The organism is Stenotrophomonas genospecies 5 (assembly GCF_054473825.1).
In genome coordinates this window covers 1304025-1360080 of sequence record NZ_JBTMUW010000001.1, presented here as the reverse complement: position 1 = coordinate 1360080, position 56056 = coordinate 1304025, and the positions used below count along the sequence as shown (strand labels likewise).

At 68.5% G+C, this 56056-nt stretch carries 51 protein-coding genes (2 of these 51 only partly in view); 35 read left to right on the top strand and 16 right to left on the bottom strand.

Annotated elements, in window-relative coordinates:
• From ACX9OW_RS06275 to fabR, 3 genes are all read right to left on the bottom strand, one after another.
• Positions 1–1625, bottom strand: the 5' portion of a protein-coding gene (locus ACX9OW_RS06275; RefSeq protein WP_164152557.1) for a TonB-dependent receptor plug domain-containing protein. It extends 532 nt beyond the left edge of the window; the window shows 1625 of its 2157 coding nt (coding positions 1–1625); it begins with the start codon at positions 1623–1625; its stop codon lies beyond the left edge, outside the window.
• Between the two features lie 238 nt (positions 1626–1863).
• Positions 1864–4239, bottom strand: a complete 2376-nt coding sequence (locus ACX9OW_RS06270; RefSeq protein ID WP_459062079.1) for an autotransporter family protein — start codon at positions 4237–4239, stop codon at positions 1864–1866.
• A gap of 329 nt (positions 4240–4568) precedes the next feature.
• Positions 4569–5225, bottom strand: a complete 657-nt coding sequence (gene fabR, locus ACX9OW_RS06265) for an HTH-type transcriptional repressor FabR (protein ID WP_053517811.1) — start codon at positions 5223–5225, stop codon at positions 4569–4571.
• A 93-nt stretch (positions 5226–5318) separates the two neighbouring features.
• Here fabR and ACX9OW_RS06260 point away from each other — a divergent pair, with 93 nt between their 5' ends.
• Together ACX9OW_RS06260 and ACX9OW_RS06255 are read left to right on the top strand one after the other, a co-directional pair.
• A complete protein-coding gene (locus ACX9OW_RS06260) occupies positions 5319–6389 on the top strand; it encodes a ferredoxin reductase (RefSeq protein ID WP_459062078.1) in 1071 nt (356 codons plus the stop codon).
• A gap of 12 nt (positions 6390–6401) precedes the next feature.
• Entirely contained in the window at positions 6402–7550 is a 1149-nt protein-coding gene (locus ACX9OW_RS06255) for a fatty acid desaturase family protein (protein ID WP_053517809.1), read from the top strand.
• A gap of 27 nt (positions 7551–7577) precedes the next feature.
• Here ACX9OW_RS06255 and ACX9OW_RS06250 read toward each other — a convergent pair whose 3' ends face one another.
• The 4 genes from ACX9OW_RS06250 to ACX9OW_RS06235 all read right to left on the bottom strand — a co-directional run bounded on the left by ACX9OW_RS06250 (position 7578) and on the right by ACX9OW_RS06235 (position 10738).
• Positions 7578–7916 (bottom strand): tetratricopeptide repeat protein, encoded by a 339-nt coding sequence (locus tag ACX9OW_RS06250; protein WP_459062077.1) that lies wholly within the window; start codon positions 7914–7916, stop codon positions 7578–7580.
• A complete protein-coding gene (locus tag ACX9OW_RS06245; RefSeq protein ID WP_459062076.1) occupies positions 7913–8491 on the bottom strand; it encodes a flavin reductase family protein in 579 nt (192 codons plus the stop codon). Before ACX9OW_RS06245 ends, ACX9OW_RS06250 begins: the two co-directional genes overlap by 4 nt.
• Complete coding sequence (locus tag ACX9OW_RS06240; protein ID WP_459062075.1) at positions 8488–9117, bottom strand: superoxide dismutase; 630 nt, start codon at positions 9115–9117, stop codon at positions 8488–8490. Before ACX9OW_RS06240 ends, ACX9OW_RS06245 begins: the two co-directional genes overlap by 4 nt.
• Positions 9118–9217: 100 nt before the next feature.
• Positions 9218–10738, bottom strand: coding sequence for a thioredoxin family protein (locus ACX9OW_RS06235; RefSeq protein WP_459062466.1), 1521 nt, complete (start codon positions 10736–10738; stop codon positions 9218–9220).
• 183 nt (positions 10739–10921) lie between these two features.
• Here ACX9OW_RS06235 and ACX9OW_RS06230 point away from each other — a divergent pair, with 183 nt between their 5' ends.
• The 9 genes from ACX9OW_RS06230 (at position 10922) to ACX9OW_RS06190 (ending at position 22030) form a co-directional block, all read left to right on the top strand.
• Entirely contained in the window at positions 10922–11857 is a 936-nt protein-coding gene (locus tag ACX9OW_RS06230) for a TIGR03571 family LLM class oxidoreductase (RefSeq protein WP_164152566.1), read from the top strand.
• Positions 11858–12011: 154 nt separating this feature from the next.
• Positions 12012–12323, top strand: coding sequence for a DUF3817 domain-containing protein (locus ACX9OW_RS06225; RefSeq protein ID WP_164152567.1), 312 nt, complete (start codon positions 12012–12014; stop codon positions 12321–12323).
• A gap of 152 nt (positions 12324–12475) precedes the next feature.
• The gene (locus ACX9OW_RS06220; RefSeq protein ID WP_164152569.1) at positions 12476–13672 is read left to right on the top strand and encodes an MFS transporter; all 1197 of its coding nucleotides are present in this window, start codon (positions 12476–12478) and stop codon (positions 13670–13672) included.
• Entirely contained in the window at positions 13669–14862 is a 1194-nt protein-coding gene (locus ACX9OW_RS06215; protein WP_459062074.1) for an isochorismate synthase, read from the top strand. The genes ACX9OW_RS06220 and ACX9OW_RS06215 overlap by 4 nt, the downstream gene beginning before the upstream one ends.
• On the top strand, positions 14859–16505 hold the full coding sequence (locus ACX9OW_RS06210) for a (2,3-dihydroxybenzoyl)adenylate synthase (RefSeq protein WP_459062073.1): 1647 nt from the start codon (positions 14859–14861) through the stop codon (positions 16503–16505). Before ACX9OW_RS06215 ends, ACX9OW_RS06210 begins: the two co-directional genes overlap by 4 nt.
• On the top strand, positions 16505–17137 hold the full coding sequence (locus ACX9OW_RS06205) for an isochorismatase family protein (RefSeq protein WP_180875289.1): 633 nt from the start codon (positions 16505–16507) through the stop codon (positions 17135–17137). Before ACX9OW_RS06210 ends, ACX9OW_RS06205 begins: the two co-directional genes overlap by 1 nt.
• Complete coding sequence (locus tag ACX9OW_RS06200; protein WP_053517795.1) at positions 17137–17394, top strand: phosphopantetheine-binding protein; 258 nt, start codon at positions 17137–17139, stop codon at positions 17392–17394. The genes ACX9OW_RS06205 and ACX9OW_RS06200 overlap by 1 nt, the downstream gene beginning before the upstream one ends.
• Positions 17391–21281, top strand: a complete 3891-nt coding sequence (locus ACX9OW_RS06195; RefSeq protein WP_459062072.1) for an amino acid adenylation domain-containing protein — start codon at positions 17391–17393, stop codon at positions 21279–21281. Before ACX9OW_RS06200 ends, ACX9OW_RS06195 begins: the two co-directional genes overlap by 4 nt.
• Positions 21272–22030: a 2,3-dihydro-2,3-dihydroxybenzoate dehydrogenase gene (locus tag ACX9OW_RS06190; RefSeq protein WP_459062071.1), complete on the top strand. Its 759-nt coding sequence runs from the start codon at positions 21272–21274 to the stop codon at positions 22028–22030. The genes ACX9OW_RS06195 and ACX9OW_RS06190 overlap by 10 nt, the downstream gene beginning before the upstream one ends.
• 22 nt (positions 22031–22052) lie before the next feature.
• On the opposite strand, the gene ACX9OW_RS06185 is transcribed toward ACX9OW_RS06190, so the two are convergent.
• From ACX9OW_RS06185 to ACX9OW_RS06170, 4 genes are read right to left on the bottom strand one after another with little or no spacing between them, the layout of a single operon-like run.
• Positions 22053–22430: a DUF2894 domain-containing protein gene (locus ACX9OW_RS06185; RefSeq protein WP_065182919.1), complete on the bottom strand. Its 378-nt coding sequence runs from the start codon at positions 22428–22430 to the stop codon at positions 22053–22055.
• Positions 22420–23058 carry an OmpA family protein gene (locus tag ACX9OW_RS06180; protein ID WP_053517790.1) on the bottom strand — a complete coding sequence of 213 codons (639 nt, stop codon included), beginning with the start codon at positions 23056–23058 and terminating at the stop codon, positions 22420–22422. Before ACX9OW_RS06180 ends, ACX9OW_RS06185 begins: the two co-directional genes overlap by 11 nt.
• On the bottom strand, positions 23055–25232 hold the full coding sequence (locus tag ACX9OW_RS06175; RefSeq protein WP_053517789.1) for a DUF802 domain-containing protein: 2178 nt from the start codon (positions 25230–25232) through the stop codon (positions 23055–23057). The genes ACX9OW_RS06180 and ACX9OW_RS06175 overlap by 4 nt, the downstream gene beginning before the upstream one ends.
• A gap of 11 nt (positions 25233–25243) precedes the next feature.
• Positions 25244–25897, bottom strand: a complete 654-nt coding sequence (locus ACX9OW_RS06170; protein ID WP_445394392.1) for a DUF3348 family protein — start codon at positions 25895–25897, stop codon at positions 25244–25246.
• A gap of 144 nt (positions 25898–26041) precedes the next feature.
• Here ACX9OW_RS06170 and ACX9OW_RS06165 point away from each other — a divergent pair, with 144 nt between their 5' ends.
• Positions 26042–26959: a M14 family metallopeptidase gene (locus ACX9OW_RS06165; RefSeq protein WP_065176143.1), complete on the top strand. Its 918-nt coding sequence runs from the start codon at positions 26042–26044 to the stop codon at positions 26957–26959.
• A gap of 47 nt (positions 26960–27006) precedes the next feature.
• On the opposite strand, the gene ACX9OW_RS06160 is transcribed toward ACX9OW_RS06165, so the two are convergent.
• Positions 27007–28059 carry a sensor domain-containing diguanylate cyclase gene (locus ACX9OW_RS06160; RefSeq protein WP_459062070.1) on the bottom strand — a complete coding sequence of 351 codons (1053 nt, stop codon included), beginning with the start codon at positions 28057–28059 and terminating at the stop codon, positions 27007–27009.
• Between the two features lie 258 nt (positions 28060–28317).
• On the opposite strand from ACX9OW_RS06160, the gene ACX9OW_RS06155 reads away from it, so the two are divergent.
• On the top strand, positions 28318–29214 hold the full coding sequence (locus tag ACX9OW_RS06155) for a retropepsin-like aspartic protease (RefSeq protein ID WP_277380743.1): 897 nt from the start codon (positions 28318–28320) through the stop codon (positions 29212–29214).
• Between the two features lie 97 nt (positions 29215–29311).
• Here the strand turns inward: ACX9OW_RS06155 and ACX9OW_RS06150 are convergent, their stop codons facing one another.
• Both ACX9OW_RS06150 and ACX9OW_RS06145 read right to left on the bottom strand, forming a co-directional pair.
• Complete coding sequence (locus ACX9OW_RS06150; protein ID WP_053519774.1) at positions 29312–29653, bottom strand: RcnB family protein; 342 nt, start codon at positions 29651–29653, stop codon at positions 29312–29314.
• A 72-nt stretch (positions 29654–29725) separates the two neighbouring features.
• Positions 29726–30613 carry a LysR family transcriptional regulator gene (locus ACX9OW_RS06145; RefSeq protein WP_277380742.1) on the bottom strand — a complete coding sequence of 296 codons (888 nt, stop codon included), beginning with the start codon at positions 30611–30613 and terminating at the stop codon, positions 29726–29728.
• A 124-nt stretch (positions 30614–30737) separates the two neighbouring features.
• Between ACX9OW_RS06145 and ACX9OW_RS06140 the strand changes: the two genes are divergently transcribed.
• The 15 genes from ACX9OW_RS06140 (at position 30738) to ACX9OW_RS06070 (ending at position 42148) form a co-directional block, all read left to right on the top strand.
• Positions 30738–31484: a glucose 1-dehydrogenase gene (locus tag ACX9OW_RS06140; protein WP_262100559.1), complete on the top strand. Its 747-nt coding sequence runs from the start codon at positions 30738–30740 to the stop codon at positions 31482–31484.
• 66 nt (positions 31485–31550) lie between these two features.
• Positions 31551–32897: an MFS transporter gene (locus ACX9OW_RS06135; protein WP_277380741.1), complete on the top strand. Its 1347-nt coding sequence runs from the start codon at positions 31551–31553 to the stop codon at positions 32895–32897.
• A 111-nt stretch (positions 32898–33008) separates the two neighbouring features.
• A complete protein-coding gene (locus ACX9OW_RS06130) occupies positions 33009–33278 on the top strand; it encodes a hypothetical protein (protein WP_053519770.1) in 270 nt (89 codons plus the stop codon).
• Between the two features lie 142 nt (positions 33279–33420).
• The gene (locus ACX9OW_RS06125) at positions 33421–34101 is read left to right on the top strand and encodes a L,D-transpeptidase (protein WP_065183014.1); all 681 of its coding nucleotides are present in this window, start codon (positions 33421–33423) and stop codon (positions 34099–34101) included.
• A 220-nt stretch (positions 34102–34321) separates the two neighbouring features.
• Complete coding sequence (gene moaA / locus ACX9OW_RS06120; protein WP_277380740.1) at positions 34322–35302, top strand: GTP 3',8-cyclase MoaA; 981 nt, start codon at positions 34322–34324, stop codon at positions 35300–35302.
• Between the two features lie 8 nt (positions 35303–35310).
• Positions 35311–36309, top strand: coding sequence for a bifunctional molybdenum cofactor biosynthesis protein MoaC/MoaB (moaCB, locus tag ACX9OW_RS06115; RefSeq protein ID WP_277380739.1), 999 nt, complete (start codon positions 35311–35313; stop codon positions 36307–36309).
• Complete coding sequence (locus ACX9OW_RS06110; protein ID WP_128988281.1) at positions 36306–37562, top strand: molybdopterin molybdotransferase MoeA; 1257 nt, start codon at positions 36306–36308, stop codon at positions 37560–37562. The genes moaCB and ACX9OW_RS06110 overlap by 4 nt, the downstream gene beginning before the upstream one ends.
• Positions 37559–37819: a MoaD/ThiS family protein gene (locus ACX9OW_RS06105; protein ID WP_164152877.1), complete on the top strand. Its 261-nt coding sequence runs from the start codon at positions 37559–37561 to the stop codon at positions 37817–37819. Before ACX9OW_RS06110 ends, ACX9OW_RS06105 begins: the two co-directional genes overlap by 4 nt.
• Positions 37820–37822: 3 nt before the next feature.
• The gene (locus tag ACX9OW_RS06100) at positions 37823–38317 is read left to right on the top strand and encodes a molybdenum cofactor biosynthesis protein MoaE (protein ID WP_445394394.1); all 495 of its coding nucleotides are present in this window, start codon (positions 37823–37825) and stop codon (positions 38315–38317) included.
• Entirely contained in the window at positions 38289–38846 is a 558-nt protein-coding gene (mobA, locus tag ACX9OW_RS06095) for a molybdenum cofactor guanylyltransferase (protein WP_429000928.1), read from the top strand. Before ACX9OW_RS06100 ends, mobA begins: the two co-directional genes overlap by 29 nt.
• Positions 38843–39208: a hypothetical protein gene (locus ACX9OW_RS06090; RefSeq protein ID WP_197571124.1), complete on the top strand. Its 366-nt coding sequence runs from the start codon at positions 38843–38845 to the stop codon at positions 39206–39208. Before mobA ends, ACX9OW_RS06090 begins: the two co-directional genes overlap by 4 nt.
• A gap of 55 nt (positions 39209–39263) precedes the next feature.
• A complete protein-coding gene (locus ACX9OW_RS06085) occupies positions 39264–40040 on the top strand; it encodes a helix-turn-helix domain-containing protein (protein WP_197571123.1) in 777 nt (258 codons plus the stop codon).
• A 19-nt stretch (positions 40041–40059) separates the two neighbouring features.
• Positions 40060–40803 carry a molybdate ABC transporter substrate-binding protein gene (gene modA, locus ACX9OW_RS06080; protein ID WP_459062069.1) on the top strand — a complete coding sequence of 248 codons (744 nt, stop codon included), beginning with the start codon at positions 40060–40062 and terminating at the stop codon, positions 40801–40803.
• Between the two features lie 3 nt (positions 40804–40806).
• Positions 40807–41490: a molybdate ABC transporter permease subunit gene (modB, locus tag ACX9OW_RS06075; RefSeq protein ID WP_065176130.1), complete on the top strand. Its 684-nt coding sequence runs from the start codon at positions 40807–40809 to the stop codon at positions 41488–41490.
• The gene (locus ACX9OW_RS06070) at positions 41480–42148 is read left to right on the top strand and encodes a sulfate/molybdate ABC transporter ATP-binding protein (protein ID WP_277380735.1); all 669 of its coding nucleotides are present in this window, start codon (positions 41480–41482) and stop codon (positions 42146–42148) included. Before modB ends, ACX9OW_RS06070 begins: the two co-directional genes overlap by 11 nt.
• A gap of 45 nt (positions 42149–42193) precedes the next feature.
• Here the strand turns inward: ACX9OW_RS06070 and ACX9OW_RS06065 are convergent, their stop codons facing one another.
• Positions 42194–43726 carry a flavodoxin domain-containing protein gene (locus ACX9OW_RS06065; RefSeq protein ID WP_459062068.1) on the bottom strand — a complete coding sequence of 511 codons (1533 nt, stop codon included), beginning with the start codon at positions 43724–43726 and terminating at the stop codon, positions 42194–42196.
• The gene (locus tag ACX9OW_RS06060; protein ID WP_111186849.1) at positions 43723–44151 is read right to left on the bottom strand and encodes a PAS domain-containing protein; all 429 of its coding nucleotides are present in this window, start codon (positions 44149–44151) and stop codon (positions 43723–43725) included. The genes ACX9OW_RS06065 and ACX9OW_RS06060 overlap by 4 nt, the downstream gene beginning before the upstream one ends.
• Before the next feature lie 431 nt (positions 44152–44582).
• Between ACX9OW_RS06060 and glgA the strand changes: the two genes are divergently transcribed.
• The 7 genes in view from glgA to glgX are tightly spaced (each overlapping or abutting the next) and all read left to right on the top strand, a layout consistent with a single transcriptional unit that may run on beyond the window.
• Positions 44583–46109: a glycogen synthase GlgA gene (glgA, locus tag ACX9OW_RS06055; RefSeq protein ID WP_164152872.1), complete on the top strand. Its 1527-nt coding sequence runs from the start codon at positions 44583–44585 to the stop codon at positions 46107–46109.
• Positions 46106–48340: a 1,4-alpha-glucan branching enzyme gene (locus ACX9OW_RS06050; protein WP_277380733.1), complete on the top strand. Its 2235-nt coding sequence runs from the start codon at positions 46106–46108 to the stop codon at positions 48338–48340. Before glgA ends, ACX9OW_RS06050 begins: the two co-directional genes overlap by 4 nt.
• Positions 48337–50055, top strand: a complete 1719-nt coding sequence (treZ, locus tag ACX9OW_RS06045; protein WP_065176125.1) for a malto-oligosyltrehalose trehalohydrolase — start codon at positions 48337–48339, stop codon at positions 50053–50055. Before ACX9OW_RS06050 ends, treZ begins: the two co-directional genes overlap by 4 nt.
• Entirely contained in the window at positions 50052–51896 is a 1845-nt protein-coding gene (locus ACX9OW_RS06040; RefSeq protein ID WP_459062067.1) for a 4-alpha-glucanotransferase, read from the top strand. The genes treZ and ACX9OW_RS06040 overlap by 4 nt, the downstream gene beginning before the upstream one ends.
• Positions 51893–54466, top strand: a complete 2574-nt coding sequence (gene treY, locus ACX9OW_RS06035) for a malto-oligosyltrehalose synthase (protein ID WP_277380731.1) — start codon at positions 51893–51895, stop codon at positions 54464–54466. The genes ACX9OW_RS06040 and treY overlap by 4 nt, the downstream gene beginning before the upstream one ends.
• On the top strand, positions 54435–54605 hold the full coding sequence (locus ACX9OW_RS06030) for a DUF2934 domain-containing protein (RefSeq protein WP_080375226.1): 171 nt from the start codon (positions 54435–54437) through the stop codon (positions 54603–54605). Before treY ends, ACX9OW_RS06030 begins: the two co-directional genes overlap by 32 nt.
• A protein-coding gene (gene glgX, locus ACX9OW_RS06025; RefSeq protein ID WP_197571115.1) for a glycogen debranching protein GlgX crosses the window boundary here: on the top strand, positions 54592–56056 show its 5' portion. Its footprint extends 653 nt past the window's final position; 1465 of the gene's 2118 nt are visible here — the first part of the coding sequence; its start codon is at positions 54592–54594; the stop codon falls past the right edge of the window. Before ACX9OW_RS06030 ends, glgX begins: the two co-directional genes overlap by 14 nt.

Genomic DNA, 56056 nt, shown 5'->3' with positions numbered 1-56056 from the left:
CCGAGCTGGCCGTCGGCGCCGCGCAGGATCTCGCCCAGCGCAAAGGTGTCACGGATGCGCGCGTAGGAGGCGGTGGCGTCCCACGTCCACACCGGCTCGGCCGGATCCGAACGCCAGTCGAAGCCGAGCAGGGTGGTCAGCGCACGTTCCTCCCTCAGGCCCTCGGCATTGCGCACGCGCACCTGCTCGCCACCGAGCGTGTCCACATGCACATCCTCGACGAAGATTTCCGGTGCGCGGAATCCGCTGGCAATGCCCGCCCGCCACTTCACGTTCTCCGTGGCCTGCCAGGCCAAGGCGACACGCGGTGAGAGCACCGCGTTGTCCAGTTCGGAACTCTTGTCCACGCGCGCGCCGATCACCAGGTCGATGTCCTCGCGCAGGCTCCATTCGTCCTGCACGAAGGCGCCCAGGTTGTGGAAGCTGGCGTCCTCCAGCACGGCCAGGCGCTGGCCGTCACCGGTCCGGTTGTCGTCGCGCAGGCGCTCGTGCTTGTACTGCACGCCGAACGCCAGGGCATGCGCGCCCAGCCGCCAGTTCAACTGGCTGTCGAGGTAATGCAGCGGATTGTGCGTGCGTCCGTATTGCCGCCAGGAGCGCGAGGCGGCGCTGCCGGCCACGGTGGGGTCCAGCTCGGAGGGATCGTATCCGGCTGCCGACGGGTCGGTGACCACATCGCCGAGACCGCCATAGAAGCTGTCGCGATCGATGTCGGCGAAGGCATAGGCGAGGCGGAAGTCGATGTCCGGGCTTACTTCCTGGTCCCAGGACACGCTGCCACGCCGGTACGTGGTGTCGAGCGATTCTGCGATGTTGGCCAGATACTCCGGCTGGTCAAGGCGGTTGCCGCCGCGCCGGCTTTCATCGGTGACCTGCACGTCCACGCGCAGCCGTGTTCCCGGTGTGGGCGCATACCACGCCTGCAGTCCACCGACCTTGAGATCCTTGCGCGTGATCTCGGTGTAGTCATCACCGTTGTAGTCGATGCCCCTGTTCCAGTTGCGCTGGGCGATCACCGACAGCCCGGCATCGACCTGCGCGGCAACCAGATCCAGCCGGACATCTGCATTCTTCTGCGGCGTGCCACGCAGCACATCCACGCCGGCCTGCACATGGCCACCACTGCGCGAGGGCAGCGGCGGAACCAGGTTGATCACGCCGGCCACCGCGCCGGGTCCATACAGCGCCGAGCCACCGCCCTTGACCACTTCGATGCGATCGACGAAGCCGGCGGGAATCTGCTCCAGGCCGTAGACGCTGCCCAGCGTGGACAGCAGCGGGATGCCGTCGAACAGCAGCTGGTTGTAGGCACCCGGCAGGCCCAGCAGCTGCACTTCGCTGGTGTTGCAGTTCTGGCAGTTGCTTTCCACGCGCAGGCCATTGATCAGTTCGACCGCACGGGAGAAATCGGTGGCCGCACGCAGCGCGATGTCCTCCCTGCGCAGCACTTCGGTACGGATCGGCACATCGGCAAGCAGGCGCTCGCTGCGCGTGGCGGTACTGACCTTGACCTGCACCCGGTCCAGCTGCGTGGGCGAGGGCGTGCCGGCTAGTACCGGGGTCGACAGGGCAAAGAAGATGGCGGTGGCCAGCGGAAGGTGGCACGGCGGCACGGCGTGGGGCATGGAGGCGTCGTCCTTGGGGAAGAGAGCGGCGAGGGCGACCTGGCTGGTGTACATGAAAGCAAATGCTCATAGATATAGCAATTGCTATATCAAGCGCGACGCTGCTTTCGTGGGCACGGCGCAGGGCGCCTCATCAGGAACGACGGTGTTATAACATTACAATAGACGACGTCACCCCTGCCGGATGTCATATCCGGCAGGGGTGTTCAGGCGCGGGTTCCGGGCGGGACGCCGGGTGTTACCAGGCGGCGCGCAGGCCGACCTGTGCACCGTGGTTGCGATAGCCGCTGTCGCCGCGCTGCACGCGCAGGTCGCCCCAGGCACTCCAGCGTTGCCCCAGCTGCAGCTGCGCGCCCGCCTGCATTTCGTAGCGGCTGTCGGGCGTCTTCGCGCTCAACAGCTCTTCGTTGAAGCGCATCGAGGGATCTCGCTGGCCGCGCAGCCAGTTGACCGCCAGGAAGGGTTGTACGCGATTGCCGCGCAGGGTGCTCTGTCCAAACAGACGCACACCCAGCCGACTGTTCAGCCCGATGCTGCGGCCATCCTCGACCCGTGTTCCGTTGTCTTCAACCAGGCTGTCACTGTCGTAGTCGGTCCAGGTCAGCTGTGCCTGCGGCTGCAGGTACAGAGTGCTGGCCTCGCGGGTGCGGATCGCCCAGGCGTAGCCGAGCTCCAGCGACGCGCTGCGGACGTCCGCATCGTAGGTTTCCGCCGCAATGCCCTCGCCCTGCACATCATTGTCGAAGCGGGCAGCCTGCACCCAGCCGTCCACGTACAGACCGCCGCTGCTCTGTGCATCCTGTACCCAGCCCAGATACACGCCTGCCGATTTGCCCTTGATCCTGCCGCGGGTGCCATAGCCGGACAGCATGGAGACTGCGCGGGTGGTGGCGTCGCCGGTGCCGAGCATCACGCCCACCTGGCCGCGCCCGTCGCTCCAGCGCCACAGATCGCTGCCCAGCTGCAGGACGTTGAGATGCGTGCGAGCATCGACCTGGCCGGCAATGCTGGCCTGGATCTGATCGCGGCCACCACGCACCCAGGTTCCCGGGCGCGCGCGGTCGAAGCCGGGCTCGCCGCGATCGTGACGACGTACCTGGAACATCTGCTCGGCTGCGATCTGGTTGGCCAGATAGGCGCCGGGCTCCGGGCGCAGCACGGGTTCGGGATCGGGGTCAGGATCGGGAGGAGGAATCACCGGATCCTCCGGATCGCACTCCGGCAGGGAAGGATTGATATCGCATGGATTGCCCGTGTAGGCCGAGGTCAGGTACCAGTTGCCGTTGGCCGTCGTGGCCGAGCCTTTGTGCAGGAAGTACTCGTACATGCCGCCGATGGCGCGGCCCTGCAGCGCGAAGCTGCCGTTGCTGGCGCCATCGACCTGGACCAGCAGGATGCCGTCGACCGTCTGCGCGCCAGCGCCCGCGATGTTGTTGACAATGACGTTGGTGGCGCCGCTGGTGGCGCCGGTCACATGCAGGCGCGAACTGGCGGCGGCGTCGCCGGCCAGCACGGTGTTGAAATGGAGGGTGCCGCCGTTGCCGGTGTAATCGCCATTGACGGTCAACTGCGGATACGCCGCCTGACCCTCCGCGCCGAGCAGGATGTGGCTGCCCGCGCCGAGGGTGAGGTTGCCGGTGCTGCTGTCGCCGGACAGCGTCCAGCGTCCGCCCTGGTCGACGATCACCTCAGCCGGGCCGGTGATCTGTCCGGTCAGCACCAGCCCATCGAGGAAGCGCAGGGTCGTGCTGGCGGTATCGGCGATGACGAAGTTGCCGTTGAGGGTGGACGTGCGGGCGGTGAAATCGAGTGCCAGATCGGGGTCGACTTCCACCAGATTGCCGTTGCCACCGATGAGCGTTGCGCCGTTCTGGACGGTGAGGCGCGCCAGATCGGGAGCACGGCCATTCTCGATTCTCACCTTGACGGCGGGACCGGTGGTGCCCTCCACGCGTGATCCATCCACCAGTACACGCCAGTCCGCAGGGTCCGCATAGGGGGGTTGGCTCAGTCTGGAATTTCCCAGTAGCAGGCCGATGTCGCTGCCGATGGCGGCGGAGCCATCACGCAGCTCGATCGAGCCGGCCAGGCTGCGCATGCCGATGGCTCCGGAGAAGGTCGAGCGCTCGGCAACGATGGTGCCGCCCCCACTGGCCTGAGCACCAATGCGGACACCCGACACCTTGCTGTCGATGAACTGGGCGAGGCTGAGAGGCTGCGGGGTGGCGGTAATCAGCGCGCCGGTTGAAAAGCCGAAGCCGCTGGCATTCGTGTTGACGATCTCCGACCTGAGGAAGCGGCCCTGCGAGTTGGTCATCGATGCTCCCGCTCCCGACGCATTGCTGGTAATGGTCGTGTCCGTCGCATTGACGACGCCCCCCTCGCTGGCACCCACGCGACCCACTCTGACGCCATTGAGGTTCAATGTTCCCTCGACGGAAAAATCTCGGCCCTCATAAGGGCTTCCCGGGTCCACCGTCAGCGTGGTGCCGGCCGGGACAAAAACTGACTGGGCATGACCTGTCTGCGGCACGCCGACGCAGGCCGCCAGGGCCAGCGCAAGCGGAGCGGCCTGCGCGGGCAGGGCGCGTGAAGCGGATCTCATCGTGTACATGGTTTCTCTCCAGAACGTTGGATGGGCCCGTCCCCACAGGCCGGAGGCGGCACTCTGCGGGGCGACGGCCCGAAGAGCCATGCAATTCGTCTGAAACACTGCAACGTTTTCCATCCAGCTGCAGCCCGCATTGGCCTATTCAGCTGCGGAATTCGTGGGTGCTGGATAGTCCTCGCGAAGTGAAAACGGCATGAAGCGCCCGTCAGGCTCATGCGAGAACACTTTCACCGATCTAAATCGTGATGTGAGTCACGCAATCGCCCCGGCGGCACCGGCAGACATGCTGCGGCGCAACATCGCAGCGCGGTGGCGCATGGCCACCTGTGCGATCAGCCGCGGCGGAAGGCGGCCGGGGTGCGGGCGCCGACGATGATCATGCGGATCATCGTGGAGATCTGTTCGACCAGTTCCGGATCTTTCTCCGGCGGCAGGTCCATCGCGGTGGCGCCCATCGCGAACACCAGGCGGGTGATCGCCTTGGCCACCAGTTCCGGTGCATGCAGCACCGCGCCGTCGAGGGCCGCCAGGCGCACCAGGTCGTGCTGCAGCTCTTCCTCGAAGTAATGCAGCTCGCGCTCGACAGCGTGCTTGAAGTCATCCGAGCCGACCGCACCTTCGCGCAGCAGGACGTGCAGCAGCTTGTCGTCTGCGCGCAGCTGCTCCATGAAGGTCTCCACTGATACCCGCACCACGCTGGTGGCGGAGGAGGTCGCGCGCTGCCGCGCCTCGCCGATGATGGTGCGCAGCGAGCGGCCGGCCACATCGATGAGGGCCACGGCAAGTTCGTCCATGTCGCGGAACTGCCGGTAGAAGCTGTTCGGCGCGATGCCTGCCTCACGCGCGACCTCGCGCAGACTGAGGGTGGACAGGCTGCGGTGCGGGCCGATCAGCTTCAGGGCCGCGGCCAGCAGATCCTCGCGGCTCACCGTACGGCGGGCCGGGCTCTGCGCATCTTCGGGTATCGACAGGACGGTGGCAGCGGCCATGAGGGCTCCGGTGGGGCAAGGCTGAATCATACCCAATCCGGTTCAATATACACGTGTATACACAGGTGTATGTGCGCCCGTATAGTGGCTGCCATGAGCGCTGTCGTCCGTCCGTCCCCGTTTTCCCTGCACCGCTGGCTGTCGCCCACGCTGTTCGATTTCTGGGCCGGCCAGATCAATCCGTTGTGGACGCTGCGCGAGCCCTTGGCACGCCTGGTCCGACGCGAACCAGCGGGCGAGGGCGCGGCCACCCTGATCCTGCGCTGCAACCGGCACTGGGCCGGCATGCGCGCCGGCCAGCACGTCACCCTCGGCGTCGAGCTTGAGGGGCGGGTATGGCAGCGCAGCTACAGCCCGACCCGGCTGAGTGGCCGCGAACTGGCCATTACCGTCAAAGCCGTGGACGGGGGGCGGGTCAGCCAGCACCTGGTGAACCAGGCGCGGCCCGGTGACCTGTTCCGCATCGATGCCGCCTTCGGTGACTTCCATATGCCGGCCGCCGCGCCGGTGTTGCTGCTGGCGGCGGGCAGCGGCATCACGCCGATGCGCAGCCTGCTGCGCGAGGCCTGCCAGCGACCGCTGGGCGCGCCGGTGGACCTGTTCTACTGGGAACGCACAGCGGCCGCCATCCAGTTCCGTGACGAACTGCATACGCTGGCGGCAGCGACGCCGGGCCTGCGCGTGCACCTGCTGACCACCCGCGAGGGCGAGGTGCCGGCCGCGCGCATCGATACCCACGCCCTGCAGATTCCCGGCGATGACACGCCGCTGGCACAGCGCCATGTACTGGCCTGTGGCCCGGACGGCTTCGTTGCCGCCGCGCGCCGCCGCCTTGCGCATCAGGTGGCCGGTTTCCAGGCGGAAGCCTTCACGCCGCCCGCGCCGCTGCTGGATGCCGACGGCGAAGGCGAGGTGTCGCTGACCCTGGCACGCAGTGGGCGCCAGCTGCGCGTGCCGCGCGGCCGCTCCCTGCTGGAGAGCCTGGAAGCGCAGGGCATCAAGCCCCGGCACGGCTGCCGCATGGGCATCTGCAACAGCTGCAGCTGTGAACGCGTCAGTGGCGCTACCCGCCATCTGCGCACCGGCGATACGCATTCCGAAGCGGCGCAGCCCGTACGGATCTGCGTGAGTGCGCCGACCACCGACCTGACCCTGGATCTCTGAGGAACCGTTGCCATGACCCGCGCTACCGACCGTGCCCTGAGTCCTGCCGAAATGAACGCCTTCGGCCAGGAACTCGACGCGATCCGCGATCGTGTGATCGGCAGTCTCGGCGCGTCCGATACGCGCTATATCCGGCGCGTGGCCGCTGCCGTGCGCTGGTTCGGCGTCGGCGGCCGCAGCCTGCTGTTCCTGGCGGCGTTCTCGCCGCTGCTGTGGGCACCGCTGCTGTGGCCGGCCGCCATCGCTGGCACGCTCATGCTGGCGCTGTCGAAGATCCTGGAGAACATGGAGCTGGGCCACAACGTGATGCACGGCCAGTTCGACTGGACCGGCGACCCGAAGTTGAACGGCAACACCTACGAGTGGGACATCGTTGCCACCGCCGACAACTGGCGCAAGACCCACAACTTCCGCCACCACACCTATACCAACGTGCGCGGCATGGACGATGACATCGGCTACGGCCTGCTGCGCATCTTCCCGGAACAGCGCTGGAAGCCGTTCTATCTGCTGCAGCCGATCATCGCACCGATCTTCGCGCTGCTGTTCCAGTGGGGCGTGGCCGCCCAGGACCTGCGCCTGGGGCGCTGGCTGAAGGGCCGCATCAGCAGCCGCGCGATGTGGCTGCAGACCCGTCCGGTGGCGCGCAAGATGCTGCGCCAGGTGCTGAAGGATTACGTGCTGTTCCCGCTGCTGGCTGGCCCGTTCTTCCTGACCGTGATGCTGGGCAACCTGGTCGCCAACGGCCTGCGCAACATCTGGACCTACGTGATCATCTTCTGCGGCCACTTCACCGCTGAATCGGAGACGTTCCCCAAGGAGTGCCTGCGCAACGAATCACGTGGCCACTGGTACCTGCGCCAGCTGCGTGGCTCGTCGAACATCAGCGGTGGTTTCCTGATCAACGTGCTGTCGGGCAACCTCAGCCACCAGATCGAGCACCACTTCTATCCGGATCTGCCGGCCAACCGCTATGCGGCCATCGCCAAGGAAGTGAAGGAGATCTGCCTTCGCTACGGTCAGCACTACAACAACGGTTCGCTGCCACGGCAGTTCGGCCAGGTGGTGTGGCGCATCCTGCGGCATGCCTTCCCGAGCAAGCCGCGCCGCCTGCCGATGCCGGACATCATGACGGCGCCGGCACCGGCCAACGCGGGCTGATCGATGCGGCCGGCCTGTGCGGCCGGCTCAGCCCGCGCTCTCCTGCGGCGCCGGCTGTTCGCGCTTTAGCCGGCGCAGAAACACCTGCATTTCCTTCCGAGCCTGCTCATCGCCCTGGTGGCTGGCCACGCTCAGGCCCCGTTGCCATGCCTCGCGAGCCGCCTGCGGCTGGCCACCCGCCAGCCGGGCCTTGCCCAGCAGTTTCCACGCCGCCGAGTAATGCGGATCAAGTGCCACGCAGCGGCCCAGATGGGTCGCCGCGCGCGCCGGATCGCCGGCGTCGAGCCAACCCTTGCCCAGCCCGAAGCGCAGCAGCGCGCTGTCGTGGCCGTTGGCGAGCAGGTCCTCCAGTGCCTCGATGGTCATGTCTGTACCTCCCGCAGGGTGTCCAGCGGCCCCGGCAGGAAGCGGCCACGGTGGAACATCAGCGGCGCACCGCCGGTCTCATTGATCTCGATGATGCGGCCGGCCAGCAGCAGGTGATCACCCACCGGCCATTGCGCATGACGGGTGCAGGTCAGGTGCGCGACCGCGCCGGCGATGCGCGGCGGCGCGTCGTCTTCGTCTGGAAGCAGGGGTACGCCGTCGAAACGATTGCGCACCTGGGGATCGGCGAACGTGCGCGCCAGTGCTTCCTGGTCCGCGCCCAGCACGCTGATCGCGAAGCGCGTGGCGCGCTGGAAGGCCTGCAGGCTCTGTGCGTGCAGGGCCAGGTTCCACAGTACCAGCGGCGGCTGCAGCGACACCGGCACGAAGGAATTGATGGTCAGGCCCAGCGGTGTGCCCCGTGCGTCGCGGGTGCAGACGATGGCCACGCCGGTAAGGAAGTGGCCGAGCAGCCGCCGCAATGCACGCGGCGGCAGACTGACCGAGGGTACCGGAGCCGGGGCGGGGAAGACCCCTGCCCACGGCCCGGCGTAATGGGGAGTGCCGGCGCTCATGCGCCGCCCACCTGGCGGTAGCGGCGACCGACTTCGGCCCAGTCGATGATGTTGAAGAACGCCCCGATGTAGTCCGGACGGCGGTTCTGGTAATGCAGGTAATACGCGTGCTCCCACACATCCAGGCCGAGGATCGGCGTGTTGCCGGACAGGCCGGCCGCCGCGCCCATCAGCGGGCTGTCCTGGTTGGCGCTGCTTTCAACCCGCAGGCGGCCATCGCGATCACTGGTCAGCCAGGCCCAGCCGCTGCCGAAGCGGGTCAGCGCCGCCTTGCTGAAGGCATCCTTGAAGGCATCGAAGCCGCCGAGGTCACGGTCGATGGCCGCCGCCAGCACCTCATCGGGCGTGCCGCCGCGTGCGCTGAGCACGGTCCAGAACAGGCTGTGGTTGGCGTGGCCGCCACCGTTGTTCCGGACCGCGCCGCGCTGGGCCTCCGGCACGGCATCGAGGCGGGCGATCAGCGCCTCGACCGGCTGTTCGGCGAGGCCGGCCTGCTCGACCGCGGCATTGAGGTTGTTGACGTAGGTCTGGTGGTGCCTGCTGTGGTGGATCTCCATCGTCCGCGCATCGAAATGCGGTTCGAGGGCATCGTAGGCATAGGGGAGCGGGGGAAGCGAGTACGACATTGAAGCAGTCTCCGTAGCGAAGGCCAGCGGGCTGGCCGTGGGGAGACTGTTATCGCACCTCAACAATGGTTGAGGTCAACCCGCCTGCGCCTTCATCCACTCAACCCAGCCAACCCCTGCACGCCCCATCCACCTGATTGCCGCACGCCTGCTGCATCCGCTGCTGCAGCCGCGCCAGCGTCTGCGCGCCCTGGTGCTTGCCACTCCATGCCTTCAGCTGCCCGGCCAGGCGTTCGAAGCGCTGGCGGGTGCGCTGGTGGTAGCCCGACGGCTGTGCCTCCAGTTCGGCGATCAACGAGGCGGTCGCCTGCTCGATGCGCGGTGCATCGTCCGGCGCCAGCTTCAGCAGGCCTTCCACATACAGCACACCCCACTGCACGCGGGTCGCCGGGCCTTGCGCACCATCGTAGGCCCGTTTCAGCCACTCCAGCGCACCGGCAGTGTCGCCGCGCTGCTCGGCCAGTTCGGCCAGCTCAGGCATGTAGTAGTACGGCTGCTCGCTGCGCTTCAGCTCGGCCAGCAGCAGCGACTCCGCGCCGGCGTCGTCGCCGACCTGGCGCAGTGCGTAGACCGCGCTGCTGATCGTGGCCTGGCGTGCATGCGCATCGGTGGCGGCGGCATCGGCGGCGGCCACGCGCTGCTTGACCCGATCAACCAGAGTAGCGGGCAGTGCGCCCTTGGGCTGTTGCTGGCGGGCCAGCGACACTTCGGTCAGCGCACGCGACAACGCGTCGTCGGCGCGGTCGCCACGCTCGGCGTCTGCGCGCTCCAGTGCGACCAGCAGCTGCTGCCCCAGGGTGTTGCTGGTGGCCGGCCCGGTACTGGCCTGCTTGACCAGCTGTACGCCCGCATAGCCCAGCAGCTCGCGGTTGCGTCGCACCTCCGCGGGGTGCGCCAGAACAGCCTGCAGCAGCTCGCGCACTTCGGTGGGCGAGGCATCGGGCTTTTCGGCTGTTGCCAAGGCAAGCAGAGCGAAACGGCGCTGCAGCGCGGCCTCCGGTGCGGCCTTGGACAGCTGGCGCAGCACGTCCTGGCTGTTGCGTTCGCCGGCCAGGCGGTTGGCGTCGACTTCCCAACCGTAGTCGCCCAACACCTGCCAGTCTTCGGCGGCCAGTTGCTCCGGCGTCGTCAATGCGGTGGCCAGGGTGGCGGCAACGGCACTGCGGCGGCCTGCGGCCACGGTCAGTGCCCGGGTCAGTTCGGCGGCATCGTTGCCGCCGGCCACGCGGGTGATTTCGTTGCGTTGTGGGTCCATCACGATCAGGGTCGGATAGCCGCGCACGCCGAAGCGCTCGCCCCAGGCCTGCGCACCTTCCTCGTCGCCATCCAGGTAGACGGGAACGAATTTGCTGGTCAGCGCGATGAAGGCCGGGTCCTTGAACAGACCCGCCTTGAGCTGGTTGCACGGTGGGCACCAGACCGCACCCCAGTACAGCAGCACCGGCTTGCCGCTGTCGGCGGCTTCGGCGAAGGCGTCGTCGACGTCGCCCTGGCGCCAGGCGATGGCGGACGCCGGTGCGGGGGCCTCGGCGGAGTTGGCGGTGGAAACCGGGGCCGGGGCGCAGGCGCTCAGCGCCGAAGCCAGCAGCAACACGGAAAGCGCAACGCGCATCGGCAGCATCTCGAAGGGCAGGGTGACAGGCCATTGTAGGAATGACGGCAGAGGCTGCTGATTCAGTTTGCTCATGAAGGGTGCGCTGCAGGGCATGACGTCCGCCGCCCGCACCCTCTGCCGATACAGCACCCCATTGAACCCACCGGCTTGGCACGCACCTGCGGCAGGGCTCCACGCTAAGCTGACAGCATGAGCGATTTCAATTCTGCCTACGCTGCGCTGTTTGCAGAACAGGGCCTGAGCCTGGGACTGATGACGCCGGTGGCGGCGCACGGGTTGGCCGATCCGCATGAGGCGCGGCGTATCGCCCGGTTGGCCGATGACCTCGGCTTTGCCGCGCTGTGGACGCGCGACGTGCCCTTGATGGTGCCGCAGGGACCGGAGGCGACCGCGAGCGCGCTGGATGATCCCTTCCTGTGGCTGGGCATGCTGGCCGCCGCGACAGAGCGCATCGTGGTTGGCAGTGCGGCCATCGTGCTGCCATTGCGCCAGCCGCTGCAGGTGGCGAAGTCGGCCTTGAGCCTGGACCGCATCAGCGGCGGGCGTTTCGTGCTGGGCCTGGGTTCGGGTGATCGCCCGGAGGAATTCGCCGCGTTCGGCGAGGATCTGGAGGGCAGGGCCGCGACGTTCCGTGAGCGCTGGTCGTTGCTGCGGGCGGCGCTGTCGCCGCAGGCACACGAGCGGGCCGCCGTGCTGCAGGTGACCGGAGGCTTCGACGTGCTGCCTGCGCCGGCCGCGCGCATTCCGATGCTGGTGGTGGGGACCGCCAGGCAGAGCCTGCAGTGGATCGCCCGTGAGTCTGAAGGATGGGCCACCTATCACCGCGAGGAGGCTGCCCAGGAGGGACGCATCGGTCTGTGGCAGCAGGCGTTGGCGCAACAGGGCGCGGCGGGCAGACCGTTCGTGCAGTCGATGCTGCTGGACCTGCAGGCGGACCCGCAGGCACCCGCCGAGCCGTTGCCGCTTGGCCTGAAGGTCGGCCGCGATGGCCTGCGTGACTATCTGCTGCGCGTGCATGCGCAGGGCGTGGCGCATGTGATGTTCAATCTGGTCGACAACGGCCGGCCGGTGGAGGCCGTGCTGCGCGAGATCGGGGAGCGGGTGCTGCCGCATATCCCCCGGTAGCTGTGCTGCGCCCGCCGGGCATGGCCCGGCGCTACCGATGTGTGGGCATCTGCGATGCGGCGAGTGTGACCCGACGGTGTCCTGAACGTTCGCATCTGCGTATCATTCGCATCTTCTGTCCCTGCAGGAGCCCGATGTGACCCCAGGCAATCCAATGCACCCCGTCGGACGGCTGTTCGCCGTGGTTGCCTTCATCGAGGCCATCACCTGGGCCGGCCTGCTGGTGGGCATGTGGCTGAAGTACGGCCCGCAGGCCAACGTCGCCCTGGTCAAGGTGTTCGGGCCGCTGCATGGCGTGGCGTTCCTGGTGTACGTGGCCGTGACCCTGTTCTCCGCAGTGCGCCTGCGCTGGCCATGGTGGGCCAGCGCGCTGGCCCTGCTTGCTGCTGTCCCGCCGCTGGTCACGCTGCCGCTGGAGTGGTGGTTCCGCCGTCGCGGCCTGCTGTCGCCGCGTGTGACGCGCTGACACGGCTGTTGCGGGTCCATTCAATTGAATGGGTATCAAATGCAAATACGAGCCGTTATCATTTAAGGGTGATGCCGCTGCGTGACGTGGCGGCATCGGGCGGAGCGTCGTGCTGGCGTTCTGCCGTCCTTCCCTGTCACGGCTGGTGTTCCATGCACGCACGTCCCGTCGTTCCCGGTTTGCCGGCCCTGGTGTTGGCGGCCCTGATCGGCACCATGGCCATGATGTCTTTCGTCGCCGTGATCGGCCCGGTGGTCCGGCTGCTGGGCCTGTCCGAATGGCACGCGGGCCTGTCGGTGACGGCCGCCGGCGTGCTGTGGATGCTGGCGGCTCGCCGCTGGGGCCAACTCAGCGACCGCATCGGTCGCAAGCGCGTGCTGCTGCTGGCGATGGGCGCGTACACCGGCGTCTACCTCGCGCTCGCCATGTTCATCGATGTGGCCCTGCAGGTCACGCCGCCGGTGGTTGTGTCGGTGCTGGTGCTGGTGGGCGCGCGCGGGCTGATCGGGCTGTTCTATGCCGCGGTGCCACCGACGGCCGCAGCCTTGATCGCCGACCAGGCGCCGGCCGGCCAGCGCACGCAGTTTCTCGCCCGTCTGGGCAGTGCCAATGCACTGGGGATGGTGCTGGGCCCAGCGGCAGCAGGCTGGCTGGCCTACACGCATCTTTCGCTGGCGCTGTATGTGGCCGCGCTGTTGCCGCTGCTGGCGCTGGCACTGCTGGCGTGGCGTCTGCCTTCGACAGCGCCGGCAGCGGCGGCATCGTCAGCACGACGGACGCCCCTGCGCCGTCTGGACCGGCGCCTTCGGCTGCCCCAGCTGGCCGCGTTCCTAGCAATGGTGTCGGTGACCATCGCGCAGGTGACGGTCGGCTTCTTCGCGATCGATCGCCTCGGCCTGGCAGCGGCTGAAGGCGCGCGCATGGCCGGCATCGCACTGACCGCTGTGGGCGTCGGGCTGATCCTGGCGCAGGCACTGGTGATGAAGCTGGAGGTGCCACCGCGGCGCTGGATCGTGCTGGGTGCATTGATCGCCGGTATCGGCTTCGCCTCGGTAGCCGCCGTGCAGCAGTCCTGGCAGCTGCCGGCGGCCTATGCGCTGGCGGCATTCGGCATGGGCTTCGTGTTCCCGTCGTTCCAGGCGCTGGCCGCCGATGCGGTGCAGGCACACGAACAGGGTGCCGCCGCCGGAACGGTCGCTGCGGCACAGGGGCTGGGCATGGTGGTAGGGCCGATGCTCGGCACGCTGTTGTATCGGGGCGGGCCGAGCCTGCCGTATCTGCTGGTGGGTGTGCTGCTGCTGTTGCTGTGCGTGCTGGCGGCAACGCACCGGATGAAGGAGGCGACATGAACGATTCGCTCAGGGACGATGCATGGCAGGAGACGGCGCCGTTGCCGTTGCCGGCTGCGGATGACCCCACGCTGTTCCTGCTGCAGCATGCAGGGCAGCATGTGCATGCGCGTGGCTGTCGTGCGGCGCTTGCGTCCGGTCCGCTGGTGACGCTGGCCGGGCGCGTGGCTGCGTTCTTCGCGCAGCAGCGGGGCGGGCCGGGCCTGCTGGTCGGAGCGATTCCGTTCGAACCACGTGCCGACGATGCGCTGTACCAGCCCGAACGCGTGCTGCCTGCGTTGCCGGTGCAGCCGCAGGCTGCGCCTGCGCTGGAGGGGGTCGTGCAGGCCGAACCTTCGGCGGACGACTACGCCGCAGCGGTGGATAGGGCAGTGCAGGCCCTGCGTGATCCCCGACAGGACCTGCACAAGGTGGTACTGGCGCGCAGCCTGTTGGCACACACACGCCACGCCCTGACGCCCGATGTGCTGCTGGCGAGACTGGGAGCCGATCCGTCGGTGGCGACCTACGCGGTGCCACTGCCGGTGGAGGTGGGCCAGGCCCCGGCATGGCTGGTCGGAGCGACACCGGAGCTGCTGCTGCGCAAGCGCGGCGCGCAGGTGCTGTCGCACCCGCTGGCCGGCTCAGCCCGGCGCAGTGCGGATCCGGTGCAGGACGAGCGTGCCGCGCAGACCCTGCTGGCGTCGGCCAAGGATCACGACGAGCACCGTCATGTGGTCGAGGCCATCGTTGATGGCCTCTCTCCCTATTGCAGCCATATCGACGCGCAGGCGCGGCCGGTGCTGCATGCCACGGCCACCATGTGGCACCTGGGCACCCGCATCCATGCCACGTTGAAGGATCCACGGGTGCCGGCCGCCGCCCTGCTGGCGCAGCTGCATCCCACGCCCGCCGTATGCGGCACGCCGCAGCAGGCGGCGCTGCAGCGCATCCGCGAACTGGAGCCGGTTCCACGCGGTTTCTACGCCGGCGCCGTGGGGTGGCTGGACGCGCAGGGCGACGGCGACTGGTACGTCGCCATCCGCTGCGCACGACTGCAGGGCACGCAGCTGCGACTGTATGCGGGCGCCGGCATCGTCGCCGGGTCGGAGCCGCAGGCCGAAGTGGCCGAAACCGCAGCGAAGTTTGCTGCCCTGTTGAACGCGTTGGGCGTCAGTGAGCCCGCGCCCCCGACCGAGCCCCTCGCATGAGCCGATTTCCTTCCCGCCTGCCATTGCGGCAGGTATGGCCCGAAGACCGGGTCGCCCACTATCGCCGGATGGGGCATTGGCGCGGGGAGACCTTCCCGGCCTTCCTGCGCGAGCGCGCCGAACGCTACGCCGATGACATCGCGGTGGTGGCAGGTGATGTCCGACTGAGCTATGCGCAGCTGTGGCACGAGGCCGGGCGCATCGGCAGCGGCCTGCTGGCGCTGGGCCTGCAGCCCGGTGAACGGGTGCTGGTGCAGCTGGGCAACAGCGCCGGCTTCATCGCCACCGTCTGCGGCCTGTTCCGCGCCGGCCTGGTACCGGTGTACGCGTTGCCCGCGCACCGCATCACCGAGCTGGTGCACTTCGCCACGAAGGCCGAGGCCAGTGCCTTTGTCACCGCCGATGTGCACGAGGGTTTCGATCATCGCGGGCTGGCACGGGCACTGCAGGCGGAGGTGCCGGCCCTGCGCCACGTGGTGATCGACGGCGATGCGGAGGAGTTCGTCGGGCTGGCGAACCTGCAGGGCGACCGCAGCCAGCTGCCGGCCGACCCGGATCCGCAGTCGGTGGCGTTCCTGCAGCTGTCAGGTGGCAGCACCGGCCTGTCCAAGCTGATTCCGCGCACGCACGACGACTACATCTATTCGTTCCGTGCCAGCAACGCGATCTGCGGGATCGACCGCGACAGCGTGTATCTGGTCGCATTGCCGGCCGCGCATAATTTTCCGATGAGCTCGCCGGGCTTCTTCGGTGCGCTGTATGCCGGTGCCCGCGTGGTGCTCAGTCCGGGGCCGGGCCCGGATGTCGCGTTCCCGCTAATTGCACGCGAGAAGGTGACCTGCTGTGGGCTGGTGCCGCCGCTGGCCCTGCTGTGGGCGCAGGCAGCGGCATCGACGAAGCACGATCTGTCCAGCCTGCGGGTGCTGCAGGTGGGCGGCGCAAAACTGGTGCCGGAGGCCGCGCGGCGCGTCATCGATGGCCTGGGCTGCACGCTGCAGCAGGTGTTCGGCATGGCCGAAGGCCTGGTGAACTACACCCGCCTCGACGATCCCGAGGAACTGGTGGTGGCCTGCCAGGGACGTCCGATCAGCCCTGACGACGAAGTCCGTGTTGTCGACGACCACGATCAGCCGGTTGCCGAGGGCGAGATCGGACATCTGTTGACCCGCGGCCCGTACACCATCCGTGGGTACCACAACGATGCCGCGGCCAACGCGCGCTCGTTCACCGACGACGGCTTCTACCGCACCGGCGACCGCGTGCAGCAGCTGCCCGGGGGATATCTGGTGGTGCAGGGGCGTGCCGGGGACCACATCAACCGTGCCGGCGAGAAGATCTCCGCCGAGGAGATCGAAGACCATCTGCTGGCCCATCCGGGTGTGTTCGATGCGGCGGTGGTGTCCATTCCCGATGAGTACCTGGGCGAGCGCAGCTGCGCCTTCGTCATCCGCCAGGGCGAGCCGATCACGGCGCCGGCACTGAAGGCCTGGATGCGCGGGCGCGGGCTGGCGGCGTTCAAGGTGCCGGACCAGGTGGTGTTCGTGGACAGCTTCGATACAACGGCGGTCGGCAAGATCAGCCGCCGCGAACTGCGTGCGCAGCTGCGTGCGCGTCATCTGCAGCAGACAGGAGGAACGCGCTGATGGCGCTGCCCCGCATTGCTTCATATTCCCTGCCGACCGCCAGCGAGTTGCCACAGCCGCGCGGCCCCTGGCACCCGCAGCGCGAGCGGATCGCGTTGCTGGTGCACGACATGCAACGCTACTTCCTGGCAGCGTTCGACGCGGACAGCGAGCCGCTGCGCCCCGCCGTGGACAACGTCGCGCGCCTGCTGGCGCATTGCCGGGCGCAGGGAATTCCCGTGTTCTATACCGCCCAGCATGGCGATCAGGACCGGCGCGACCGCGGCCTGCAGGCCGACCTGTGGGGGCCCGGCATGCGCCGGAGTGACGAACATGAGCCGATCATCACCGCGCTGGCCCCGCAGCCGGGCGAGCACGTACTGGTCAAGCATCGCTACAGCGCGTTCCAGCGCAGCAACCTGGAGACGCTGATGCGCGCGCGCGGGCGCGACCAGCTGCTGGTGACCGGTGTGTATGCGCATATCGGCTGCACCGCGACCGTGGTCGAAGCCTTCCAGCGTGATATCGAGGCATTCATCGCCGCGGATGCGGTCGCCGACTTCTCGCGCGCCGATCATGAGCAGGCGCTGCACTGGATCGCACGGACCTGTGGCGTACCGATGACCACCGGCCAGCTGCTGGAGACACTGTGATGGATAGGACGGGCGATGTGCTTGACCTGGAACGGATGCGCGCGGACGTGGCGCGCGTGCTCGAATGCGAGCCGGCCGACATCGGCGATGACGACAACCTGATCGATCTCGACCTGGATTCGATGCGCATGCTCGGCCTCGTTCTTGCGTGGAGCAACACTGGCCTTCCGCTGGAGTTCTCGCAGCTGGCCGAGCACACCACGCTGCGCCAGTGGTGGCAGGTGGTGCAACGGCTGCAGGCCGCACAAGGCGCATGAACGGTGCAGCGCCAGCCTCACCGGTGGCATTGACCGAGGCCCAGGCGGGGCTGTGGTATGCCCAGCGCCTGGCTCCCGACAACCCTGCATTCAACACGGCCCATGCCGTATGGATCGACGGCGCGCTGGACGTGGCGGCGTTCACGGCCGCCGCCAACCAGGCGGCGGCAGAGGCGCAGGCGCTCGCACTGCGCTTCACGGAAGGCAGCGATGGCCAGCCGCTGCAATGGCATGAGCCGGCGCATGTACCGCTGCTGGCAGTCCATGATCTTTCCAGCGCTGCCGATCCGGTGGCCGACGCCAACGCCGCGATGCGGGCCGACCGGCTGAGCCCGGTCGATCCCACCCGCGACCGGATCAGCCAGCAGGTGCTCTACGCACTGGGAGGCCAGCGCTGGGTCTGGTACCTGCGCGTTCACCATCTCGCCGCTGATGGCTATGGCATGGCACTGTTCAGCGATCGTGTCTGCGCGCTGTACGCCGGGCGCGGCGGCGATGCGCTGCCGCCCCTGGCCGGTGTACTGGCCGACGATGCGGCATACCGCATCGATCCGCGTCGCGAGATGGCCGGCGCCTGGTGGCGCGACCACCTGCGGGACGCGCCGGCCGCCGCTGGTCTGGCCGGCATCGCCGCCGCCAGTGATGACGCGCTGCGCTGGGTGCAGCCGCTGGATGCCGCCTTCCGTGAAGAGCTGCTGCAGGCATCGGTGCGCTGGCTGCAGCCGTGGCCGGATGTGCTGGCCGCACTTGCGGCAGAGTACCTGCGGCGGATGAGTGCGGCCGAGGAAGTGGTGCTGGGGGTGCCCTGCATGGGGCGCCTGGGAAACGCGTCGGCGCGCGTGCCCGCGATGGTGATGAACGTGCTGCCGCTGCGCGTGGCCGCTGCCGAGGGCAGTGTCGAAAGCTACACCCGTGGCATCGGCCGGCAGTTGAGCCAGAGCCGCAGGCATGGCCGGTATCGCGGCGAACAGCTGCGGCGCGATCTGGGACTGGTCGGTGCGCAGCAGCGCCTGCATGGCCCGCTGGTGAACATACAGCCGTTCTACAGGCCGCTGGCGCTGCCCGGCGTGCAGGCCACGCTGCAGGTGCTGTGCACCGGGCCGGTGGAGGATCTGGTGCTGGGCTTCCGCGGTGATGGCCAGGCGCTGCTGGATCTGGAGATCGAGGCGAACCCCGCCCTGTACAGCGACGCCGACGTGCAGGCGCATGCGCAACGGCTGCTGCATTTCGTGTCGGCGGCGCTGGATGCCGACGACATTGCCAGCGTGCCACTGGCCACCGCGGCAGAGGTCACGCAGGTGGTTCACCGCTTCAACGCGACCACCCATCCATTGCCTGAAACCACACTGGTGGAACTGTTGCAGCAGGGCATGGATCGCGACCCTCAGGCAACGGCGCTGGTCTGCGGCGACGCCACGCTTGAGCATGCCGCGCTGGAGGCACGCAGCTTCGCACTGGCCGCACAGCTGCGCGCGTTGGGGGTGGGGCCGGGCAGTGTGGTGGCGGTCGCGCTGCCGCGCTCGATGGAGCTGGTCATCGCGCTGGTGGCCGTGCTGCGTGCCGGCGCCGCCTATCTTCCGCTGGATCCTGCACATCCCGACGAGCGCCTGGCGCGCATCCTGCGCTCGGCGCGTCCGGCCTGCGTGCTGGCCGACAGCACGATGGCGCACCGGACCGCAGGCGTGCCGGTGCTGCCGCCCGATCAATGGATGGCACAGGGGTCTGCCGCGCCCTGGCCGGACCCGGCGCCGGATGATGCAGCCTATGTGATCTACACCTCAGGCTCGACCGGCGAACCCAAGGGCGTGGTCATCGAGCATCGCGCCATCGTCAACCGCCTGCTGTGGATGCGCGAGCACTACGGCTTCGGCGCAGACGACCGCGTGCTGCAGAAGACGCCCGCCACGTTCGACGTGTCGGTCTGGGAGTTCTTCCTGCCGCTGCTGTGCGGCGCCACGCTGGTTCTCGCGGGTCCGGATGCGCATCGTGATCCCACCGAGCTGGGCCGGTTGATCCGCGCGCAGGGCATCACCACCGCCCACTTCGTCCCGTCGATGCTGGACGCCTTCCTCGCGGCGCCGGCCTCGCAGGGCCTGCAGCTGCGCCGGGTGTTCACCAGCGGCGAAGCGCTCGACGCCTCGCTCCGCGACCGCTTCCATGCCCGCATCGACGCGCAGCTGCACAACCTGTACGGGCCTACCGAAGCCGCGGTGGATGTCAGTTACTGGCCAGCCCCGGCAGGCGATCGCTCACGCCCGGTGCCGATCGGCTTCCCGGTCTGGAACACCCGCCTGTATGTGCTCGATGCACGCATGCAGCCTTTGCCGGTGGGCGTGGCGGGCGAGCTCTACCTCGGCGGCGTGCAGCTGGCACGAGGCTACCTGGGCCGCGACGATCTCACCGCCGGACGTTTCCTGGGCGATCCCTTCCTCGCGGGCGAGCGCATCTACCGCACCGGGGACGTTGCACGTTGGCGCAGCGACGGAGCGGTCGAGTATCTGGGCCGCAGCGACCATCAGGTGAAGCTGCGCGGTCTGCGCATCGAGCTGGGGGAGATCGAGGCGGCGCTGCGGGAACTGCCCGGCATGGAGCGCGTGGACGTGCTGCTGCGCCACGACCTTCCCGGTGAGCCGCGGCTGGTCGCCTACGTGCCAGCGGCAATGGCCGACGCCGCTGCCCTGCGCGCGCACCTGGCGGCGCGCGTGCCGGACTACATGGTGCCGTCGGCGTTTGTCGGGGTCGATCACTGGCCGGTGACCACCAACGGAAAGCTGGATCGCAGCGCGCTTCCGAAACCTCCGCAGGTCGGGATGACCGGTGTCGCACCGCGCACGCCACTGGAACATGCGCTGGCCGCCTTGTTCGCACAGGCACTGGGCCGTGAGCAGGCCGTTGCGGTCGATGCGGACTTCTTCAGCCTTGGGGGCGACTCGCTTTCGGCCGTGCACCTGCTGCTGGCCATCGAACAGCGCTGGCGCTGCGAGCTGGGCCTCGGCGTTCTGTTCGCGGAGCCGACGGTGGCGGCGCTGGCCCGGCGTATCGCCGAACCCCCGATGCTGGCCGATCATGCCTTGGGCCCGGTCATCGCGTTGGCCACGACCGATGGGACTGAACCCCCGCCGCTATTCGTGCTGCACCCGGCAGGCGGCATTGCCTGGAATTACCGCGCGCTGGCGCGTGCGCTGCAACCGGCGCGGGCCGTGTACGGGCTGCAGTCGCCGGCGCTGGACGCCGCGCAGCCGCTGCCGGCCAGCATCGAGGCGATGGCCAACGAGTACGTGCAGCGTGTAGTGACCCTGCAGCCGCGCGGGCCGGTGCACCTGCTCGGCTGGTCGGTGGGGGGGATCATCGCCCAGGCGATGGCCGTGCGCCTGCACGAGATCGGTCGCAAGGTCGGCGAGCTGGTCCTGCTCGACGCCTATCCCAGTGAGTGCTGGCGGGCCGAGCCGGAGCCGGATCCGATCGCCGCACTGCGGGCGTTGCTGGCCATCGCCGGCCACGATCCCGACGCACACCCGGAGCTGGACAGCCGCGAGCGCATTCTGGCCTTCCTGCGTCGAGGTGGCAGTGCGCTGGGCGGCCTGCCCGACGTGGTGCTGGACGGCGTGGTGCGCGCGGTCACCGGAACCAACCGCCTGATCCGCGAGCACCACCACCGGCCATTCGACGGCACCCTGGTGCATGTGCGCGCAGGGCGGGACCACCAGGCACGACCACAGCTGCAGTCGGCGCTGTGGAAGGCGCATGCGCGCACGGTGCAGGCGCTCGAACTGCCGTTCCTGCATGCCGAACTGACCGGTCGTGATGCGGTGGCGCGGCTCGCGCCATGGCTGTCCGCGCGACTGCGGCATTGGGATGAACAACAGGAGATCGCAACATGCAGTTGACCGGTTTTGAGGGTCGCGTGGCGCTGGTGACCGGCGCAGCCGGGGGAATCGGCACCGCGCTGGTGAAACTGCTGGTCGCCGCCGGCTGCCAGGTGGTGGCCACCGACCGCGAGTCGCCCGCGATCGTGGGCGAGCGCGTCCATGCCTGTGCGCTGGATGTCAGCGAAAGCGCAGCGGTCGATGCGCTCATCGACCAGGTAGAGGCGAAGATCGGACCGATCGCCCTGGCGGCCAGTGTGGCCGGCGTGCTGCAGGTCGGCGCGGTGACGGATACCTGTGATGCCGATTGGCGCCGTGTTTTCTCGGTCAACGCTGACGGTGTGTTCCATCTCGGCCGCGCACTGGCGCGGGTGATGTCACCGCGCAGACAGGGCGCCATCGTCACCGTCAGCTCGAACGCCGCAGGCGTGCCGCGTCACGGCATGGCGGCCTACGCTGCCTCGAAGGCGGCAGCGACCATGTTCACCCGTTGCCTGGGCCTGGAGCTGGCGCCACTGGGCATCCGCTGCAACATCGTCGCACCCGGTTCGACGCTGACCGCCATGCAGACCGGCATGTGGGAAGACGCGTACGGTGCCGAGCGGGTGATTGCCGGCAACCTCGACACCTACAAGGCGGGCATTCCCCTGCGCAAGCTGGCTACGCCGGAGGACGTTGCCCAGTCGGTGATGTTCCTGCTGTCCGAGCAGGCCGGGCATGTGGCGATGAGTGACCTGTACGTCGACGGCGGCGCCACGCTGCGCGGCTGACCCCCTGATGCAGGGCCGGGCCTCAACCGGGGTTGCGGGGCTTGCGCGCGCGCTTCGGTTTCGCCGCATCACCGCCGCTGGCCGCACCGTCCTGCAGCGCCTGCAACCACGACAGGGTATCGACGTAATCGATGAAGTGGCGCAGATAGCCGGGGCTGGCGGCCTGCATCGAATCGAGCATGCGCTGCACCAGCACGGCAGAGTTCAGCGGGCCGCCGTCGGCGGGGGCCTCGGTGCGCAGCGAACGGCGCACCTGCAGTTCACTGCGCAGCTCCGACCACTCGTGCTGCACCTGTTGCAGCATCGGCACCTGCGGGTAGTCCGCCAATGAGCGCGACCCCGCATCGAGATCGCGCACCAGTGCACGCAGCCCCTCCAGCGCTGGCAGCTTATCTGCCATCCGGTGCCCTGGGCCTGGGAATCGGCGCGATCTCCACGCGGCGGTTGCGCGCGCGGCCATCTTCGCTGGCATTGGAGCTGACCGGCTGCTCGCTGCCGAAGGCGGCGGCGAACACCGCATCGGCCGGTACGCCATCGGCGATCAGGGTACGGGTCACCGTCAGCGAACGCTGCGCGGACAGTTCCCAGTTGTCGGCGAAACGACGGTTGCCTTCGCGCACCGGCGCATCATCGGTGAAGCCGCTGACCATCAGGATCTCTTCGCGGCTGCCCAGGTAGGCAGCCAGCGGTGCGGCCAGGCTGCGCAGCAGCTCCTGGCCCTCCGGCTGCAGCTGGTCTGAATTGAGGGCGAACAGCACACTGCCGCTGATGCCGATGCGGCCATCGACCAGCGTCACCCGGCCCGCCGCCAGCGGGCCGGCCAGTGCCTGCTCCAGCGTCTGCAGGCGCTTGGCTTCGGCCTGGCGCTGCCTGACTTCATCCTCCAGCCGCTGCGAGAGTTCCAGCTGGACCGCTACCACGCCGACCAGGATCAGCACGAACGCGCCGAGCAGTACCGACATCAGGTCGCCGAATGCCGCCCAGATCGGCGCGTGCGAACCGCCGTCGACCTCCAGCTCGTCGCTCATGCGGTGCCGGCCTTGCCGCGGCGCGCGGCCAACTGTTGCAGCTCCTCCATCACCTGTTTCTGCGACAGCAGGCTCAGGTCGACCACCTCGCGCGCCTGCGCCACGTAATAGGCCAGCTGCTCGTCGCTGCGGGCCAGCGAGGCATCCAGCGCGCCACCGATCTGTTCCAGCCGGCCCGACAGCTCGGCCGATGCGGCGCCGAACTGGGCCACGGCGTCGCCGAAGGCGCCGGCAAGGTGGCCGACTTCAGTGGCGCTGCCATCGAGCAGTGCAGCGATGCCGTCGAGCTTGCCGGTTTCGGCCGCGATGTGGTCGGTGAAGCGGTTGCCGACGCGCTCCAGCAGTTCCGCCGAGCCGCCCACCAGTGCATCGACCGCGCTGCGTTGTTCATGCGAGGCATGGTTGATCGCATCCAGCAGGGTCTGCACCGTCGCCAGCAGGCGGCCGCGCTCCTCCAGCATCGCGTTGTCGCGCACCAGACTCTCGGAGAGCGTGCTGCGCAGCTCGTTGATGACGTCGGCAGCGGCCTTCGGTGCGGCGGCAGCCGTCTGCAGCAGGGTCGAGACTTCCGCGAGCGTGGCGCTGGCCTGGGCACGGCCGTTCTCGCCGATCTGCTGCGCGGTCTCCGCCAGCGTGTCGCAGATCTGCTGCTGCTGCGCAGCCAGGCGTTCTCCATTGGCGTGCAGGCGTTCGGCCAGATCGTTCGACAGGGTGTGCAGCGCGTCGCTCCAGCGTTGCAGGCGCTGTTCGTCACCGGCCTGCAGTTGTGCCTGCAGCGCGGCGTGGGCCTGTTGCAGATGGGTGCTGGCGGCCTCCCAGCGCGCCTGGCGCTGCTGCTCGTGGTCCTGCAGCAGCGACTGGCTGGCTGCATGACGTTCTTCAAGCGCGTGAAGCAGCGACTGGGCCCGTTCGTCCAGATGCTGGCTGACCGCCTCCAGTGCCTGCTGCTGGCGCTCGACCAGCGTGGTGTTGAGCGCATGCTGCTGGTCGGCCGCAGTGCGCCACGCGTCGGTCTGGCGGTCGGCATCCGCCTGCAGCCGTTCGCCGATGCGTGCCACCACTGCTTCGCCGTGTGCACCCTGGGCATCGCTGAAGGCCTGCAGATGCTGGCGAAGGTCGGTCACCAGCGCCTGCTGTGCCTGGGCCTGTTCGGCCATCACCCGCGTCCAGCTGGCTTCAGTCGATACGCGGCTGCGCTCGAAGCCGTCCGCCAGCCCGGCCAGCTGCTGCTGCACCGCCTGTTCAACGCGCGCATGCAGGGCCTGGCCGTGGCTGGCCAGGCCAGCCAGCGTGGTTTCCGCCATCGGCTGCAGGGCACCGCCGATGGCCGCTGCGCTGGCTTCGGCGCCTTCGCGCAGCGATTGCTGGAGGGAGGCCGCCAGGCGCTCCTGCAGCGCCTGGCTCTGGCTGAGGAACTCGGCCTGGCCGGCCAGCAGCCGTTCGTTGGCCGCCAGGCTGTGCTGCTCGAAGGCACCGGTCATCGCCTGCAGGCGGTCGACCAGGGCCGGCAGCGCTGCGGACTGCGCCTGCAGCAGTCGCAGGGATTCGGCGCGTTGCCACGCCTGCGAATACGGGTGCAGCGGGCCGGAGATGGCACGGTCGAGCTGCTGCACGGCCTGCAGGCGATCCCGGCGCAACAGCGCCGAAAGCAGCCCCAGCATGGCCGAACTGGCGACACCGGCAATCGACGTACCGAAGGCGACGGCCAGGCCCTGTACCGGGGATGCCAGCGAGCCGCGGATGGCGGCCATGTCGGTGGCGCTCTGCAGGGCGAGGCCGGTGCCGCGCAGGGTGTCCATCATGCCCAGCAGGGTGCCGAGCATGCCCAGCAGCACCAGCAGGCCGACCAGGTACGGTGTCAGGACCGGGCCGGGCAGGGCGGTGCGCTCACCTTCCACGCGCAGGCGCACGGCATTGCGCAGGCTTGCCGGCACGCGCTCCAGCCAGGGTGCCAGGCGCTCCTCGGCGGCGGACAGATCGCCCAGGGCATCGCGCAGGCCCGCGCTGGCCTGGCGATAGCGGTACAGCTCCACACCACCGGCGATGTAGCAGGCGGCAATGACCGCCGCGACCGCTGCACCCAACGGGTGCACCGAAACGTAGCCGATGCCGATCCAGCACACGGCCAGCAGGCCGACAAGGAAGACAACGACAGGGAAAGCAGTTCTGGACATGGTGTTCCGGGTCAGTGGGAGCGCAGGGCTGCCAGCAGCCCCTCGATCGGGTGGAAGCGCAGCTGCAGCTCGGCAAGCAGCAGCGAGCGCATGTCATGGCGGAATGCGGTGCGCCAGCCAGGCTGGCCATGCACGCGGTCGAAGCGGGTGCCCAGCACTGACGGGGCGATGGCCAGCAGGCTGTGCTCGCGCGGGCTGAGGGTCTGCTCCATCACGGCGTCGATCTCGGCCAGCCGCGCCAAATCGGGCGAGGCCCGCAGCAACTGGTCACGGAGGCGTCCGCGCAGGCGTCCGGTCGCGGTCTGGATGGCCTGCTGCAGCACCCGGTAGCGCTGCCGCAACGAGGCAAAGGTGGGTGTGGCGGCCGCCTCGGCCAGATCGAGCAGGCGCTCGGCTTCGGCGTCGTCACGAATCGACGCCAGCAGGCTGGCATGGGCCTGCTCGCAGTCGGCCAGCAGGTCGTCCATCGCCTCGCCCGCGTCCGCCGCTGCAGGCACGCGTCCGCCCAGTGCCGTCGACAGCGCGACAGCACGGCTCCAGTCCACCCACTGACCGAGGCGATCGGTCAGGACGGGACTGGTGGCCGGCATCGCGCCGTCGCTGAGACGGGCGAGCAGGCGAAGGAAATCCGGTCCACCCAGGACCGTCTGCGCTGCGTTCGCCATCAAGGGGTGAGGGGCCAAAAACCGTTGATTTTACAGCCAGATGAGCCTGGCTGGATGAAGGGCGGGACGGGTGGGCGGGCCCGCAGGCGCCACAAGGCTTAGAATGACCGGCTGCACTCACCACGTTCGACCTCTGGAGCACCCATGACTGTTGCGCAGTTCTACCCGATCGGCACCCCCGGACAGCCCTGGGGCGATCCGGAACGCGCGCAGTGGCGGGCCCGCCAGCAACGCCAGCGCAGCTACCATGACGATGTGGTGGCGGCGCTGGAACGCCTGGACGAGCGTTTCGACGTGATCCAGTACGGGCAGCTCGATTACGCGCCGGACCACTATCCCCTGTTCGCCGTGGTCAACCACGACTGGAACCCGGCACTGCCGACGGCGCTGGTTACCGGCGGCGTGCATGGATATGAGACCAGCGGCGTACACGGTGCCCTGCAGTTCCTGGAGCAGCAGGCCGAGCGCTACCTGGGGCGTCTGAACCTGATCGTGGCCCCCTGCGTGAGTCCGTGGGGCTATGAGCGCATCCAGCGCTGGAACCCCGCTGCCCTGGACCCGAACCGCAGCTTCCGCGACGGCGGCCTGATCGAGGAAGCCGCCTCGCTGATGCGCTGGGTGGCCGGGCGCAAGGCCGACATCCGGGTGCACCTGGACCTGCACGAAACCACCGACAGCGACCTGCACGAGTTCGACCCGGCCCGTTGCGCCCGTGATGGCAAGCCCTTCGAGCGGGACACCATTCCCGATGGCTTCTACGTGATCGGCAACAGCGAAGACCCGCAACCGGCATTCCAGCGGGCGCTGATCGCTGCCGTGGCGCCGATCACCCATATCGCCCCGGCCGATGCCGAAGGCAACCTGGTCGGCCTGCCGTTGCAGTCACCGGGCGTGGTATGGGGTGAATCGCGCTCGATCGGGGCCTGCGCCGGATTCACCGATGCGCGTTTTGCCACCACCACGGAGGTCTACCCGGACAGTCCGCGTACCCACCCGCAGGAGTGCAACGACGCGCAGGTCGCGGCGGTCTGTGCGGGCCTGGATTTCGCCCTGGCGCACTGATCCGGATCGGGACCGCGACCGACCGGGATGACGCTGCTACGCGGCCATTACTCGGCGAAACTGGCGGTGTCCTTGCCTTGCCGCTTGGCGTGGTAGAGGGCTCGGTCGGCCAGTGCCAGCCAGTCCTCGACACTGCCGTGTCGCGGGCTCGCAGCGACTCCCATGCTGACACTGAAATCGCTCGCCGGTCCTGTCCGGCGTGCGTTCTCGTGCAGGCGTTGCCGGATGCGTGCCGCCATCTGCATGGCGTCTGACGCGGCGCAGTCGCGCAGCAGCACGACGAACTCATCCCCCCCGAGCCGTGCAGCTGTATCGGCCGGGCTGGCGAATTCGCGCAGTGTCGTGGCGATATGCCGCAGGACCTGATCGCCGGCGCGATGCCCCTGCGAGTCGTTGATGCGCTTGAAGTCATCCACATCCAGCATCAACAGGCACGCCATGCCACCGTGGCGCTGGGATTTGTCCAGCGCCTGCTGGGCACGGTGGATCAGGAAGCCCCGGTTGGCCAGCTCCACCAGCGGATCCATCCGGCTCAGCCGCCGCAGCTGCCGGTTCTGTGATTTGACCCGGCGCGCGAGTTGCCAGCTCAGGATGCTGAGGCCGATGCCGTACACGAACAGGAACGGCATGCTCAGCATGATGCTGCGTTGCGAGGTGGTCGGCTGGTAGGGGAAGCCCAGCGCGAACCAGACGAGTCCAAAACCCAGCACCAGCGCCAGCGTCGCCCGCAGCGCCAGCCGCACTCCCCCTGCTGCGATCTTGTCGGCCACCAGCAGGGCGGTGAACAGTGCGCTGGGCACGATGCTGAGGGCGATGAACGCGATCCACGCGCCGCCAAGGAAGGAATCGAGCACCATGCAGCGGAACTGGGTGGCGGCCGGCTCGGGGGAAGGCCGGGTGAGGACCAGAGCGATCGTCGGCCATGCCAGCGCGTTGAGCAGCAGCAGCGTCCATGGCCACACGCCATCCTGGCGTTCGAGCAGGATGGAGGCCAGGGGGAGGGCCGCCAGGCTGCTGCCGACGAACCGCATCCAACCGATGCGCCGCGCCGCGCCGATACCCTCGACGGCCACCTCGGTCGAATCAGTGAAGTAGGGCATTGCCGATCCCCCCAAGATCGCACGACCAACGGCGCTCCACGGTGGAGCGCGCTCCAGCAGTCTGGCATTGCGACGTCAACGGCCCGTGCATGCTGCGGTCGCCGACGTCAGCGCCGGATGGCAACACGGGGCCGCGGGCGCCGGTTTGCTTCGGTCCGGAATCATCGAGGGCAGCGCGGCAGGCGTCTAAACCTTCTGCACCCCTGCCGCATCCAAGGCAGGCGGCAATCTGCCGTTGCCCTCCACTGGAAGCCATCAATGCGCCAGTCCATACGTTCGTGGTACGTCGCCCTGGTTGCGGGGCTGCTTGTTCTTCCGCAGTCCCGCGCCGCGGCCGGGACGATCACCCTTCCTTTCGAGCAGGACAAGGATCACCGGATCTATGTGGAAGGGCGGATCAACCAGTCAGGACCGCTGCGCTTTCTTGTCGACACCGGCGCTGACGGACTGGCAGTCACGGTTGCCACCCGCAAGGCGGCGTCGATGCAGGTCGATGACCGCTCCGAGAACACCGGCTCCGACGGCGTGAGTTTCGTGGACTACAGTACCCACAACACGGTCGTCGTGGGAGACATGCGCCGGACGATGGGGGCGGCCGTGATCGACTACGGCAAGCGTCCGTTCGACGCCGTGCTTGGCTGGACATTCTTCGCGGGGCGCATCATCGAGATCGACTACGACCGCAAGCTGCTGCGCGTGCACGACCGGTTGCCGGATCTGCACGGATACACCCGCGCGAACGTCCGCTGGATCGACAATACGCCCGCCATCGAAGTGCTTCTGCGTGAGGGTGGCTCGACACTTGCGGCCTGGCTGTTCGTGGACACCGGCAGCAACGGCGCCATCGATCTGGGCCATGCGTACAGCTCGCGCCACCGACTGCAGGAGGTGTTCACCCGCACGATCGGTACCTCACAGTTCAGCGGCTCGGCGGGCAGGAAGATCCGGGCCGTCGATGCACGGATCGCATCGGTCGATGTGGGCGGGCTGCGACTGGAACAGCCCAAGGTGTCGTTCACCATCGATGAGGATGGATCCAATGCCGACGGCGCGCTGGGCAGTGAAGCACTGCGCAACTTCAACATCCTGCTGGATACCAGAAACGGGCAGGTCCATCTGCGGCCAAACGCGAACGCACGCGCCCTGCCGAACTAGCCCTTCAGCGCCCACCGCTGGACGCAGCAGCGGCAGGCAGCGCAGGAAGGGCTGACCCATCGCGCGTCTGCGCCCGATGGGTCAGCCAGGGCTGCGTTCACCGACGCAGCGCGTCGACGATCACGCCGGTGGCGATTTCAACAAGCAGATACTCGGTGTCGCTCTGGCGGACCCAGCGCTGGCCGCGGCCGGGATCACGCAGCCTGTAGCGTGCGTAGTCATCTACCCAGTAGCGACGATCCACTTCCGCCCACGGCAGATGATCGCCGCGCCGCCATGCCTTCTTCTGCCATCCCGGCGGCGGTGCGTCGCGGTTGTGCGGTCCGCCTGCGTGCGGCGGGGGACCGTTCCCGCGGGCGTGGTGCGGCGGATCCGCCCAGGCCGGTGCGACGGCGAGCAGTGCCACCATCAGAGCAGGTACGACGTGTCGGGTCCTCATGGCATCCTCCTGTCAGTGACCGGTCCTGCCGGCCTGGTGAGGTGGACCATAGGCCAACGCCCGTGAACGGAATCATGCTGTCTGTTTCCCTGCTGAGGGGGCGGCGCCTGTTGGCGGCAGTGTCGAATCGAGGATGTCCAGCAGGGCACGCAGACGGTCCATGTGGCGCAGATCCTGGTGATAGCCCACCCAGATGCCCCGCGAAGGGGGCGTCCCGTGTGATTCGATGCGCTGCAGTCCGGCCACCGCGTCACCCAACGCACGGGGCAGCACGGCGATGCCGGTACCGTGCAGGCACATCTGCGCCTGGACACTGCGACTGGTACTGGTGAATGCGCGCGGCGAACGCGGAAACCGCTGCAGCAACCATTCCACGTCGGGGAAGTGCGACTGCGCGGTGTTCATCAGGATGAGCCCGACCGAATCGGGGTCGTCCTGCAGCCGGGCGATGGTCGAGACCGAACCATACAGGCCGTAGGGCAGGGTCATCACGAGGCGCTGGACGATGTCCGGCTCACTGAACGGCACGATGCGGAACGCGACGTCGGCATCGCGGCGCGACAGGTCCAGCAGTCGATAGCTGGCGATCAGTTCCGGAACCACCGCCGGATGCCGGCGTACCAGTTCGGCGAGCACGGGCGTCAGCACGTGGCAGGCAAACCAGTCCGCGCTCGAAATGCGCAGAATGCCTTCCAGCCGGCCCGGGCTGCCTTCCAGGCGGCGCTCCATGGCCAGGGCGGAGTTCTCCATGGCTTCGGCCAGGGCCAGCACCGCATCACCGGCATCGGTCGTGACCAGCCCGTCCCGCGTCCGCCGCAGCAGGGGCTGCCGGGCGTGCTGTTCAAGGGCCTTCAACCGGCGGCCCACCGTGGGATGGCTGACACCAAGGCGGCGCGCCGCCTCACCCAGAGACCCGCTCCGCACGATCGCCAGGAAGACACGGACATCACCCCATTCCATGATCGTGCTCGTTCAAAAATGTACGACAAATGTGCATCAGTGTCAGTCCACATACAAGTTTGAAAGGTCCAGCATGGGCCCCGGTCGCACTGACCGCCTCCCCCTGGAACTGGATCCGCTTGATATGAACACGCTGAAAGACAAGGTCGCGCTGGTCACCGGCGCTTCGAAGGGCATTGGCGCTGCGGTTGCCCGCCGCCTGGCGGCCGACGGCGCCAGCGTCGTCGTCAACTACGCCTCGAGCCGGGAGGGCGCCGAACAGGTCGTTGCCGATATCGAAGCCGCCGGTGGTCGGGCGCTGGCGGTGCGCGCCGACGTGCGTGACGCACGCGAGGTCGATGCACTGGTGGCGACGGCCCTGGATGCGTTCGGCAGGCTGGATGTGGTGGTGAACAACTCGGGCGTGTACCGGTTCGCGAAGATCGAGGACACCACCGAGGCGCTCTATCGCCACCAGTTCGACATCAATGTGCTGGGCCCGCTGCTGGTCACTGCCGCCACCGTTCCCCATCTGCGGCCCGGTGCAAGCATCATCAACATCAGTTCATTCGTGACCCGCATCCTGCCGGTGGACAGCGCCATCTACACCGGTTCGAAGGGCGCGATGGACGCCATCACCGGCGTGTTGTCCAGGGAGCTGGGTCCGCGCGGTATCCGTGTCAATGCGGTCAATCCCGGCCTGATCGAGACCGAGGGCACACATGCTGCGGGTGTCGTCGATTCCGGGTTCCAGGCCTGGAATCTGGCGCAGACACCACTGGGCCGGACAGGCCAGGTACTGGACGTGGCGCCGATCGTTGCGTTTCTCGCCTCCGATGATGCGCGATGGATGAGCGGCGACACCCTGCTTGCCTCAGGCGGCATGCGCTGAGTGGGGGACGACATGAATCTACCGGCTGACGCTGCGGGCCCCGTGTCGCCCGATCCGCGCCGTTGGATGGCATTGGCTGTACTGCTGACAGGCACGCTGCTGCCGCCGCTCGACTTCTTCATCGTCAATGTCGCGTTGCCGGCCATCCGTGTCGATCTGCACGCGCCCCCGGATGTCTCGCAGCTGGTCATCTCGGTCTACGCCACGGCCTACGCGGTGACCCTGATCCTGGGAGGCCGGCTGGGCGACATCTACGGCAGGAAACGGGTGTTCATCGCAGGCATGCTGGGGTTTGGCCTGGCATCGGCGCTGTGCGGCCTGGCGCCTGCGGCTGAAGTGCTGGTGGCCGGACGGCTGCTGCAGGGGATGTCGGCCGCGCTGATGGCCCCGCAGTCATTGGCATCGATCCATGCCCTGTTCCCGGACAGCGAGAAGCGCCGTGCGCTTGGCCTGTATGGCGCCACCTTCGGCCTCGCATCGGTGGGCGGGCAGCTGCTGGGAGGGGTGCTTGTGACAGCCGATCTGTGGGGGACAGGGTGGAGGAGCGTGTTCCTCATCAATCTTCCCATCGTCGCAGCCGCGGTGCCGGCTGCATTCGTGCTGCTGCGTGAGTCGCACGCCCGCCAGGGAGCACGGCTGGACGCTGTCGGAGCGGTGGCGCTGGCGGCGTCGTTGCTGGCGCTGGTGGTACCGATCATCGAGGGCCGCCAGCGCCAGTGGCCGTGGTGGTGCGTAGGACTGCTGCTGGCAAGCGGCCCCCTGCTGCTGTTGTTCTGGAGGCATGAGCAGCGATGCGTGGGGCGTGGGCAGATGCCGCTGGTATTGCCATCGCTGCTGCAGATACGCGGGTTGAGGCGCAGTCTGTCAGCGACATTCTTCTTCTACGCGCTGGCTGCGTTCTTTCTCGTCTTCGCGGTGTATCAGCAGTCCGCGCTGGGGCGCAGCAGCGCGTCGGCGGGGTTGGCGATCCTGCCGTTGGGGCTGGGTTTCCTTCTCGGGCCGCTGTGTGGTTCGGCGTTCCGGCGGCTGGCCGCACAGGGTGCATCGCATGGGATGCTGATGGAGGTTGCGGGCCTGCTGGCGGTCGCAACGCTCGCGCTGCTGGACATGCCGTCGTGGCTGCCGCTTCCGCTGTTTCTGATCGGCGCAGGACAGGGCATTGCGCTTCCGGCGCTGGTGAAGCAGAGCGTGGACCATGTGGATGCCCGCCACGCCGGGCTGGCCGCAGGCATCGTGAGTGCGACACTGCAGATCAGTGCGGCGCTGTCGGTGGCATTGGTGGGCGGTGTGTTCTTCGCCGTCGCGCCTGACACGGCAACGCCCGCGGAGGTGCGTACCGCGTTCGTGGTGGCCTCGCTGGTGATCGCGGCATCCTTGGCGATTGCCGCCGGATTCGCTTGGCGACGCGGTTGAGACGGGGTCTTCACGCGACGTCCACGTCTTCCACCTGCAGCTGAAAGCCAATCGGAGAGTGTGCCGAAACGCCGCTATATTCCAGACACCCCAGACGAAGGAGGGAGTGGAATGATTCTTACCAAGCAGCACCTGATGATGGCACGTACGCTCGGTGTGGCGATTGTCGCCACCGTAGGCCTTGGGGCCTGCGCCACCTACAAGGACGATTTCGCAACGATCAACTCGCGGCTCGACCAGCTTGATGTGAAGGTGCAGGGTGCGGCGCAGAGCGCCGAGTCGGCCAATCAGTCGGCGCAGCAGGCCAACCAGCGTCTGGATCAGATCGAAGGCCGCGTCCAGCAGCTTGAACGGGCACCTCGCCGCACCCCGCGCGGCTGACCGCCTGTAGCCTGAACATCGGAGTCAGGGGCCCAGTGGCCGCAGCGGCCACTGGTGTCCTCCCGTAACACAGCTTTCGAGGAATGCTCCCATCCATACCCACTCCTCCCTTGCGCGCCATGCCCATCGCGCTGCTCTGGCAGTGGCGTTGGCGTTCCTGGTGGTCGGTGTCGTCAATGCGGAAGATGCCGTCGCGCCGCCGTCGGCCGCCGTTGATGAACTGCCACCCGGCCAGGATGTCTCCGAAACCGTGATCGAACTGGCGGGCTGGGTCGTGGCTTCCAAGGACAGCCAAGGCTATCCGTTCGCGGTCATGGACAAGGCTGCCGCGCAGATCCTGGTGTTCGGTGGAGACGGCCGGCTGCGCGGCGCGGCCCCTGCATTGTTCGGTTCAGCGACCGGCGACCACACCGCGCCCGGCGTTGCGGGTCTCGCCCTGCGTGCCATTCCGGGACGGGACCGCACCACGCCTGCAGGTCGCTTCGTGGGCGGCTACGGCCCTTCGATCGATGCAGGGCGGGTGCTGTGGGTGGACTACGAGTCCGCAGTCTCCATCCATCCGACCGCGACCGGCGTTCCGGCAGAGAGGCGTGTCGAGCGCCTGGCATCGCCGTCGCCGGACGACAACCGCGTCACCCACGGCTGCATCAACGTCTCGCCGGAGTTCTACGAACGCATCATCCGTTCCACCTTCGAGCGGGGCGGGGTGTTCTACATCCTGCCGGACGTGGACCCGATCGAGCAGACCTTCCCCGAGTTCGCACAGAGCCGCGCGGCTGCGCAGCACAACGGCGGCAAGCGCGCACGATCTGCCCGCAGGTAGACGCTCCGCCGCCGGCCCGGTGGGCGGCGCGGTCAGCCTGGCACGCATCCATCCGGACACTGGCTGCGGCTCTTCCTGTTGCCCGGCAGCGTGCACCCGCTGCCGGAAATCGTTCATGATGGGCCCAGTCACACTCCCGTGGCAGCGCAGGCCGCATGCTGTGATGCACCGACATCACGCGGCAACAGGCAGGACGGTGGAGCAAGAAGGTGGACCAGCCATGAGCCAACTCACCGACGGTTTCGGACGCAGCTTTCCGTACCTGCGCCTGTCGTTGACCGAAGCCTGCAACTTCCGTTGTGGCTATTGCCTGCCGGAGGGGTACCAGGCCGATGGCCGCCCGCGTTTCCTGCAGGTCGAGGAGATCAGCCGCTTGGTCCGCGCCTTCGCGGCGCTGGGCATGAGCAAGATCCGCCTGACCGGTGGCGAGCCCAGCCTGCGCAAGGATCTTGATGACATCATCGCGGCCGTGGCGGCGGTGCCGGGTATCGGCAAAGTGGCCATCACCACCAACGGCACGCAGTTGCCGCGTCGCCTGCCGGGTTGGCACCGCGCCGGCCTGACGGCGCTGAACGTCAGCATGGACAGTCTGCGGCGCGAACGTTTTGCCGCGATCACCGGGCATGACCGCCTGCCGGAGATCGAGCAGGGCCTGGCCCTGGCGCAGGCGCTGGGGCTGCCGTCGATCAAGCTCAACGCGGTGCTGCTGCGCGGCCTCAACGACGATGAGCTGCCGCAGTGGATGGCGTACCTGCGCGACCGTCCCTTCAGCGTGCGCTTCATCGAACTGATGCGCACCGGCGACAACGAAGCCTATTTCCAGCAGCATCACCTGCGTGCCGACGGGGTGATCGAGCAGTTGCTGGCTGCCGGCTGGCGCGAGCGTGCACGGGCGGCCGATGCCGGCCCGGCGCGCGAGTTCGGCCATCCGGACCATCGTGGCAGCATCGGCATCATCGCGCCGTACTCGCGCGATTTCTGCAAGGGCTGCAACCGCTTGCGGGTAACAGCCAGGGGAGACCTGCGGCTGTGCCTGTTCGGCGACTTCGGCGTGCCGCTGCGCGCGCTGCTGCAGCACGATGACGACCATGACGCGCTGCTGGCGCGCATCACCACCCAGCTTGGCCTGAAAGCGGCCGGGCATGGCCTGCACCAGGGCCGGACCGGGCTGACCCCGCACCTGGCTTCCATCGGAGGATGAGCAGCACGATGAGTGGGGAACTGAACGCGGCATTCCATATGGCCGATGTCCGCAACAAGCGCATCAGTCGCCGGCGGGCGGTGGCGGTGGGCGAGCTGCATGCCGGTCCGCTGGCGTACCCGTTGATCGTCGAGCGTCGCCTGCCGAAGGGCGACGCGCTGGTCATGGCCGAGATCGCCGGCCTGCAGGGGGCGAAGATGGCGTCGATGCTGATGCCACTGTGCCATCCGCTGCCGCTGGAGCTGGTGCAGGTGTTCTGCGCGCCGGTGCCGGAACGGCACGCCATCCGGGTCTGGTGCGAGTGTGCCAGCGAGGCGCGTACCGGTGTGGAGATGGAAGCGCTGGCCGGCGTCAACGCGGCGTTGCTGACCCTGTACGACCTGAGCAAGCCGGTGGAACCGGCGCTGCGCATCGAAGGTATCCGCCTGCTGTTCAAGGAAGGTGGCAAGCGCGGCCTGTGGCTGCATCCTGATGGCATGGATGATGCCGAACGCGAGCGCTTCAGACCGCGTGCGCCGAAGGGCCTGCAAGGCGCGGCCTGCGCGGTGATCACCCTGAGCGACCGTGCCAGCGCAGGCACTTATGAGGATGTTTCTGGCCCGACCCTGGTGGCCGGCCTGAACAAGCTGGGCGGCGAGGTGGTGGCTGCCGACGTGCTGCCCGATGGCATCGAGCCGTTGGCGGATCGCCTGCAGGCATTGGCCGCCGACGGCGTGCGCCTGTGCCTGTGCACCGGCGGTACCGGCCTGGGCCCGCGCGACCTCACCCCGGAGGCGCTGCGTTCGTTGAACGCGCGGCCGGTGCATGGCCTGGCGCAGATGGTCCGGGCGCTGAGCGCGCAGCACACGCCGATGGCCTGGCTGAGCCGCGCCGAGGTGGTGCAACTGGGCAGCATGCTGGTGTTCGCGCTGCCCGGCAGCCCGAAGGCGGCAGCGCAGTGCCTGGACATCCTGGCGCCGGTGCTGGGCCACGCCCTGGCGATGGTCGACGGTGGTGACCACGCGTGATTCTCTACAGTGAAGCACTGCAGCACCTGCTGGAGGCGGCCACGCCGCTTCCCGCCGAGCGTCTGCCCCTGCAGGAGGCCGCAGGCCGCACCCTGGCCAGTGACATCCACAGCGCGCAGGCATTGCCGCCGTTCGACAATTCGGCAATGGACGGTTTTGCGCTGCGCGCCAACGGGGTGGCGTTCGAGTCGGGTACCGAATTCACGGTGCAGGGCTGGCAGGCGGCGGGTGATGGCGATGCCGAAGGCGGCGAGGGCGCCTGGGAGATCATGACCGGCGCGCGCATGCCGGGCGGCCTGGACACGGTGGTACCGATCGAGAACGTGCAGATCCTCGCCAGCGAAGCGGGCCGTCCGACCCGGATCGCGCTGAAGAGCGTGGTCAGGCCGGGCCAGAACGTACGCCTGCGGGGCGAGGACGTAGCCGAAGGCGAATGCGTGCTGCGGGCGGGACAGAGGGTGGATATCAACGCACGGACCCTGCTGCACGCCCTTGGCGTTGGCGAGGTGGTGGTGATGTCGCGACCGGCGGTGGCGGTGATTGCCACCGGCAAGGAGCTGGTGAGCGAGGCGACGCAGGCGCTGGAGTCCGGGCAGATCCGTGACAGCAACCGCCCCTACCTGGTCGGGCGGCTGCACGCGGCCGGAGCTGAGGTGGTGTGGCAGGGCACCGTCGGTGATGATGTGGCCGCGTTCGATGCAGCGCTGGACCAGGCACTGGCGGCCGGTGCGCGGGTACTGGTCAGTACCGGTGCGGTCTCTGCGGGCCGTTACGACTTCGTACCCGACGCACTGCGCGCGCGCGGGGCGCGCATCGTGTTCCACAAAGTGGCGATCCGTCCGGGAAAGCCGCTGCTGTTTGCGGTACTGCCCGACGGTGCGCTGTATTTCGGCCTGCCGGGCAACCCGGTGTCGGCGGCAGTGGGGCAGCGGTTCTTTGTCGAGCCTGTACTGCGCCGGCTGCTGGGGTTGGCGCAGGAACCGGTGCTGCGGCTTCCCCTGCAGGCGATGGTGCGCAAGCCGCCCGGTCTGCGCGTCCACGCCCGTGCGCGGGTGGAGCTGGACGAGCAGGGCCAGCTGAGCGCGCGGGTGCTGTCCGGACAGGAATCGTTCCGTCTGATGTCCATGGTGCAGGCCAACGCCTGGGTGGTGCTGGAGGACGAGGGCGATCTGGTTCCGGCCGGCAGCGCGGTGCGCGTACAGGGCTGGGGCCACGCCGACCCGGTGCAGCTGACGGGCAGGGAGTGGGAATGAAACAGGTGACGTTGCAGTTGTTCGGTGCGTTCTCCGATCTGGATGAGCGTCGGGAGATCACGCTGGAGGTGTCGGGTGCGACCGTGGCCGACCTGCGCCAGGCGCTGCGCGAGCTGCTGCCGGTGCGTTGGCCCGGTTTCCGTGCTGGCCTGCTGGACTATTCGGCCTTCGCCGACCAGCAGCGCGTGCTGCGCGATCACGATGTGCTGCCGGAGGATGGCCGCGTGGCCATCCTGCCGCCGGTGAGCGGGGGCTGAGCGATGGACGCGAAGCCGATTGCGAAGGTGGTGAACCGGGCGCACGGGGCGATCGACCCGGCAGAAGGGATCGCCGCGGTGTCCGACCCGGGTTTCGGCGGTATCGACGTGTTCATCGGCAAGGTACGTGACGTGAACGTCGGTCGGGTGGTCACGGGCATCACTTACGACCTGTTCGAGCCGCTGGTGCTGAACGAAATCCAGCGCCTGGCGGCCGAGGTGGAGGCGGCGTTCGGACCGCGCCTGAAGCTGTATGTGGCGCATGCCAAGGGGCGGCTGGGCATCGGCGATGTGGCCGTGGTGGTGGCCGCCGGCAGCCCGCACCGGGACGAAGCATTCCGCGCGTGCCGGCAGCTGATCGAGGCAGTGAAGCACCAGTGCCCGATCTGGAAGCAGGAACACTACGAGGATGGCGACAGCGCCTGGAGCGAGGGCTGCAGCCTGTGCCATGCGGACAGCACGCCCGCACATGGCCATGACCACGAGCACGGCCATTGACGGCATCGTGCTGGCTGGAGGCCTGTCCAGCCGCATGGGCCGCGACAAGGCGCTGCTGCCCTGGCGCGGGCGCACCCTGCTTGAGCACATGCGTGACGTGTTGATCGAGGCCGGTGCGCAGCGGGTGTGGGTGAGCGGTGACTATCCGGCCTTCGATGGCATTCCCGACCAGGTCGCGCGCTGCGGCCCGCTGGGCGGGCTTTACAGCGTGTCTCTGGCCATGCCCGATACCGTTGCGTGGGTGGTGCCGGTGGACATGCCCAGCTTGACCGGCGCCCTGCTGCATCGGCTGCACGGGGTGCCTTCCGCCTGCAGCGTGTTCTCCGGCGAGCCATTGCCGATGTGTCTGCAGATCGATGATCATTGCCGGCGGGCCCTGCGGACCTTGATCGAAGATCCACAGGCGCGGCGTTCGCTGCGCGCCTTGCAGGAGCGGCTGGCGGCGACGGCGTTGCCGCTGCCTGAAAATGAGCGTGCCTTGCTGTTCAACTGCAATACCGGGGCCGACTGGGAGTCCATCGCAACATGAAAGTCCAGCTGCAGCGGCAATCCATGCGCCTGCGTGTCGATGAAGAGGAACTGGCAGCACTGCTGGCCGGTGACTCGCTGGAGAACCTGACCCGGTTTGGTGGCACGGGTGGGTGGGGAACCGCGTTGTCGCTGCATGGGGGCGACCAGGCGGTGCTGCTGGACGGTGGCACGGTCTGCCGGCTGGTGCTGCCGCGCGATGCAGTGCAGGGGCTGGCAGCACGACTGCCGTCGCGTGAGGGTCTGGAATTTTCCATCGCGCTGGATGATGACAGTTCGTTGCAGCTTCAGTTCGACGTGGATGTGCGCGACAGCATGCGCCAGCGCGGCCATCAGCGGCGGGGGCAGCATCCGCCGCCGTGAGACCGGCCGTGGCACGCCTGCCGTATGATGAAGGCCTTCATCCAGGCATTCCGTGATGTTCTCCACTCCGTCCCCACAGGTTCGCCAGGGCGCGGCGACGCCGAACCCCGCCGCTGCCGATGACGGCGACGCGCTGCACTTCTGCAGTACCTGTGCATTCTCCGATGCCTGCATGTCGCAGGGGTATGACAAGGCCGCGCTGGGCGAACTGCATGTGCTGGTCGACCATGTCGGCCCGTTCCACGCGGGCGACTACATCTTCCGCGCCGGCGAGCCGTTCGATTCGATCGCGGCGGTGCGTGCCGGCATGGTCAAGACGTTTGTCGATGACAGCCAGGGCAACGAGCAGGTGCTCGGTTTCAGTCTGCCCGGTGAGGTGATCGGCCTGAACGCGATCCACGAGGCACGCTTTCCCTGCAATGCCGTGGCGCTGGATACCGTGTACCTGTGCCGGATCTCATTCCCCAGGCTGAGCCTGCTGGCCACCCGCATGCCGGGCCTGCAGGCGCGGCTGTTCAGCCTGCTCAGTGCGGAGATCGGCAAGGTCGCCCTGCTGGCGGCCAACCATCGCACCGAAGAGCGGATGGCCGCGTTCCTGCTGGACTTGTCCGAGCGCTACGCACGCCGCGGGTTCTCCGCCACCCGGTTCAACCTGACGATGGCACGCACCGAGATCGCCAATTACCTGCGGATGGCACCGGAAACCGCCAGCCGCGTGCTGCGCCGGCTGAGCGATGATGGGATCATCGCGGTCAGGCAGCGGGAGATCCTGTTGTTGCAGCCCGAGCGCCTGGCATTGCTGGCATCGGCCGATGAATCCGATCCGAACTGAATCTGGCGGGGAGCCGAAGATGATGCGAGCGGGACTGATGTTGCTGGGGGTGCTGGCGTCGCTGCCGGCGTACGCAGCCGGGCTGACGGTATCGGCGGCGTCGAGCCTGACCGAGAGCTTCCGTGAACTCGGTGCCGCCTATGAGAAGGCCCACCCCGGCGCCCGGGTCGATTTCAACTTCGCCGCCTCCGGCGTGCTGCTGCAGCAGATCAGCCGGGGCGCACCGGTCGATGTGTTTGCTTCGGCCGACGAAGTCACCATGGATCAGGCACAGCAGCAGGGCCTGCTGGCTGCCGGTACCCGCGAGGTGTTCGCGGTGAACGCGCTGTGGGTGGTGGTGCCGCCGCAGACCAGGGGCGGGCCACGTAGCCTGAAGGATCTCGCGGGTGCCGACGTACGGCGCCTCGCGCTGGGCAACCCGGACAGCGTGCCGGTCGGCCGCTATGCCAAGGGTGCGCTGGAAGCGGCGGGCCTGTGGCCGTCGGTGCAGAGCAGGATCGTCACCACGCAGAACGTGCGCCAGTCGTTGGATTACGTGGCGCGGGGCGAAGTGGACGCCGGTTTCGTCTACGCCACCGACGCACAGGCCATGGCCGGCCGCGTGCGTCGTGCCTTCGCAGTGCCGGTGTCCGGACGCATCGCCTATCCGCTGGCGGTGACCCGGGCCAGCACGCAGCCAGCCGAAGCCAGGCGCTTCGCCACCTTCGTGCGGTCGGCACAAGGGCAGGCGATCCTGGCCAGGCACGGGTTCGGCAAGCCCTGACGGATGGACCTGGACTGGAGCGCGCTGGGGTTGTCGCTGAAGGTCGCCGGCTGGGCCACGGCGATCAATCTGGTGCTGGGCGTTGGATTGGGGGCGTTGCTGGCGCGTCGGCGCTTCCCCGGCCGCGAACTGCTGGATTCGCTGCTGACCCTGCCGATGGTGCTGCCGCCGACGGTGCTCGGTTATTACCTGCTGGTGCTGATAGGGCGCAACGGCCCCATTGGCGCGTGGTTGCAGTCGTGGTTCGGCATCAACCTGATCTTTACCTGGCAGGCGGCGGTGGTCGCCGCGGCAGTGGCTTCGCTGCCGCTGGTGTTCAAGCCGGCACGCGCGGCGTTCGAGGATGTGGACGGGCAGCTGGAGCAGGCCGCGCGCACGCTCGGCGTGTCGGAGGCCGCGGTGTTCTTCCGCATCACGCTGCCGCTGGCCTGGCGCGGCATTCTCGCCGGCCTCCTGCTGGCGTTTGCCCGGGCGATGGGTGAGTTCGGCGCGACGCTGATGGTGGCCGGCAGCATCCCGGGTCGTACGCAGACGCTGTCGATCGCCATCTACGAGGCGGTGCAGGCAGGGCAGGACGGCAGGGCCAATGCGCTGGTGATCCTGACGTCGGTAGTGTGCATCGTCATCCTGCTGCTGGCGGCACGCTTGGTGGGCGGGCATCGCAGGGAGCTGCGCGATGTGGCTTGACCTGAAGGTGCGGCGCCGGATGCAGGCAGCGGGCCAGGTCTTCGAACTGGACGTCACGCTGCAGTGCACGCAGCGCCAGGTGGTGGTGTTCGGCCCGTCCGGGGCCGGCAAAAGCCTGACGCTGAAGGCCGTGGCCGGACTGCTGCGGCCCGCACAGGGCCATGTAACGCTGCAGGGGCAGGTGCTGTTCGATTCCCACGCGCGGGTCGACCTGCCACCGCAGCGGCGTCGCCTGGGGTACGTGTTCCAGGACTACGCGCTGTTTCCCCACCTGAGCGTGCGCCAGAACGTGGCGTTCGGGCTGCAGCGGAGCTGGTTCAATCCACGCCGTGGCCAGCGCTTCGACGTCGTCGAGCAGTGGCTGCAGGCGTTCCGTATCGACCACGTGGGGGATCTGCTGCCGTCGCAGATCTCCGGCGGCCAGCGTCAGCGTACGGCCCTGGCGCGGGTCATGGTGACCCAACCGCAGGCATTGCTGCTGGACGAGCCGTTCGCTGCACTGGACCACGACCTGCGCCAGCACCTGCGCGAGGAGCTGGCGGCGGTGCTGGACAGTACCGGCATTCCGCTGCTGCTGATCAGCCACGATCCTCAGGATGCCGTTGTCTTCGGCCAGCAGGTCGCGCACATGGCGGACGGCCGGGTCGTCGGCGATTGATGCATGCGCTCGTGCCGGGCCACGGCCGGCCGAATCGATGCAGGGTCAGTACAGCTCGCAGTGAATGCGGCCCTCCCCGCGCAGCAGGTCCCAATGCCCCTGGCCGCCAATGGCGTCGATGGCCTCGCGCACCGCGTCTTCCAGGTGGCGCTTGTTGCCGCACAGGTACAGGTGCCCGCCGCGGGACAACACCTGCCTTACTTCGCGGGCGCGCTGCCGCAGCACATGCTGCACATACACCTTTTCGGTTCCGTCACGCGAGAAGGCAGGATGCAGGCCGGCGAGCACGCCGCGCGCATGCCAGTCCTGCAGCTGCTCGCGATACAGGTAATCGTGTTCGCAATGCTTCTCGCCGAACACAAGATGCACCTCGCGTCCGCAGCCATTGGCCTGCACCTGCTGCACCAGGCCGATCAGCGGCGCGATGCCGGTGCCGGTGCCGATCAGCAGCAGGGGCGCGCTGCCGGTGTCGGCCAGATGGAAGCCGGGATTGGAGCGGCAGTACACGCGGGCGTGGCTGCCCCCCCGCAGCAGGCTGCCGGTGGCGGTACCGGAACGCTCGCGGCCGCGCAGGGTGTAGCGCACTTCGCGTATGCACAGGCTCAGCTGGCCGTTGCCGGGATGCGAGGCGATCGAGTAGGCCCGTGGCAGGCGCGCTGACAGGATGTCGCGCAGCCTGGCCAGCGGCACGCGGTCCGGGCTGGCGTGGTCCTGCAGGATATCCAGCACGTCCAGACCGTGCAGGTAGGCATCCAGCTCGCGCTTCTGGCTGACCTTCAGCAGCGACTTCAACCGCTCGCTGTCGCCCAGCCTGGCAAGCTCGCGCAGCACGCCCCTGCCCAGCAGCCGCAGTTCGCGGTCCTGCAGCATGGCGATGGCCGCATTGTCGCCGTACCAGGTGGCAAGGGCCTGCAGCAGTGCAGGGTCGTGGTCCGGCAGCACGTGCACCGTGTCGCCGGCGCGGTAGACCATGCCACTGCCGGCAGTATCCAGCTGCAGGTGCCACGCGGCCGGATCACTGCTGTTGACGCGGTGGCGCTCGACGATGGGCGCGGCGAAGGCATTGTCGTCACCGTAGGCGGTAACCTGCAGATGCAGGTCCTGGCCGGCGGCGGCATCGCCCTCGAGCACCTGGCGGAGCACCGGCTGCCACTGCTGGAAGAACCGTTCATAGCCGAGGTCGGCGTCGACCCGCCGCAGCAGCGGCTGGGCTTGGCGTTCGCTCAGCGCCGCGTCCAGCGCTCGGGTGAAGCCGCAGAATCGAGGGTAGCCGGTGTCGCCCAGGCCGAACACCGCGTAGCGCAGGCCGGGCAGCGCCCCGGTCTGGCACACGCTCTGGAAGAAGCGTTCGCCGTTGGCGGGCGGCTCGCCGTCGCCGAACGAACTGGAGATCGCCAGCAGCACATCGCCCTGGCCCAGGCTGGCAACGTCAATGTCGTTGAACGGCAGCACCTGCGGCGCGAGCGCTTGCAGGCCCGGGTCCGCGCCCAGGCGCTGGGCCAGGGCGCGGGCATTGCCCGATTCGGAGGCGAAACCCACCAGCAGGCGGCGAACCGGTGTGGCAGCGATGGTGCTCACGCGGCCTCGTAGAAGTCGTCGAATTTCTCCTTGCTGAACTCGACCTGCTCGAAGTCCTGCATCAGGTCGTTCACCACGCGGCGGATGCTGATGTACGCGGTGATGTTGCCCTCGGCGTCGAGCAGCGGCTGCACGGTGGTGTCGACCACGTAGAGCACGCCACCCTTGCCCAGGTTCGGCACGATGCCGGTCCAGATGCCGCCGGCCTTGATCGTGTCCCACATGTCCTTGTAGACGGCCTTGGGCACATCCGGATGGCGCACGATGCTGTGCGGCTGGCCGATCAGTTCTTCACGTGCGAAGCCGGTGAGCGTGCAGAACAGATCATTGGCGTAGGTGATGTTGCCCTGCAGGTCAGTGGTGGAGATCACCATGACCTTCTGCAGGGCGTTCAGGAGCTGGCTGTTGTCGGGGGTGTCGTGCATTGCAGGGTCCTTGTGGCTGCCGGAAACGCCGGCGTGTTCGGGTCCTGCATAGAGATACCCCTGCGTGCCGGCGGCCGGTTTGACATTGGTCAAGGGGGAGGCAGGGATCGCCTGCGACGGGATGTCGCATATGGCACCCAGCCGACCGCCACCACCCAGGCCACGGGCAGCGCGCGCACGGCATCCAGGTGGATGTCCCGTCCGGGAGGCATCGATGGGCGTGATGAACGCGGCATGCGTACTCAGCTCATGACGCGTTGTCACAAAGAAATCGCCAGGGCTTCACGGCCGATTGATCGCATTCGGGGCTATTGTCCTCCTGAGCCTCTCGCTGACGTCCCCCACGTTCTGCGTCGACTTCCCTCTCCGCTTCAGCGCCCGTCCGGGCGCCGTTGGCGTCCGTCTGCCTGAACACTTCCGAGATCATCGCCATGGCCCGCGTCGTCCAGTCCGCTTCACCCGTTGCGACGCCTCCCGGTGCACCTGTACCAATCGGGACCCGCCGGGGCCACTCACAGCCGTTGAAGTTGCCGGAACTGGTACAGCGCGTGCTGTTTGTCGCGACCGAAATGGCCGACTTCGTCAAGGCGGGAGGCCTGGGCGATGTGGCCGCGGCCCTGCCACGCGCGGTGCGCGGCGCGTGTGATTCGCGCGTGCTGCTTCCCGGCTACCCGGAGGTGCTGCAGCGCCTGCCGCAGCTGCGGGCGGTGGGGCAGGTCAGCCAAAGAGCCGGCCTGCCTGCGTGCACCATCGGCATGGCGGTGCAGGCCGACGGCCTGCCGATCTACGTGCTGCTCTCGCCTGAGCTGTATGAGCGGGAAGGCTCGCCCTACGTGGATGGGCAGGGACAGGAGTGGAAGGACAACGCGGTTCGCTTCGCCACGCTGTCACACGCGGCTGCGGAGATTGCGGCCGGGCGTGCCGGGCTGGACTGGTCACCGCAGCTGCTGCACCTGAATGACTGGCCGGTGGCCATGGCCGCCGCCTACGTGCGTTGGGACCGGACGGCCGTGCCGACGCTGCTGACGATCCACAACCTGGCTTACCAGGGCCTGTTCCCGTATGCGCTTGCGCCGGTGCTGGGCGTACCGGCCGCGCACCTGGATGAACTGCACTTCCACGGACAGATGTCATTCCTGCAGGGCGGCATCACCAATGCCACGCGGCTGAACACAGTCAGCCTGCGCTATGCACAGCAGATCACCGCCCCGGATGATGGATGCGGACTGCATGACCTGCTGGCCCGGCGCGCCGCCGGCGGTCACCTGAGCGGCATCGTCAACGGCATCGACGCCAGCTGGGATCCGCGACGCGACATCCACCTCAAGGCGCACTTCGGCATCGGCGAATGGACCGGACGCGCGACCAACGCACATGCGGTGCGCAGGGCGTTCGGCCTGGCGCCCTCGACCGGCCCGTTGTTCGCGGTGGTTTCCCGCCTGGTGCACCAGAAGGGGCTGGACATCACCTGTGACGTGGCGCCACAGATCGTCGCGGCCGGGGGGCAGCTGGTCGTCATCGGCGGCGGCGAGCCGCAGGTGGAAGCACAGGTGCAGGCGCTGGCCCGGCGCTACCCGGGCCGGGTGGGCGCATTCATCGGGTTCGAGGAAGCGCTGGCGCGCCAGATGTTCGCCGGCGCCGACTTCCTGCTGATGCCTTCGCGTTTTGAACCCTGCGGGCTCAGCCAGATGTACGCGCAGCGCTTCGGCTGCCTGCCGGTCGCGCATGCGACGGGCGGGCTGGTGGACACCGTCGAGGATGGCGTGACCGGTTTCCTGTTCCACGGTGCCAATGCCGATGGCCTGCGCCGCTGCGTGGAGCGGGCGATGCGCACCTTCCGTCTGCCAGGCCTGCTGCAGGCCATGCGCCGCGCCGCCATGCTGCGGCCGGGCGGCTGGGATGCGGCCGGGCGAGCCTATCTGGCGCTGTACCAGCAGACCTGCCAGGTGGCCGCATGAGCCACGACAGCGCGCATCTGGCCGCCCTCGAGGACGACACCACCGCAGACACAGCACTGGATCACCGCATCGCGCCGGCGCTGGAGGACCTCGTCCATGCCCGCCCGGCAGATGCATTTGCCTGGCTGGGCCCGCACCGCCAGCGCGAGGGTGAACGGCGGTTGCGCGTGCTGGTGCCGCACGCGCAGCGCGTCGAGGTGATCGGAGAAGACGGGCGACGCTGGGATCTGCACCCGGGCCCCTTGCCCGGCCTGTTCGAGGGCGCCGCCGGTGAAGCGGCGGTGCCGCTGCTTGCCCTGCATTTCGAGCAGGGTGTGGAGCAGGTGCACGATGCCTATGCCTTCGGCCCGTTGCTGGACGAAGCGCTGCTGCAACGCTTCCATGCCGGTGATGCCGATGCGGCGCGCCAGCTGGGCGCGGTCCCGATGCAGGTGCAGGGGATCGCCGGCGTGAGGTTCGCGGTGTGGGCGCCCAATGCGCGGCGGGTCGCCGTGGTCGGCGATTTCAACGGATGGGATGGCCGACGCCATCCGATGCGGCTGCGCCATGCGGCTGGCGTGTGGGAACTGTTCCTGCCCGGCGTGCAGGCCGGTGCCCGCTACAAGTTCCGCATTGTCGGGGCTGATGGCCAGGTGATGCCCGACAAGTTCGACCCGATGGCGCGCTGGGCCGAATTGCCACCGGCCACCGCCTCACGCGTGCCTTCGGCGGCGCCGATGCAGTGGCATGACGAGGGTTGGAGGGCGGCCCGGCGCCAGACGGGCGCCGGCGCGCCGCTGTCCATCTACGAGGTACATGCGGGCTCCTGGCAGCGTGGCGATGATGGCGCACCGCTGGACTGGGATGCGCTGGCCGACCGGCTGATTCCGTACGTGGCCGGACTCGGCTTCACCCACATCGAACTGCTGCCGGTCAGCGAGCATCCCTTCGGCGGTTCCTGGGGCTATCAGCCGCTGGGGATCTACGCACCGACGGCACGCCATGGGACGCCGCACGCCTTCGCGCGCTTCGTGGATCGCTGTCACCAGGCCGGAGTGGGGGTGATCGTGGACTGGGTGAGCGCACACTTCCCCAACGACGCGCATGGCCTGGCCGGTTTCGACGGAACCGCGTTGTACGAGCATGCCGACCCGCGCGAAGGGGTGCACGCCGACTGGGACACGCTGATCTACAACTATGGCCGCAACGAAGTGGCCGCTTACCTGATCGGTAGTGCCTTGGAGTGGGTGGAGCGGTTCCACATCGACGGACTGCGCGTGGACGCAGTGGCGTCCATGCTGTACCGGGATTACAGCCGTGCTGACGGTGAGTGGATACCCAACGAGCAGGGCGGGCGAGAGAACCTGCAGGCGGTCGCCTTCCTGAGGCGGATGAACCAGACCCTGCGTGAGCGCTTCCCGGACGTGTTGGTGATTGCCGAGGAATCCACCGCGTGGCCGGGGGTGACCGCGCCGGTGGAGGAGGGCGGGCTTGGCTTCACCCACAAATGGAACATGGGCTGGATGCACGACACCCTGCAGTACCTGGGGCGCGATCCTGTCCATCGCCAGCATCACCACAGCGAGATCAGCTTCGGCCTGGTGTACGCCTTCTCCGAACGCTTCGTGCTTCCGCTGTCGCATGACGAGGTGGTGCATGGCAAGGGCGCGCTGCTGGCCAAGATGGCAGGCGAACCGGCGCAGCGGCTGGCCCAGCTTCGTGCGTATTACGGCTTCATGTGGGCGCACCCGGGCAGCAAACTGCTGTTCATGGGCGGCGAGTTCGGCCAGGGACATGAGTGGTCGCACGATGCAGCACTGGACTGGGAACAGGCGACCAGCAGTGAGGGCCGGGGCCTGTCGCGTCTGGTGGGCGACCTCAATGCCGTGCTCCGCTGCGAACCCGCGCTGCATCGTGACGAGCGCGATGAACGCGGTTTCGACTGGAGCGTGGCCGATGACAGCCGCAACAGCGTGTATGCCTTCATCCGCCGGGATCCTGCCGGCAGCGGCCGCACCCTGCTGGTGGTGAGCAACTTCACCCCGGTGCTGCGCGAGGGTTACCGGGTTGGCGTGCCGCAACCGGGGCGCTGGACGGAACGCCTCAACACCGACAGCGCGCATTACAACGGCGGCAATGCGGGCAACCTCGGAGCGGTGCAGACCGAGCCAAGGCCGATGCATGGCCACGCCCAGTCGCTGCGGCTGACCCTGCCGCCGCTGTCCACGCTGTACCTGCAGGTTGATGCATGACCACAGCGTCCCCGCGTCTGGGCGCTTGGCGTGCGGCCGGTGAGGGGGTGGAGTTCCGTGTGTGGGCGCCGGACGCAGACACGATGACGCTGTGCCTGCAGGGTGCGCTGCGGCCGATGCAACGCGAGCCGGACGGTTGCCACTGGCTGCGGACACAGGCATCGCATGGCGACCGGTACCGGTTCCGCCTCCCTTCAGGCCAGGACGTGCCAGATCCGGCCTCGCGCTGGCAGCCGGACGGCATCGATGGCGACAGCGCCGTGGTGCTGGACACCGGCAGGGCGCAGGCGACGTGGCAGGGGCCCGCCTGGCAGGACCTGGTCATCTGTGAAGTGCACATCGAGGCAGGCGGCGGCCTCGCTGCACTGACCGCGCAGCTGCCGATGCTGGCCGCAACGGGCATCACCGCCATCGAGCTGATGCCGGTTGCGCAGTTTCCCGGCCGGCGCAACTGGGGCTACGACGGTGTGTTCCCCTACGCACCGGCCCATGTCTACGGCGGGCCGGCAGCGCTGAAGGCTTTCATCGACGCGGCGCATGATGCCGGACTGTCGGTGCTGCTGGATGTGGTCTACAACCACTTCGGACCGCAGGGCAACCCTCTGCGTGACTACGCGCGGGCGTTCTTCCGTGACGATCGCAGCACCCCCTGGGGTGAGGCGATCGACTTCCGCCAGCCCTGGGTGCGGCGCTTCTTCATCGACAATGCGCTGATGTGGTTGCGCGACTATGGCTTCGATGGGCTGCGCCTGGACGCGGTACACGCCATCGACGATGACCGCTTCCTGCAGCAGCTGGCCGATGAGGTGCGCGCGGAGGTGCCGCACGCGCACCTGGTGCTGGAGAACGAACGCAACCAGGCGCGGTGGCTGCGCGGTGCCTATCAGGGGCAATGGAACGACGACTTCCACAACGCGCTGCACGTGATGCTGACCGGCGAGCAGGAAGGCTATTACGCGGCCTACGCCGGTCGCGCCGACGCGCTGCTGGCCCGCTGCCTGGCAGAAGGATTCGCCTGGCAGGGTGAACCTGACCTGGGCGGCCATCCCCGCGGCGAACCCAGCAGCGACCTGTCGCCCGCGCGTTTCGTTGTATTCGCGCAGAACCACGACCAGGTGGGCAACCGTGCCTTCGGCGAGCGCCTGTCGATGCTGGTGGATCCGGCGCGGCTGCGCGCGGCACTGGCGCTGACCCTGCTGACGCCGATGATCCCGCTGCTGTTCATGGGTGAACCGTGGCAGGCGCGGTCGCCGTTCCTGTTCTTCACCGACTATGCGCCGCCGCTGGACGAGGCGGTGCGCGAGGGACGTCGCCGCGAGTTTTCCGGCTTCAGTGCCTTCGCCGATGCCGCCTCGCGTGCGCGTATTCCGGACCCGAACGATCCGGCCACCCTGCAGGTCTCGTACACGCCGCCGCCCGGCGATGATCCCTGGTCGCAGCAATGGCTGCGTTGCACAGGCGGGTTTTTGGCCCTGCGCAGACGCTATCTGCAGCCCGGCCTGCTGCAGGCCCGGTCGCTGGGTGCGCGGGTGCTTGGCGAGGGGGCGGTGCAGGCGGGTTGGCAGCTGCCATCGGGCCAATGGTGGATCGCGATCAATGTGGGCCCACGGCCCGTGGCGCATGCGGTGCCGGCCGGCGAGCGCGTTGTGGGTCCCGACGTTGCCGGTGTGCTGCCGGCAGGCGGCAGTGTTGTTGCGTGCTGGGTGGCGGCATGAGGACGGATACATCGGTTCGGGACGCCGCACGCCGGGCAGGTCTCCTGGAGCGCTGGACCGACGTGGCCGGCGTCGAGCGCGAAGTCGCGCCGGACGTGCTTCGCGCGGTGCTGGAAGGGCTGCACTGCGATGGTGCGCCGGTGCGCGCCCGCTTGCTCACCGCCTGCTATGGCCAGGTACTGGTGATGCCGGAGGCGACGGGGGCGGCGTGCTGGGTGGATGAACAGGGGCGCGAGCTGCCAGCACGGCCTGATGCGCAGGGGCGCTGGCGAGTTCCGGATCAACCGGGCTATTGGCAGTGGCGCCAGGGCGGGCGGCAACAGGCGGTCGCGGTGGCGCCGCCGCGAGCCTGGTGGCCACCGCGCATGCTGCGCGGTTGGGGTCTGTCGGCGCAGGTCTACAGTCTGCGCGCCCGTGGCGATGCAGGCATCGGTGACAGCGCCGGCTGCACACGGTGGCGTGAGCTGCTGCATCGGCATGGAGGCGATGCACTGGCATTGAGTCCGCTGCACGCCGGCTTGCCACCCGGCCCAGGCTACAGCCCCTATTCGCCCAGTGACCGGCGCTGGCTCGATCCGCTGCAGGTAGCTCTTCCGCAGGTACTGCCGGAGGCTGCCGACAGCGTGCTGCGCCAGGACGAGGCACTGGCGATGGCAATTGATGCCGCCACCGCTGCACGCCGCATTGACTGGCCGCAGTCGGCGGCATTGAAGTGGCGCTGGATGCGACAGGTGCGCCACTGGCTGCGGCAGCAGGCACCGGCACAGTGCGAGCAGATCGAGACCTGGTGCGATGCGCAGGGCGAACCGCTGCTGCGCTATTGCCAGCATGCCGCCGACGGGGTCACCGGGAGCGCCGACGACCATGCATTTGCGCAGTGGCTGGCGCAGCAGGGCTGGGTGCAGGTGCACGCGGCGCTGCGCAGTGATGGCGCGTCGATCGGATTGATTGCCGATCTGGCCGTGGGCTGTGCACCGCAGGGCGTCGAGGCACGCACCGGTGGCGCCGATCTGCTGCAGGGGCTTGAACTGGGTGCGCCGCCGGATGCGTTCAATCCGCTCGGCCAGGCCTGGGGCATCACCAGCTGGTCACCGTTGGCGTTGCATCGCGAGGGCTTTGCACCGTTCATCCGCGTGCTGCGTGCCGTGATGGCCGGCCGCGGCGGCCTGCGCATCGACCACATCCTCGGCCTGCAGCGGCTGTGGGTGTTGCCTCACGGCGCTGGCGCCGGGCAGGGCGTGTACCTGCGCTATCCATTCGATGACCTGATCAATCTGCTGGTGCTGGAATCGTGGCGGCATCGCTGCGTGCTGATCGGTGAAGACCTGGGGGTGGTGCCGCCGGGCATCCGCCAGCGGCTGGCAGCCCGGGGCATCCTGGGTATCGAGGTGCTGCCGTTCGCCCGCAACGGCGAGCGCTTCCTGCCACCGCCGCGGTGGCGCCGCGATGCGGCGGCCATGCCGTCCACCCATGACCTGCCACCACTGGCCGGCTGGCTGCGCGGGCGCGACCTGCGCTGGCGTGCCCGCCTGGGTGAGCTGGAGGACCTGCCGGCAGCACTGCGCGCGCGCGCGCGGGACGTGCAGGCGCTGGCCACGGTCTGCGGTGGTGACGGCGCGACCGTGGAGGACGGAGCGCTGTCACTGGTTGCCCATGCAGCGTCGCGGCTGGCGCTGCTGCCATTGGAAGATGTGCTGGGCAGCCGTGCGCAGGTGAACCTGCCAGGCACCGTCAGCGGCCATCCGAACTGGCGACGGCGGTTGCCGCTGGCGTGGGACGGTGCCGCCGCCGATGCGCGCCTGGCGCGCCTGAGCAGCACGCGCCGCAGGGCAGGGCGATGACGAGGTTGCGTGCCACCGCGCGCCTGCAGGTGCATGCAGGCTTCGACCTGGAGGCGGCCGCAGCGCAGGTGCCGTATTACGCCGCACTGGGCGTCAGTCACCTTTACCTGTCGCCGATCGCGGTTGCGATGCCGGGGTCCACACATGGCTACGATGGCATCGACCCGGCCAGCATCAATCCGCAGCTGGGCGGCGAAGCGGCCTTCCGCCAGCTGGCCACCGCGGCGCGCTCACACGGCCTGGGTCTGATCCTGGACATCGTGCCCAACCATCTGGCGGCATCCCCGCACAGCCACTGGTGGAGCGATGTGCTCATGCACGGGCGTCGAAGCCGCCACGCAGGCTGGTTCGACATCGACTGGGAGGCGCCGGGCTGCGAAGGCCGGCTATGGTTGCCGGTGCTGGACCGGCCACTGCACGACGCCGTGCGCGACGGCGTACTGCGGGTGGGGGTGGACGATGAGCGGCCAGGGTTGCGCCATCATGGGCTGGTCCTGCCGTTGTCGCCGCGCAGTCATCCCCTGGACGCCACGCAGTGGCCGGCGTGGGCCGAACGCTGCAACCGCAGCGTCGAGCGGTTGCAGGCACTGCTGCAGCGGCAGCACTACCGGCTGGCGTGGTGGCGCACGGCAGGCGATCAGGTGAACTACCGGCGCTTCTTCGATATCAACGAACTGGCCGCGCTGCGGGTGGAGCGCGAGGACGTGTTCGAAGCGGTGCATGCGCTGCCGTTGCGGCTGGTGCGTGAGGGCTGGGTGGATGGCCTGCGCATCGACCATGTGGATGGCCTGTCGTCGCCCGGCACCTATCTGCAGCGCCTGCGCGAAGCGATCAACGCTGCCTGCGCAGCCGGGAGCCGTGATCCGGAGGCGGTGACCCTGCACGTCGAGAAGATACTGGCCGAGGGCGAGCAGCTGCCCGAGGGATGGGCCTGCGACGGGACCACCGGCTATGACTTCATGGACCAGGTCGGCGCGTGGCTGCACGACCCGGCAGCGGCGCCCGCGCTCGCGCGCGCCTGGCAGGCGGCGAGCGGCGACACGCACGACTTTGAACAGATACAGCAGGACGCGCGCGGGATGCTGCTGCGCCAGTCGCTTCACACCGACTTCCAGCGCCTGCTGCGCAGTGCGCAGCAGGCGCTGCAGCCCCGGCTGGCCGAGGCCGACATCGGTACGGCCGCCCTGGCGCGCGCGCTGGCCGCGCTGCTGCGGCACTACCGCACCTACCGCCCGTACTCGTTGCGTGACGCCGGTGAGCGGAAGGCATTGGTCGCCGCTGCTGCCGCCGCGCGAGCCGCGCTGGACGGTGCCGGACGGGCGGCACTGGACCTGCTGCTGCAGGCGCTTCCCGGCCAGGCACCGGCTGAAAGCGAGCTGCGCGTGCGCTTCGGGCAGCTGGCCGCGCCGTTGAACGCCAAGTCGGTGGAGGATACCGGCTTCTATCGTTACTTCAGACTGCTCTCACGCAACGAAGTCGGCAGTGATCCGCAGCGGCTGGGCATGCAGGGACGCGAGCTGCTGCAGCATGCAGCGCGGCGCCTGCGGCGCCATCCCGAGGCACTGCTTGCACTGGCGACCCACGATCACAAGCGGGGCGGCGACAGCCGGGCGCGGCTGGCGGTGCTCAGCACCTGCACGGCGGAGTGGCGGGATGCTGTACGGCGCTGGAGCCGGATGGCCGCCAAGGCCGGCATGCCGCTGCCGTTGCCGGGCGCCGAGGCGTATGCGCTGTGGCAGGCGCTGGTGGCGGCGTGGCCGATGCAGGGCGCCCCCGGTGCCGACTTCGCATCGAGGATGGCGGACTGGCTGACCAAGGCCCTGCGCGAGGGCAAACGGATCAGCAACTGGTCCGATCCCGATGTGGCAGTGGAGGACGCCGCCGCGCAGTGGCTGCACGCGCTGCTGGAGGGAGCCCCCCTGCTGACGGTGCGCGAGGCGCTGGCGACCTTCGTGGCCCGCGTCGCGCCGGCGGGCGCCTGCAACGGATTGGCACAGCTGTGCCTGCAGCACTGCCTGCCCGGCGTGCCTGACCTCTATCAAGGCGGCGAAGGCTGGGACCTGAGCCTGGTGGACCCGGACAACCGCCGGGCCGTGGACTATCCGGCGCGGCAGGCATGGCTGCGGGACACGCGCTCCTGGCCCACGCTGCTGCAGGACTGGCGGGACGGAGGCATCAAGGCCTTCCTGCTGCGGCAGCTGCTGGATTGCCGCCGCAGGCACCCGCACCTTTTCCTGTACGGCGAGCTGCAGCCGCTGTCCGCGCCGGCGCGCTCGCCCTGGCTGGCGTTCGTGCGCAGGCACCAGACGCAGGTACTGCTGGTGATCGTGCAGCGTGGCTCGCCCATCGCCGTGCCCGGGCCCGGCCTGAACGTTGCGCGTGACGTCGCCACCGGCCCAACGCTGCGCGGGCTTCCGGCAGGACGCATGCGCAACCTCCTGGACGGACGCATCGAACATTTCAATGAAACCGCGGATGCAGCACGGCTTGTGGCTGGCAGCCCGCTGGCGGTATGGATCAACGAGGAGACGGGTAGGGATGGACAGCAGGGAACGACGGCAGCGGATTGAGGCATTGGCCCACCAGATATGGGAAGCGGAAGGGCGCCCGGACGACCAGCAGCAGCGGCACTGGCACATGGCCGAGCGGCTGGTGGAGGCCGAGATTGCCGCGGCGCGCGGCGAGGAGGGCAGCGATGGCGAGCCGTAAGTGGGCACAGACCTCGCGCGTGCGCGAAGGCCGGCCCTTCCCGCTGGGTGCGACCTGGGACGGGCTGGGCGTGAACTTCGCGCTGTACTCGCGGCATGCCACCCGGGTCGAACTCTGCCTGTTCGACGCGCGCAACCGCGAGGTGGAGCGCATCGCGCTGCCCGAGTACACCAATGAGATCTGGCACGGCTATCTGCCCGATGTAAGGCCCGGGCAGCGCTACGGTTACCGGGTGCACGGTCCGTATGCGCCGGAGGAAGGGCATCGCTTCAATCCCAACAAGCTGCTGCTGGACCCTTACGCCAAGCAGATCGTCGGCGAGCTGAAGTGGGCGCCCCACCTGTTCGGCTACACCCTGGGCCATCGCGATGGCGATCTCAGTTTCGACCGCCGCGACAGCGCCAGCTACATGCCACGCTGCGCCGTGATCGATCCGGCCTTCAGCTGGGGTGTCGAGCGTGCACCCGAAACGGCCTGGGACAGGACGGTGATCTACGAAGCGCACGTGCGCGGGTTGACCATGCAGCATCCTGATGTCCCGCAGGCCGAGCGCGGCACCTTCTCTGCACTGCGGCATGATGCGGTGGTGGATCACCTGAGCCATCTGGGTGTGACCGCCATCGAGCTGCTGCCCGTGCACGCCTACGTGGACGACCAGCAACTGCTCGAGCGTGGGCTGCGCAACTACTGGGGGTACAACACCATCGGCTTCTTCGCCCCACAGCCGCGTTACCTGTCGACGGGCACCGTGGCCGAGTTCAAGCAGATGGTCGCGCGGCTGCACAATGCCGGCATCGAAGTGATCCTGGACGTGGTCTACAACCACACCGCCGAGGGCAACGAGCTGGGCCCCACGCTGTCGTTCAAGGGCATCGACAATGCCAGCTACTACCGATTGGCCGATGATCGCCGCTATTACATCAACGATACCGGCACCGGCAACACGTTCGACCTGACCAATGCCGGCGCGCTGCGCATGGTGATGGACTCGCTGCGCTACTGGGTGACCGAGATGCGGGTGGACGGTTTCCGCTTCGACCTGGCGACCATTCTTGGCCGTGAGCGCCATGGCTTCGACGCCTCGGGCAGCTTCCTCGATGCGGTACGCCAGGACCCGGTCCTGAGCCAGGTGAAGCTGATCGCCGAGCCCTGGGACATCGGCCCGGGCGGCTACCAGCTGGGCCAGTTCCCGCCGGGTTGGGCGGAATGGAACGACCGCTTCCGCGATACAGTGCGCGCGCTGTGGCGTGGCGATGGCGGGCAGCTGCCGGAGTTCGCCACCCGTTTCACCGGCTCGGCCGACCTGTTCGAACACCACGGCAGGCGGCCGTCGGCCAGCATCAACCTGGTAACGGCACACGACGGGTTCACCCTGCACGATCTGGTGAGCTACAACGACCGCCACAACGAGGCCAACGGCGAGGACAACCGCGATGGCCATTCGCACAATC

Excerpts from the sequence above, each read along its gene's own strand:
- ACX9OW_RS06140 (WP_262100559.1), top strand. The coding sequence starts at position 30,738 with ATGAACACGCTGAAAGACAAGGTCGCGCTGGTCACCGGCGCTTCGAAG.
- ACX9OW_RS06260 (WP_459062078.1), top strand. The coding sequence starts at position 5,319 with ATGAGCGCTGTCGTCCGTCCGTCCCCGTTTTCCCTGCACCGCTGGCTG.
- ACX9OW_RS06100 (WP_445394394.1), top strand. The coding sequence starts at position 37,823 with ATGGACGCGAAGCCGATTGCGAAGGTGGTGAACCGGGCGCACGGGGCG.
- ACX9OW_RS06210 (WP_459062073.1), top strand. The coding sequence starts at position 14,859 with ATGAGCCGATTTCCTTCCCGCCTGCCATTGCGGCAGGTATGGCCCGAA.
- ACX9OW_RS06230 (WP_164152566.1), top strand. The coding sequence starts at position 10,922 with ATGAGCGATTTCAATTCTGCCTACGCTGCGCTGTTTGCAGAACAGGGC.
- treY (WP_277380731.1), top strand. The coding sequence starts at position 51,893 with ATGACGAGGTTGCGTGCCACCGCGCGCCTGCAGGTGCATGCAGGCTTC.
- ACX9OW_RS06155 (WP_277380743.1), top strand. The coding sequence starts at position 28,318 with ATGCGCCAGTCCATACGTTCGTGGTACGTCGCCCTGGTTGCGGGGCTG.
- ACX9OW_RS06225 (WP_164152567.1), top strand. The coding sequence starts at position 12,012 with ATGCACCCCGTCGGACGGCTGTTCGCCGTGGTTGCCTTCATCGAGGCC.
- ACX9OW_RS06190 (WP_459062071.1), top strand. The coding sequence starts at position 21,272 with ATGCAGTTGACCGGTTTTGAGGGTCGCGTGGCGCTGGTGACCGGCGCA.
- modB (WP_065176130.1), top strand. The coding sequence starts at position 40,807 with ATGGACCTGGACTGGAGCGCGCTGGGGTTGTCGCTGAAGGTCGCCGGC.
- ACX9OW_RS06235 (WP_459062466.1), bottom strand. The coding sequence starts at position 10,738 with ATGCTGCCGATGCGCGTTGCGCTTTCCGTGTTGCTGCTGGCTTCGGCG.
- ACX9OW_RS06150 (WP_053519774.1), bottom strand. The coding sequence starts at position 29,653 with ATGAGGACCCGACACGTCGTACCTGCTCTGATGGTGGCACTGCTCGCC.
- ACX9OW_RS06185 (WP_065182919.1), bottom strand. The coding sequence starts at position 22,430 with ATGGCAGATAAGCTGCCAGCGCTGGAGGGGCTGCGTGCACTGGTGCGC.
- modA (WP_459062069.1), top strand. The coding sequence starts at position 40,060 with ATGATGCGAGCGGGACTGATGTTGCTGGGGGTGCTGGCGTCGCTGCCG.
- fabR (WP_053517811.1), bottom strand. The coding sequence starts at position 5,225 with ATGGCCGCTGCCACCGTCCTGTCGATACCCGAAGATGCGCAGAGCCCG.
- moaCB (WP_277380739.1), top strand. The coding sequence starts at position 35,311 with ATGAGTGGGGAACTGAACGCGGCATTCCATATGGCCGATGTCCGCAAC.
- ACX9OW_RS06255 (WP_053517809.1), top strand. The coding sequence starts at position 6,402 with ATGACCCGCGCTACCGACCGTGCCCTGAGTCCTGCCGAAATGAACGCC.
- ACX9OW_RS06170 (WP_445394392.1), bottom strand. The coding sequence starts at position 25,897 with ATGGCGAACGCAGCGCAGACGGTCCTGGGTGGACCGGATTTCCTTCGC.
- ACX9OW_RS06160 (WP_459062070.1), bottom strand. The coding sequence starts at position 28,059 with ATGCCCTACTTCACTGATTCGACCGAGGTGGCCGTCGAGGGTATCGGC.
- ACX9OW_RS06250 (WP_459062077.1), bottom strand. The coding sequence starts at position 7,916 with ATGACCATCGAGGCACTGGAGGACCTGCTCGCCAACGGCCACGACAGC.
- ACX9OW_RS06060 (WP_111186849.1), bottom strand. The coding sequence starts at position 44,151 with ATGCACGACACCCCCGACAACAGCCAGCTCCTGAACGCCCTGCAGAAG.
- ACX9OW_RS06240 (WP_459062075.1), bottom strand. The coding sequence starts at position 9,117 with ATGTCGTACTCGCTTCCCCCGCTCCCCTATGCCTACGATGCCCTCGAA.
- ACX9OW_RS06130 (WP_053519770.1), top strand. The coding sequence starts at position 33,009 with ATGATTCTTACCAAGCAGCACCTGATGATGGCACGTACGCTCGGTGTG.
- ACX9OW_RS06200 (WP_053517795.1), top strand. The coding sequence starts at position 17,137 with ATGGATAGGACGGGCGATGTGCTTGACCTGGAACGGATGCGCGCGGAC.
- treZ (WP_065176125.1), top strand. The coding sequence starts at position 48,337 with ATGACCACAGCGTCCCCGCGTCTGGGCGCTTGGCGTGCGGCCGGTGAG.
- ACX9OW_RS06030 (WP_080375226.1), top strand. The coding sequence starts at position 54,435 with ATGGACAGCAGGGAACGACGGCAGCGGATTGAGGCATTGGCCCACCAG.
- ACX9OW_RS06135 (WP_277380741.1), top strand. The coding sequence starts at position 31,551 with ATGGCATTGGCTGTACTGCTGACAGGCACGCTGCTGCCGCCGCTCGAC.
- glgA (WP_164152872.1), top strand. The coding sequence starts at position 44,583 with ATGGCCCGCGTCGTCCAGTCCGCTTCACCCGTTGCGACGCCTCCCGGT.
- moaA (WP_277380740.1), top strand. The coding sequence starts at position 34,322 with ATGAGCCAACTCACCGACGGTTTCGGACGCAGCTTTCCGTACCTGCGC.
- ACX9OW_RS06270 (WP_459062079.1), bottom strand. The coding sequence starts at position 4,239 with ATGTACACGATGAGATCCGCTTCACGCGCCCTGCCCGCGCAGGCCGCT.
- ACX9OW_RS06145 (WP_277380742.1), bottom strand. The coding sequence starts at position 30,613 with ATGGAATGGGGTGATGTCCGTGTCTTCCTGGCGATCGTGCGGAGCGGG.
- ACX9OW_RS06050 (WP_277380733.1), top strand. The coding sequence starts at position 46,106 with ATGAGCCACGACAGCGCGCATCTGGCCGCCCTCGAGGACGACACCACC.
- ACX9OW_RS06165 (WP_065176143.1), top strand. The coding sequence starts at position 26,042 with ATGACTGTTGCGCAGTTCTACCCGATCGGCACCCCCGGACAGCCCTGG.
- ACX9OW_RS06195 (WP_459062072.1), top strand. The coding sequence starts at position 17,391 with ATGAACGGTGCAGCGCCAGCCTCACCGGTGGCATTGACCGAGGCCCAG.
- ACX9OW_RS06040 (WP_459062067.1), top strand. The coding sequence starts at position 50,052 with ATGAGGACGGATACATCGGTTCGGGACGCCGCACGCCGGGCAGGTCTC.
- ACX9OW_RS06220 (WP_164152569.1), top strand. The coding sequence starts at position 12,476 with ATGCACGCACGTCCCGTCGTTCCCGGTTTGCCGGCCCTGGTGTTGGCG.
- ACX9OW_RS06070 (WP_277380735.1), top strand. The coding sequence starts at position 41,480 with ATGTGGCTTGACCTGAAGGTGCGGCGCCGGATGCAGGCAGCGGGCCAG.
- ACX9OW_RS06175 (WP_053517789.1), bottom strand. The coding sequence starts at position 25,232 with ATGTCCAGAACTGCTTTCCCTGTCGTTGTCTTCCTTGTCGGCCTGCTG.
- ACX9OW_RS06205 (WP_180875289.1), top strand. The coding sequence starts at position 16,505 with ATGGCGCTGCCCCGCATTGCTTCATATTCCCTGCCGACCGCCAGCGAG.
- ACX9OW_RS06090 (WP_197571124.1), top strand. The coding sequence starts at position 38,843 with ATGAAAGTCCAGCTGCAGCGGCAATCCATGCGCCTGCGTGTCGATGAA.
- mobA (WP_429000928.1), top strand. The coding sequence starts at position 38,289 with ATGGCCATGACCACGAGCACGGCCATTGACGGCATCGTGCTGGCTGGA.
- ACX9OW_RS06085 (WP_197571123.1), top strand. The coding sequence starts at position 39,264 with ATGTTCTCCACTCCGTCCCCACAGGTTCGCCAGGGCGCGGCGACGCCG.
- ACX9OW_RS06105 (WP_164152877.1), top strand. The coding sequence starts at position 37,559 with ATGAAACAGGTGACGTTGCAGTTGTTCGGTGCGTTCTCCGATCTGGAT.
- ACX9OW_RS06215 (WP_459062074.1), top strand. The coding sequence starts at position 13,669 with ATGAACGATTCGCTCAGGGACGATGCATGGCAGGAGACGGCGCCGTTG.
- ACX9OW_RS06245 (WP_459062076.1), bottom strand. The coding sequence starts at position 8,491 with ATGAGCGCCGGCACTCCCCATTACGCCGGGCCGTGGGCAGGGGTCTTC.
- ACX9OW_RS06180 (WP_053517790.1), bottom strand. The coding sequence starts at position 23,058 with ATGAGCGACGAGCTGGAGGTCGACGGCGGTTCGCACGCGCCGATCTGG.